Origin of the sequence: Mesorhizobium sp. M0062, from assembly GCF_040323125.1 — a bacterium.
Classification (GTDB): domain Bacteria; phylum Pseudomonadota; class Alphaproteobacteria; order Rhizobiales; family Rhizobiaceae; genus Mesorhizobium.
Genome location: NZ_JAMYUO010000009.1, coordinates 1 through 57,671, shown reverse-complemented (window position 1 = coordinate 57,671; position 57,671 = coordinate 1). Strand labels below are relative to the sequence as shown.

The window sequence follows — 57,671 nt, the reverse complement described above, 5'->3', positions numbered from 1 at the left end:
TCTGAAGATGGTCGCCCAGCAATCGGCAAACTGGAGCCAGACGGAAGCCTATTCCAAGATGGAATCGATCCTGCAGGCCAACCCGGATATCAAGGGCGTCATCTCCGGCAACGACACGATGGCGATGGGCGCGTATGCGGCGCTGGTCGCGGCAAACCGCAAGGACGTCATCGTCGTCGGCTTCGACGGATCCAACGACGTGCGCGACTCCATCACCGCGGGCGGCATCAAGGCGACCGTGCTGCAGCCGGCCTATGCGCAGGCGCAGATGGCGGTCGAGCAGGCCAACGACTTCATCAAGAACAAGAAGTCGCCGGCCAAGGAAAAGCAGCTGATGGACTGCGTCCTGGTCAATGGTGACAATGCTGCCAAGTTGGAAACGTTTGCGCTGACCAACTGAGCCGGCGTGACATGAACAGCGAGGGGCGACCCAAGGGTCGTCCCTCGTCGGCATTTTCCGTGGGTATTGATCACATGCTCAACAAGCCATCATGCTGAACAACAAGCCGACCTGGCCGATCCTTGCCGTGATACTCGGCATCAGCTTGACCGCCTGCAAGATCCTCCCGACCCCTTCGGGGGGCAGCGGCAATGCCGCCGTCTTCAATCCGGACAAGATGGTCGAGGAGATCTGGGCGGCGAAGGTCGTGCCTTACCTCCAGCAGAAGGCCGGGCCGTTTGCCGAGGTCCACGCTCTGGCGAAAACCGATCCTGCTTCCGCTGGCGCCAAATATGGCAATCCGAAGAAGCAGGCGAATTCGCCATGGACCTTCGCGGTTCGCGTCGAGGGCAAGATCATCGCCGCCAACACGCAGTCGCGGGCAGCGACCATGGATGTCGATGTCGACGGCGACGGCAAGGCCGATGCGCGGGTACAGATCGGACCGGCGATGCGCGGAACCGCGCTGCGCGACAGTCTCGATTTCATCCAGTTCAACGATTTTACCAACCAGATCGACTTCGCCCAGTTCGGCAAGGCGTTCAACGCCTATGCCGTCAAGGCCGTGCTTGCCAAACTGCCGCGTGACGCGCTGGAAGGCCGGACCGCCAAGGTCCTCGGCGCCTATACGCTCGAAAACGGCCAGGACCTGCCGCTGGTGACGCCGGCGGAGGCAGAAATCGGGCCGAAGCCATGAGCGCTGCGGTTGCTCACGATGTCGTCTTGAAGCTGGAAGACGTCTCGAAGGTCTATTCCGGCACCGTCGCGGTCAAGCGCGCGAATTTCGAGGTGCGCAAGGGCGCCGTCAATGTGCTGGTCGGCGAAAACGGCGCCGGCAAATCGACGCTGATGAAGATCATCGCCGGCGTCGAACAGCCGACGCTCGGCCGGATCCTCCTGGAAGGGGAGGAGGTCTCCTTCTCGTCATCGGGCGACGCGGTGAACCGCGGCATCGGCATGGTGTTCCAGGAGCTGAACCTGTTTGGCAATATGACCGTCGCCGAGAACATCTTCGCCACGCGCGAGATCACCAACCGGTTCCGCAAGATCGACCGCAAGGAGCAGGAGCGTCGCGCGGCGCAATTTCTCGAACGCCTGCAGGCCGGGATAAGGCCCGACATGCTGGTCGAGGATCTGCGCATCGGCCAGCAGCAGCTGGTCGAGATCGCCAAGGCGGTTTCGCTCGATGCGCGCATCCTGATCATGGACGAGCCGACCTCGGCGCTCAGTGCGGCGGAAGTCGAGATCCTGTTCAAGGTGATCGCCGACCTCAAGGCGCGCGGCGTGGCGATCGTCTACATCTCGCACCGGCTGGAAGAACTGATCCGCATCGGCGACTACATCACCGTGCTGCGCGATGGGCACATCACCGGCCAGGAGGAGATGAAGAACGTCGACACCCGGTGGATCGTGCGGCAGATGATCGGCTCCGACGCCAAGGATTTCGCCAAGGCCGACGGCCATGTTCCTGGCGAAGAGATATTCCGCGCCGAGGACATCTGCCTGCCGCGCGCGACCGGCGGGCTGGCGGTCGATCACGTCTCGCTGTCGCTGCGCGCCGGCGAGATCCTCGGCATATACGGCCTGATGGGCGCCGGGCGGAGCGAGCTGTTCGACTGCATCATGGGCCGCCATGGCCAGGCGACCGGCGCGATCTTCATCGCCGGCAAAAAGGTCAAGGAGCGCGACACGACGCGGCGTATCCGGCGCGGGCTGGCGCTGATCCCCGAAGACCGCCAACGCGAAGGGCTAGTCTCGATCCTGTCCGTCGCGAGCAATCTGACACTGGCCAGCCTGTCGCGTTTTGTCCGCCTGTTTCACATTCGCGGCGGCCACGAGAAGCAGGCGGTGACGCAGATGGTGCGGGAACTGGCGATCAAGGTCGCCGACCCGGCGCAGGAGGTCTCATCGCTGTCGGGCGGCAACCAGCAAAAGGTGGTGATCGGAAAGGCGCTGCTCACCGGGCCGAAGGTGCTGCTGATGGACGAGCCGAGCCGTGGCATCGATGTCGGCGCCAAGGCCGACGTCTTCCGCACCATGCGCAAACTGTCGCGAGACGGGCTCGGCATTCTGTTCGCCACCTCGGATCTCGATGAGGTGATGGCGCTGTCCGATCGCATCGCGGTGATGAGCAATGGAAAACTGACGGGCATGTTCGATCGCGCCGAGGCGACGGAGGCAGCCCTTGTCGCCGCCTCGGCACTTGGCCACGGACCGGCCCCGCACACGGAGAACCCATGACTGACATCCCGGCCAAGGCGGCTGTCTCCTCCGTTTCGAGCGGCTCGCTGCTGCTGACGCTGATGAAGGCGAGGACCTTCATCGCGCTGATCGCCGTCTTGATCTTCTTCTCGATCGCGGCGCCGAATTTCCTGTCGACAGCCAATCTGATCCTGATGTCGAAACATGTGGCGCTGAACGCCTTCCTCGCCATGGGCATGACCTTCGTCATCATCACCGGCGGCATCGATCTCTCAGTCGGCTCGATCGTCGGCCTGTGCGGCATGGTCGCCGGCTACCTCGTGCTCAACGGCATCGACCTGCAATTCGGCTACACCGTCTATTTCAACGTCGTCGAGATCGCGCTGATCACGCTGGCGGTCGGCATATTGATCGGCGCCGTCAACGGACTGCTGATCACCAGGCTGAACGTCGCGCCGTTCATCGCCACGCTCGGCGTGCTCTATGTCGCGCGCGGCCTGGCGTTGCTGTCGTCGGACGGCCGCACCTTCCCCAACCTCGTCGGCAAGCCGGAGCTTGGCACCACCGGGTTTGGTTTCCTCGGCGCCGGGCGGCTGCTCGGCCTGCCGGTGGCGATCTGGATACTGATCGTCGTTGCGCTGGCGGCGGCCTACCTCGCCAAATACACCCCGCTCGGCCGCCACATCTTCGCCGTCGGCGGCAATGAACGGGCGTCGCGAATTTCGGGCGTTCGTGTCAACATGGTGAAAATGTTCGTCTACATGTTCTCCGGCTTCTGCGCGGCGATCGTCGGCCTGATCATCTCGTCCGAACTGATGGCCTCGCACCCGGCAACAGGCGAAAGTTTCGAGCTCAACGCCATTGCGGCGGCGGTGCTCGGCGGCACCTCGATGTCGGGTGGGCGCGGCACGATCGGCGGCACCATTGTCGGCGCCTTCGTCATCGGCATTCTTTCGGACGGGTTGGTGATGATGGGCGTGAGTTCCTTCTGGCAGATGGTGATCAAGGGCCTTGTCATCATCGTCGCCGTCGTCGTCGACCAAGCGCAGCGCCGGCTGCAGAGCCGGGTGACGCTGATGCAGATGGCAAAGGCAGGCTGAGCATGGCGGAGTTGCGGGGAGGGCTCATCGGCTGCGGCTTCTTTGCCATCAACCAGATGCATGCCTGGCGCGACATTGAAGGCGCCGCGATGGTCGCCATTTGCGACCGCGACCCGGAGCGGCTGCGCATCATCGGCGACCAGTTCGGCATTGCGAAGCGCTACACCGACGCGGCAGAGATGTTTGCAAGCGAAAGCCTCGACTTCGTCGATATCGCCACCACCGTTCCCAGCCATCGTCCGCTGGTCGAGATGGCGGCGCTGCACCGTGTGCCGGTGATTTGCCAAAAGCCGTTCGCGCCGACGCTTGCCGACGCCAAGGCGATGGTGAGGGCCTGCGTGGAAGCCGGCGTACCGCTGATGGTGCATGAGAATTTTCGCTGGCAGTCGGCGATCCAGGCGGTGCGTGCCGTGCTCGACAGCGGCGAGATCGGCACGCCGTTCTTCGGGCGCATCTCCTTCCGCTCTGCCTATGACGTGTTTTCCGGCCAGCCCTATCTCGCCAAGGGAAAGCGCTTCATCATCGAGGACCTCGGTATCCACAGTCTCGACATCGCCCGTTTTCTACTGGGCGACGTGTCGACGATCACGACGCGAACCGCGCGCATCAACCCCGGCATCGCGGGCGAAGATGTCGCGACGATGCTGATGGACCACAAGAGCGGGGCGACGTCAGTGGTCGACTGTAGCTACGCGACGAAGCTCGCCACCGAACCGTTTCCCGAAACGCTGATCGAGATCGACGGCAGCGACGGCACGATCCGCTTGGCGCAGGGATATCGGCTCACCGTCACCGGCAGGAGCGGCACGAAGATCACCGACGTTTCGCCGCCCGTACTCGCCTGGGCATCGCGCCCATGGCACAACATCCAGGAGAGCGTCGTCGCCATCCAGCAGCACTGGGTCGACTGCCTGGCAAAGGGAACCGAGCCGGCGACCTCGGGCGCCGACAACCTCAAGACATTCGCGCTGGTCGAGGCGGCCTATCTGGGCGCCGCGAGCCACGAACCTGTCCACCTGGATGGCTTGCTGACATGACAGCCGACGCCTTCCTCCTCTACGGTACGCATGCCGTCGAGGCGGAGCCGGTCAGGCTGAATGCCGGTCTGCTCAGCGCCGACTTTGTCAACGGCAACCTGCGCACCATCCGTTACGGTGGCATCGAAGTGTTGCGCGCCATCGCCTACATCGTGCGCGACCGCGACTGGGGCACCTATGAACCGGCGCTGACGGACCTTGCCGTCGATCAGGACGCCGACAGCTTCTCCGTCAGCTACTCCGCAACTTGCTTAGCGCCGGGCGGAAGCCGGCTCGACTTTCGCGCTACGATCAAGGGCTCCGCCAACGGTCACCTAGTGTTCGACGTCAGCGCGGTCCCTGAAAGCGATTTCGAGACCAATCGCTGCGGTTTTTGCGTCCTGCATCCGATCGCCGGCCTCGCCGGCAGCCCGGTCACGGTCGAGCATACCGACGGCAGCGTGGTGGCGACGAAACTGCCACTGCTGATCGATCCCTGGCAGCCTTTCAAGGATTTGCGCGCGATCACCCATGAGGTCCGGCCGGGCATCACTGCCGAATGCCGGATGGAGGGCGACACTTTGGAGATGGAGGACCAGCGTAACTGGTCGGACGCGTCATACAAGACCTATGTGCGGCCGCTGGCGCTGCCATGGCCCTATGTGCTGCCGGCCGGCCAAACTGTAAGCCAGACGGTCAGCCTGCGCATCACCGGCGAGGGGAAGATGCCGGCTGGCGCAGCAAGCGCCGAACCGGTCCGTGTCGAGCTCGGTGAGGCCGGGCAGAGGTTGCCGGATCTCGGCGTGATCATCTACCCGGATGAGGTCGAAGCAGCGCTCGCAAACCTTTCGACATTGACTGAGCTCGGCCCGCAGCAACTTGTCTTCCACTACGATCCGACGCGCGGCCACGGTCTCGAAGCATTGCGGTCTTATGCAAGGCTCACTGCTGCCTATCCAGTCGGCACCACACTCGAATGCGTCGTTGCCTGCGCGGGCGATCTCGACGCTGAACTTTCAGCCGTCGCGAACCTGGTGCGGCAGGCCGGACTAAAACTCTCGGCCATTGCCGTCTCGCCTTCGGTCGACCGGCAGTCGACGCCGCCGGGCAGCGCGTGGCCGGACTGTCCGCCGCTGGAAGACGTCTATGCCGCTGCCCGTCGCGCCTTTCCGGGTATCAAGCTTGGCGGCGGCATGTTCAGCTATTTCACCGAGCTCAACCGCAAGCGCGTGCCGGCGGGCCTGCTCGATTTCATCACTCACTGCACGTGCCCGATCGTGCACGCCGCCGACGATCTCAGCGTCATGCAGTCGCTGGAGGCGCTGCCCTTCATCACCGCGTCGGCGCGGGCAATCTTCGGGGCAAAGCCTTACCGCATCGGTCCGTCGACGATCGCCATGCGCCAGAACCCCTACGGGGGCGCGACCAAACCCAATCCCGAGGGACAGCGCATCGCCATGGCCGATCGCGACCCTCGCCATGCCGGCCTCTTCGCAGCCGCATGGGCGATCGGCTATGCCGCGCGTGTCGCGTCGGCCGGGCTGGAACTGCTCACGCTCTCCGGCTTCGCCGGACCGTTCGGCGTGCTCGCAGCGTCCGGCGAACCCGTCGCCGAAGGCGCACCCCGGCCGATCTTCGATGCCATCAAGGGTCTTTGCGAAATGGCCGGCCTTGCGTATGTGGCGGCAAGGACGAGCGATCAGACGAAGGTGCTGGCGCTGGCCGGCCGCTCCGCTTCGGGCAAGACCGTGGCGTGGCTGGCGAACCTGACGGCGGACGACGTGACGGTCGACATCTCAGCGTTTGGCCGAGGCCAACTGGTGATGACCCCTTACGCGATCACGCGGATCGGCTGAAATCAGTTGCCGGAGTTCATCACATAAAGCGCGCGCGAGCGCTCGAGGTGCTTGATCATCGCCTTCTCGGCGCCGTCGGCATCCTTCTTCTCAATGCGGCCGATGATCTCTTCATGCTCGGTCAGCGTGAACTGTTCCTTGCCGGTCCAGATCAGCATTTCGGTGTGATATTCCTTCAGCCAACCGAGCATCGCCTCGCTGACGGCGATATAGATCGGGTTGCCTGAAATGGCCGCGATCTGGGTGTGAAACTTCATGTCGGCTGAAATGAAAGCCTCGGAATCGCCACGAAAGCCACGCTGTTCGGCAATTGTGGCCCGCAGCTGCTCAACGTCCTCGGCAGTGGCGTTTTCGGCGGCTTCCCTGACCATACCGCGCTCGAAGAAGATGCGCGCCGTTTTCAGGTGTTCCAACGTGTCCTTCGACGACGACAGGATGATCTTGGCTGCGCCATCGACCTGCTTGATGATCGACTTGGCGGTCAGCTGCAGCACCTTGGCGCGTTCCCCATGCGAGATCGCGACGAGGCCCATATTGCTCAGCGCCTGCATCGCCTCGCGGATCGCGGGACGGCCGACCTCGAAGCGCTCCATCAACTCGCGCTCCGACGGCATGTCGTCGCCCGGCGTCAATTCTCCGCTGGTGATCAGGCGCTTCAGCCGCAAAAACACTTCGTCGGAAAGTTTGCGCCGGACGATCGGCTCCGAACGGTTCATCGTCGCGAATCACTCCCTTGACCTGTGTCTATCTAGCACTGCCGCAGCTGTTCCCGGAATGGCTGTCGCCCCGATCGCCCATAGCCGCCAGACAGGATATTGCTTGCAAAGCTTATGTACTCATTATACCAGATTCCGACGATCTAGGAACTCTTTTCGAACCCCCTGCGGCCTCAGACAACGAACCATGATCACGCTCACCTACCGCATCGAGACATCAGGCAGCATCGAGACGCTGGCAGCCAAGATCGCCAGCGACCAGTCGACTGGAACCTTCGTCGCGCTGCCCGGCGAGACCGAGGAACTGAAAGCCCGGGTGGCCGCGCGTGTCCTGGCCATTCGGCACCTGCCGGACGCACTTCGCCCCTCCATTCCCGAGGCCGGCAACGGGCCGTTCAAGCGCGCGGATGTCGACATCGCCTTTCCATTCGATGCCATCGGCCACGACCTGTCGGCTCTGATGACCATTGCCATCGGCGGCGCCTATTCGATCAAGGGCCTAACCGGCATTCGCGTTGTCGACATGAAGCTGCCGGAGCAATTCCGCGGCGCGCATCCAGGTCCGCAATTCGGCGTCGCCGGCAGCCGCAGGCTGACAGGTGTCACGGATCGGCCGATCATCGGCACCATCGTCAAGCCGGCGCTGGGGCTGCGGCCCCCCGAGACCGCCGCGATGGTGGGCGAGCTGATCGCCGCCGGTGTCGATTTCATCAAGGACGATGAGAAGCTGATGAGCCCAGCCTATTCGCCGCTGGCGGAGCGGGTAAAGGCAATCATGCCGCTGATCCTCGACCACGAGCAGAGGACCGGCAAGAAGGTGATGTATGCCTTCGGCATCTCGCATGCCGACCCGGACGAGATGATGCGCAAACACGATCTGGTGGCCAAGGCCGGCGGCAATTGCGCGGTGGTCAACATCAACTCCGTCGGTTTCGGTGGCCTGGCCTTCTTGAGAAAACGCTCCAGCCTGGTGCTTCACGCTCATCGCAACGGCTGGGACATCCTCACCCGCCATCCCGGCCTCGGCATGGACTTCAAGGTCTGGCAACAGTTCTGGCGGCTGCTCGGCGTCGACCAGTTCCAGATCAACGGCATCCAATCGAAATACTGGGAGCCGGACGCGTCTTTCGTCGAGTCCTTCAAGGCGGTGACGACGCCGATTTTTGCGCCTGAGGATTGCGCCTTGCCTGTGGCGGGCTCCGGCCAATGGGGCGGGCAGGCGCCCGAGACCTATGAACGGACCGGCCGGACGGTCGATCTGCTCTATCTGTGCGGCGGCGGCATCGTCAGCCATCCGGATGGACCGGGCGCCGGGGTGCGTGCCGTGCAGCAAGCCTGGCAGGCGGCGGTCGACGGCATTCCGCTGGCGGATTTCGCCTTGAGCCATCCGGAGCTGGCGCGGTCGATCGAAAAATTCGGCGACGGCAAAGCGGCCTGAAGCAATGCAAGACCTGCTTCTCAGCTATTATGGCGACGACCTCACCGGCTCGACCGACGCCATGGAAGCGCTCGAACTCGGCGGCGTGCCGACCGTGCTGTTCATGCGCCAGCCGGACGCGGCCATGCTTGCGCAGTTCAGCCACTGCCGCGCCATTGGATTGGCCGGCACCAGCCGCAGCGAGACGCCACAATGGATGGACACGCATCTGAGCGATGCCTTCGCTTGGCTGAAGACGCTGAATGCCGCGATCTATCACTACAAGGTCTGCTCGACCTTCGATTCCAGTCCGACGATCGGCAGCATCGGTCGCGCCATCGAGATCGGCCGCTCGGTTTTCGCTCAGGACAGCGTGCCGCTGCTGGTTGGGGCGCCGCAGCTCAAGCGTTACACCGCCTTTGGACATCTGTTCGCCGCCTATCGTGACAAGTATTTCCGCATCGACCGCCATCCGGTGATGAGCCGCCACCCGACGACGCCGATGGATGAATCCGACCTGCTGATCCATCTGTCGCGGCAGACGGAGCTCACGTCGGGGCTGGTCGATCTCGCGACGTTGCAGTCGGCGTCGCGCTCGAAAGCGTTCGACCGCTTGCTCGCCGAGGGCACCGACATCGTACTTGTCGATGTCGACAGCCGCGAGACGCAGGCGCTTGCCGGCAAGGAGATATGGCGCGCCCGCAAGCCGGGCGGTTCGTTCGTCGTCGGCTCGTCCGGGATCGAATATGCGCTGCTGGCCGAATGGGTGTCGAACGGGACCGTCAGAGCTGAACCAAAATTTTCACCGCCGGGTGCTGCCGACCGGATCGCGGTCGTCTCGGGCAGTTGTTCGCCGACGACCGAACGACAGATCCGGCACGCTTTGACCGACGGCTTCGATGGCATCGAGGTCGATCCCGTCGAACTAATCTCCGAAGCTTCCGGAGATGCGATCGCACGCGCGACGGCAGCCGGTCGCGCCAGCCTGGAAGGCGGACGCAGCGTCGTTCTCTACACGGCCCTTGGACCCGCGGCCGACAGGGGGGGCGAAATCGACCGCCAGGAAGGCGCCCGCCACAAGCTCGGGCGGGGCCTCGGCGAACTGCTTCGCGCGCTGACGATCGAGCAGAAGTTGCAGCGCGTGGTCATAGCCGGAGGCGACACGTCGAGCCACGCTCTCGGCCAGATGGGCGTCGGTGCGCTGACGGTGCGGATGCCGCTGCCGGCGTCGCCGGGCTCGCCGCTTTGCGTCGCTCACTCGCGTATTGAGGCGATCGATGGGCTGGAGGTGGCGCTCAAGGGCGGGCAGGTCGGAACCGACCGCTATTTCAGCGCCATCCGCGACGGCCTTAGCAGCTGAGAACGCGTCGCTCCGGCAACCGCGAGATCCATCCGTGGCCGTGGCGCCGAAGCCTTTTTGTCCCGTATGTTGACGTTAAATTCACATGAAGATATGAGTTCTTTGTTGCGGCGAGGTGCTTTTGCCGTTTGTCCCCCTTGCTCAATCGGGGTTGTCGCCATGTGTTTCGCCCTTGCATCAGACTGCAGGATCGCCCTGTAGCAGTCGCCAGTTGCTGAAAGAGGCGGTGATCATGCCCAGCCTGCTCGGAATCGATAACGGCCTCACGGTCACCAAGGCGGTCATCTTCGATCCCGACGGCACGCAATTGTCCGTGGCGCGTCGCCGGGTGCCGCAATCGATGCCCCACGCGCGCTGGGTGGAGCGCGACATGTCAGGCCTGTGGCAAGCAACAGCCGACGCCATCAAGGAGGCGATCGCGCTCTCCGGCAGGCCGGCGGAAGACATCAAGGCGGTGGCGGCGACCGCGCATGGCGATGGTCTCTATCTGCTCGATCATGATCGTCAGCCTTTGGGACCAGGCATCCTGTCGCTCGACAGCCGCGCCGGCGACATTGTCGAAAGGTGGTCCGCCGGTACCGTTTTCACCGATGCGCTGGCGACGACAGGCCAGACGCCGCATGTTTCGGCGCCGTCGGCGCTGCTGGCGTGGCTTAAGCAGAACGATCCTGATCGCTATGGCCGCATCGGCCATGTGCTGGCCTGCAAGGACTGGCTGCGCTTTTGCCTGACCGGCACGATCGGGACCGACCGCACGGAGGCCAGCACTTCATTCACGGATTTTCGCACGCAAGCCTATGCGCCTGAAGCGCTGCGCATCTTCGGGTTGGAGGATCTGTTCAATGCGCTGCCGCCGGTGGCGCATTCCGCTGACATCGCCGGTCAAGTCACAGCCGATGCCGCCGAAAGGACCGGCCTTCGCAGGGGAACACCGGTCGCCTGCGGCCTGCACGACGTGGCCGCCTCGGCGCTTGGCATGGGCGGCCATGAAGACGGCGTGCTCGCCATCGTCGCCGGCACGTATTCCATCAACGAAGTCGTCTCTTCGCAACCGCGCGTCGACCGACGTTGGTTCTGCCGCAACGCCATCGATGCGGGGCGTTGGAACAACATGTCGATCTCGCCGGCCTCGACCGCGAACTACGACTGGTTTCTCGACACTTTCTGTCGCTTGGAGCAAGACAGGACAAACGCGGATGGCGGCTCGCTCCACGAATTGCTGGCGGGAGAGATCGACGCGGCGTTGAAGAAGCCTTCGACCATCCTGTTTCATCCCTATCTGTTCGGCTCTCCCTATGGCGATTTGGCCAGCGGCAGCTTTGTCGGCCTGCATGGCTGGCACAATCGCGGCGACATGCTGAAGGCGGTTCTGGAAGGCATCGCCTTCAATCACCGCACCCATGTCGAGGCTTTGCGCGACGGCTTTGCCGTCAGCGAGATCCGCCTGACCGGCGGCGGTTCGCGCAATCCTGCTTTCGTCCAGATGTTTGCCAACGTGCTGAACGCCCCGGTCACCGTCACCTCGACGGATGAGACCGCGGCCCTCGGTGCCGCGCTTTGCGCAGGTGCTGCGGTCGGCTTGTTCAAGACGCCGCAAGAGGGCGCCAGGCAGGTCGGCATGACGGAGCGGACGTACCAAACCGTGCCCGCCTCCAGTGCTGTGTTCAATGAGCGGTTTTCGCTCTACTGCCGCATAGCCGAGCAGCTGAAGTCGCATTGGCCTGATATCGAAAGGCTGGCGGGGGTAAACGCATGATCAAGGCCGACGAACGACGCGAAGAGATCGCCGATTATGTGATCAAGCTCGGCCAGGTGCGCATCGATGATCTGGTCGAGCATTTCGGCGTGTCGCGCATGACCATCCACCGGCATATCGACCGGCTGGCGCAGCAGGGCGTGCTGCGCAAGCTGCACGGTGCGGTGACGGTCCAGCCTTCCGGCCTCTACGAGAGCGCTTTCCGCTACCGGGTGACCGTCAATCGAGCCGAGAAGGATGCACTGGCGCGGGCGGCACTGGATTATATCGAGGCCGGCCAGGTGGTGATGCTGGACGATTCATCGACGGCAAACGCGGTCGCGACGCTGCTGCTCGACGTCAAGCCGCTGACCGTCATTTCCAACAGCGTCTCGACGGCGGGCCAATTGATCAATGTGGACGATATCGATTTCATCTGCCTCGGCGGCCAGTATCACGGCACCTACAATGCCTATATCGGCATCGTCTGCGAGAACGCCGTGGCGCAGTTGCGCGCCAATGTGCTGATCTGTTCGGCTTCGGCCGTCACCGGAACCACGGCTTTCATCCAGGATCCGAATGTCGTGCGGGTCAAGCAGGCGATGATGACCGCCTCCGTGAAGCGCATCCTTTTGGTCGACCACGCAAAATTCGACCGGATCGCGCTGCATGTCTTCGACGATCTGACCAGTTTCGACGCCGTGCTGGTGACCGAGGGCCTGGGCGATGCGCAGGCGCAGAGCCTCGAACGGGCGGGGGTGAAGTTGCGCATCGTCAAGACGAAGGCGCCATGAACCCAGCAGATGGAGCCGGGGCGGACAATCCCGCCGGGCGTCTCGCCGCGATGGCCGGGACCGGCGAAGTCGACGTCGTCATTCTTGGCGCCGGCATCAACGGGGCTGGGCTGTTTCGCGATCTGTGCGCGCAAGGTGTCAGCTGCCTGATCGTCGAAAAGGCGGATTTCGGCTCGGGCACCAGTGCCGCGCCGTCGAGGCTCATCCACGGCGGCTTGAAATATCTCGAGACCGGCGAGTTCGGGCTGGTGGCGCAGTCGACGCTCGAACGCAATCTGCTTCTTCAAAACGCGCCGCACTATGTCAGCCCGCTGCCGACCGTCATCCCGATCTTATCGTGGAGCAAGGGCATGCTCGCGGCGTTGCGAACGCTGTTCGGCTCGACCAGCGCGCCGCGCAGCCGCGGCGCCATACTGATCAAGATCGGCTTGATGATCTACGATTTCTACGGTTCACGAAACCAGGTCATGCCGCGCCACCGCATGGTCGGGCGGCGGCAGGCGCTTGTTGAGATGCCGGCGCTCAATCCGGCGATCGTCGCCACCGGCACCTACTACGACGCCAAGATAAGTCACCCGGAAAGGCTGGTGCTGGAACTGATCCTCGACGGCTTGCAGGCTCACGCGGCGTCTGCCGGTGCCAACTACACGACACTGGCGGCTTCAGCCAATGGCGTGCTCACATTCCAGCCGGAAAACGGCGCGGCCTTTTCGGTGCGGCCGAAGCTGGTGGTGAACGCCGCCGGTCCGTGGATCGACGACGTCAACGCGCTGCTTGGTGCTCCATCGAAGATGATCGGCGGCACCAAGGGCTCGCATATCCTGTTAAGGCATGACGAACTGGTCAAAAGCCTCGCCGGGCGCATGCTCTATTTCGAGGCCGATGACGGCCGCATCTGCCTGGTCTACGACTATCTCGGCCTGGCGCTGGTCGGCTCGACCGACATCAAGGCCGACAATCCGGACGCGGTCCGCTGCGAACCCGAAGAAGTCGACTATCTGCTCGACAGCGTGCGAACGCTGCTGCCGGGCATGGCGTTCGAGCGCGACCAGATCGTCTACGCCTATAGCGGCATCCGGCCGCTGCCGACGTCCGAGGCGTCGACACCAGGGCTGATCAGCCGCGATCATTCAGCGCCGGTCGCCGAGCCGGACGGCAACAGGCCCTTTGCAGTCATTTCGCTGGTCGGCGGCAAATGGACGACGTTCCGCGGCTTTGCCGAGGAAGTCGCTGACACGGTACTCAAGCGCCTGCAGCGCAGCCGCAAGGTGACGACGCGAGCCATGCCGATCGGCGGCGGGAGGAATTTTCCGGCCAATGCCGCCGCGCGCGCGGACTGGCTGGCTAAGGCACAGCAGGCAACAGGCGCCGGGGAAAGGCGCCTTGACCAATTGCTGTCGCGCTACGGGACCAGAGCCGTTGAGATCGCCAGGCACGGGTCGGATGATGAGGGTCGTCGTCTGCCGGACTCGGACGGCTACGGCAAGGCGGAAATCGACTACATCGCGCGCAACGAGTTCGTCGAACATCTGGCCGATGTCGTTATGCGCCGCAGCACGTTGGCGATAGGCGGCTCGCTGACGAGCCGCGACCTGCAGGAGATTGCCGCGATCGCGGGGCGGGCGTTGGGGTGGAGCACCGAGCGCCTCACGCGGGAGGTCGAAGCCGCTGTTGTCGAGCTCGAAGGCAGGAACCTGATGCGGCTGGACTGATCGCTTGATCGCCGACGCCTAGCTTTTCCTGAGGCAATCCGATCGATTTGCCCTTGTTGCGCCCTGTGCATCAACCTTCCCATTTTGCACCCGGATTGGGATTTGCCGGCGCCTACGGGCTCATGCCGTCACTGGATACGGTAACACAAATTGACGTTAAATTAACACTACCGTATGGTCATATTGTATGCTTACCTTCTAATAGGCTCGCGTTGGCTGCCGAACGTCGGCTGAGGCAACCATCTGCGGAGGGATTGACAGCGGTGCAAAGGTATGAAAATTTTTGCACACAAAGATAATATTATCACCCTGGGGAGGGGATGGCTTGAATTCCGGCGGAAGCGCAAACCGCGACCATGAATCCAGCCTCGCCACGCGCGCGGCCTGGCTGCACTATGCCGGTGGTCTGACCCAGGCCCAGGTGGCCAAGCGGCTTGGCCTGACCAGCCTCAAGGCGCATAGGCTGATCACCAAGGCCAACCAGGAAGGTCTGGTCAGGGTCTTCATCGACGGCGACGTCGCCGAATGCGTCGACCTGGAACAGCGCCTGATCGCCGCCTATGGGCTCCACTATTGCGAGGTGGTTCCCGATCTCGATCAGGACGAACTGCCGCTCAAGGGGCTGGGCATTGCCGGCGCCCAGTTCCTGAAGCGCGAAATCGATCGCGGCGAAGACATGCTGATCGGCGTCGGCCATGGCCGCACGCTTGCCGCCAGCGTCGAATATCTGACGCGCGCAACTGCTGCTCACATCCGTTTCGTCTCGCTGCTTGGCGGCGTGACGCGCAAATTCGCCGCCAACCCGCACGACGTCATGCATCGCCTGGCAGAGCGGACCGGCGCGCAGGCTTTCGTCATGCCGGTGCCTTTTGTCGCCAATACCGCCGAGGACCGCGAAGTGCTGCTTGGCCAGCGCGGCATCAGCGATGTGTTCGCTCTCGCCAGCCGGTCCGACCTGATGTTCGTCGGAATAGGCACGGCCGAGCGGGAGGCGTCGCTGGTCGCCACCGGCATGATCGAGCCTTCCGAAATCGACGAGGTCAAGCGTGACGGCGGCGTTGGTGAATTGCTGGCGCATTTCTTCGACGACAAGGGGCGTCCGGTCGAAACGGCGCTGTCGGAAAGAATACTGGCGCTTCCGCGCGATCAGTTGAAGGGCCGCAGGATCGTTGCCGTCGCCGGCGGCAAGGTGAAGGTGCGCGCCATCAAGGCAGTACTCGAAAGCCGTTATCTCAGCGGCCTGATCACCGACGAATGCACGGCCCGCGCGCTGGTCGAGCTCGACGATGCAGCCGGGACCGCGAAGCGCTGCGTGAACGGAGGAACTTCGAATGCGTGACAACGGACAATCCGCACCGCTGGTGGTTGCATCATGAGCGCGAAGGCCACCGCCCGGCAAGCTTCGCCCGGCCTGCGCCGGGTGCTTGCCGGCGCTGCGTTTGTGGTTCTGCTCGGCGCCATGGCGCTCGACACCAAGGTGATCAAGATCGGCTCTGCCGGCGATGTTCGCAACGCGGTGTTTTCGGCCGCCGACTACGGCAAGTCTGAATTTCCCAAGGTGCAGGCCGATGTCGAAGCGCGTGCCGCCGACGCCGCGACGGTGGCGGCGGCGATCGCCAAGGACAGGGCGACGGCCGAAAAGGAATATGGCGTGCCGGCGGGAGTCGGACCGGTCATCTCGGTCAAGTTCACCGGCGTCGTCGGCGAGGGAAAATCGGGCATCTACAAGGTCGCCGTCGACGGTTTGCCGGACACGTTGACCGTCCGCGTACAGACTGGGCCGGCGATCAACGGCACCGAGCTTCGCGACGCCACCGGCAAGATCACCTTTGGTCAGTTCACCAACCAGATCGAGTATCAGGACGCCGGCTCGGCGCTGAACAACGAGATGAAGAAGGAGGTGCTGGCGAAAGTCGATACCAGTGCCTTGACCGGCAAGACAATAGCGGTGGTCGGCGTCTTCAAGCTGGTCAATCCGAAGAGCTGGCTGGTCACACCGGTGAGGCTGGACGTCAAATGACAATGACTGCCGGCACAGAACCCGCGACTGGCGATGCCGTGCTTTCGGCGCGCAATGTCGTCATGTCGTATGGCGGCGTCCACGCGCTCAAGGGCGTCAACTTCGACATCCATCGCGGCAAGGTCACCACCCTGTTCGGAGAGAATGGCGCCGGCAAATCGACGCTGATGAAGATCCTGTCCGGCGTGGTGACGCCGACATCCGGCGACATCGTGCTCGACGGCAATCTCGTCAGCTTTGCCTCGTCTTCGGACGCGCGCGATCGCGGCATTTCGATCATCCACCAGGAGCTCAGCCTGGCGCCGAATCTGAGCGTTCGCGACAACATCTTCATGGGCCGCGAACTGCGCACCAGAACCGGCCTCGACTTCGCCGAGGAGGCGCGCCAGGCGCGGGCGCTGATGGCCGACCTCGAAGAAGACATCAATCCGATGACCCTGGTCGAGGACCTGCGCCTGGGGCAGCAACAGATCGTCGAGATCGCACGCGCGCTGTCGGTCGATTCCCGCATCCTGATCATGGACGAGCCGACCTCCGCACTCAGTGCGACCGAGGTGGAGGTGCTGTTCAAGGTGATCCGCGATCTGACCAGCCGCGGTGTCTCCATCGTCTACATCTCGCATCACCTCGAAGAGGCGCTGCAGATCACCGACTACGCCGTCGTGCTGCGTGACGGGGCGATCACGGCAACGGCCGAGGCCAAGGACATCGACCTCGAATGGATCGTCCGCAACATGGTGGGCGAGAATTTCGATCTCGGCTCGCCGCCGACCGGCCACGAGTTCGGCGCGGTGGCGCTGTCGATCGAGGATGTCAGCGTCACCGACGCTTCGGGTTCAGGCTACGTCGTCGATCATCTGTCGCTGGATGTCAAAGCGGGCGAGATCGTCTGCATCTATGGGCTGATGGGCGCGGGCCGCACGGAATTGCTGGAGGCCGTCGCCGGCCGTGTGCCCATGGCGGGCGGGCGGGCGCTGCTGGAGGGTGAGGACGTCTCGGGGCTGACCATTGCCCAGCGCATCGCCCGAGGTCTGGTTCTGGTCCCCGAGGATCGCCAGCGCGATGGCCTGGTTCAGACCATGACCGTCGGCCGCAACCTGTCGCTTGCCAGCATCGAGGCATTCGCCAAGGGGCTCTTCCTCTCCCGGCAGAGGGAGCGCGCACTGATCGACGATTCGATCCGCAAGGTGACCATCAAGACCGCGGGCGGCAACGCCATGATCGGATCGCTGTCGGGCGGCAACCAGCAGAAGGTCGTCATCGGCAAGATGCTGACGACGAATCCCAAGGTCATCCTTCTCGACGAGCCGAGCCGCGGCATCGACGTCGGCGCGAAGGCCGAAGTCTTTCGCTTGCTCAGCGAGCGTGCCGCGCAAGGCCTGGCGGTCGTCTTCTCGACCTCGGAGGTCAATGAGTGCCTCAGCATCGCCCACCGCATCGTCGTCATGCGGCGCGGCAAGATTTCAGCCGAATTCGGCGCCAACGCCACCAAAGAGCAGATCATGGCCGCCTCCGGCGAAGCCGTGGTCGCCTGACCACAGAATTTCCGGAGCCCCGACCCATGAGCGATGTCAGCCAGGCCAGCAAACAGTCCAGCCCCAATGCGGGCGGCGAGGGCTTCGACGTGGCCAAGCTGCTGCTCGAAGGCCGGGCCTTCTTTGCCCTGATCGTCATCATCGTCGTCTTCTCGATCCTGTCGCCCTACTACCTTTCGGTGGCGAATTTCCTGACCATGGCCTCGCATGTCGCCATCTTCGGGATTCTCGCCGTCGGCATGCTGCTCGTCATCCTCAACGGCGGCATCGACCTGTCGGTGGGGTCGACGCTCGGGCTTGCCGGCGTCGTCGCCGGTTTTCTGATGCAAGGCGTGACGCTGACCTGGCTCGGCGTCGTTCTCTATCCGCCGGTCTGGGTGGTCGCGGTGCTGGCCTGCATGCTGGGCGCCGCTGTCGGGCTGATCAACGGCGTGCTGATCGCGCGGTTCAAGGTTCCGGCCTTTGTCGCCACGCTCGGCGTCATGTACATGGCGCGCGGCCTGGCACTGCTGATGACCAGCGGCCTGACCTACAACAATCTCGGCGGCAAGCCGGAGTTGGGCAACACCGGTTTCGATGCTCTCGGCTTCAACCGCCTGTTCGGCGTGCCGACCGGCGTGGTGGTGCTGGCGGTCATCGCGCTGATCGGCAGCATCGTCCTGAACCGCACCGCCTTTGGACGCTGGCTCTACGCCTCGGGCGGCAATGAGCGCGCCGCCGAACTCTCCGGCGTTCCGGTCAAGACTGTGCAGATTTCGGTCTATGTGCTTTCAGGCATCTGTGCCGCCATTGCCGGCCTGATCCTGTCCTCGCAGTTGACCTCGGCCGGACCGACCGCTGGCACCACTTACGAACTGACGGCCATCGCCGCCGTCGTCATCGGCGGCGCCGCACTCACCGGCGGGCGCGGCAACATTCGCGGCACCCTGCTCGGAGCCTTCGTCATCGGCTTCCTGTCCGACGGTCTGGTGATCATCGGCATCTCATCCTACTGGCAGACAGTGTTCACCGGCGCCGTCATCGTGCTCGCCGTGCTCCTCAATGCCGTTCAGTATCGCCGCCGTAGCAAGCTTCCAGCTTCGACGGGCGGCCAACCGACTTCTCAGAAACGGGGGAAGGCCGAACCGGCCAATCCTGCCCAAGGGAAGACTGCCAGCTGACTGGCAGCAAGACCGCGTAAAATCATTGGAGGAATGTACATGAAAATCGTGCTTAGAAGTTTGCTTGCCGCCGCGATGGTGGTCGGGTTTAGCGCAGCCGCATCGGCCGCGGGCCTGATCTCGATCATCGTCAACGATCCGGCCAACCCCTACTGGCTGACCGAAGGCAACGTTGCCAAGGCCGAAGCCGAAAAGCTTGGCTATACAGCCAACGTCGCCGCCCACAAGGGCGACACCAATACCGAAAGCAATCTGATCGACACCGCCATCACCAACAAGTCGGTGGCGATCATCCTCGACCCGGCCAATGCCGATGGTTCGGTCGGCGCGGTGAAGAAGGCGATTGCCGCCAACATCCCGGTTTTCCTCGTCAATGCCGAGATCAACCAGGAAGGCCTCGCCAAGGGCCAGCTCGTCTCCAACAACGCGCAGGGTGCGGCTCTCGGTGCCCAGCAGTGGGTGCAGGCGGTCGGTGAAAAGGGCAAGTATGTCGAACTGCTCGGCGCCCCGTCGGACAACAACGCCGCCACGCGCTCGAACGGCTACGCGACCGTGCTGAGCCAGTATCCGGATCTCGAAAAGGCCGCTTCGCAGGTCGCCAATTGGGATCGCACCCAGGGACACGACAAGATGCAGAGCATGCTGCAGGCCAATCCCGACATCATCGCCGTGATCAGCGGCAACGACGAAATGGCGCTTGGCGCAGTTGCGGCGCTGAAGGAAGCCGGCAAGCTCGCCGGCATCAAGGTCGGCGGCTTTGACGGTTCCCCGGATGCGGTTGCGGCCATCAAGTCCGGCGAACTGCAGTACACCGTGCTTCAGCCGGTGGCCATCTTCTCGGCCAAGGCCGTGCAGCAGGCCGACTCGTTCATCAAGACGGGCGCTACCGGCGCCACCAGCGAGAAGCAGCTGTTCGATTGCCTGCTCATCACCAAGGACAATGTGGACAAGTACACCGCACCCTTCGTGCTGTCGGAATAAAACGTGCTCAGGGGGTGTCCTTTGCGGACACTCCCTGGCTCTTCCACGGCTCCAGACAATAAAGACTGCTCCTTGTGAATTGCCTTCATAATCATCCGGAACGTGCGGCATGAAAGACCTGCTGATCGGGATCGACGCGGGAACGTCCGTGATCAAATCGGTCGCTTTCGATCTCTCGGGGCGGCAGCTTACCATGGCGTCGGTGACCAACAGCTTCGTCACGCTGGAAGGCGGCGGCGCCGAGCAGGACCTTGATCAGACCTGGCGCGACATGGTGCTGACCGTTCTCGATCTGGCGACGAAAATTCCAGACCTCGCGCGGCGAACCGCGGCCGTCGCGGTCACCGGGCAGGGCGACGGCACCTGGCTGATCGATGGCGACGGCATGCCGGTCGGGCGCGCCTGGCTCTGGCTCGATGCGCGCGCCGGACATCTGGTGGACGAGATGCGCGGCGATCCCCGGGATCGCACGCGGTTCGCGATCACCGGCACCGGGCTCAACGCCTGCCAGCAGGGCGCTCAGCTCAGCTGGCTGAAGAAAAACAGCCCGGAAATCCTGGAGCGCGCCGCCAATGCCTTTCACTGCAAGGATTGGCTCTATTTCAAGATGACCGGCGAGCGCGCCACCGATCCTTCGGAGGGAACATTCACCTTCGGCGATTTCCGCTCGCGCAGCTATTCCGACGAGGTGCTCGACATTCTCGATCTGACGTCGCACCGCCGGCTGCTGCCGCCAATGCTCGAAGGCACGACCGACCATCATCCGCTTTCTGCGTCGGCAGCAAATGAGACCGGCCTGCTTGAGGGCACGCCGGTGGTGCTGGGCTATGTCGACATGGTCAGCACCGCGCTTGGCGCCGGCCTCTATGATCCAAGCGGCAATGTCGGCTGCACGGTCATCGGCTCGACCGGCATCCACACACGCCTGGCGCGCACTGCCGACGACGTCGTTCTCAACGACGATGCATCAGGCTACACGATCGCCATGCCGGTTCCTGGCGCGTATGCGCAACTGCAATCCAACATGGCGGCGACGCTCAACATCGACTGGCTGCTTGGCCTGGCGCGCGACGTGCTGACCGCCAGCGGCGCAAAACCTTCGCGCGACGAGCTGCTGAAAGCGCTCGATGTCTGGGTCGAGGGATCGGAGCCGGGATCGCTGGTCTATCAGCCCTATATCTCGCTTGCCGGCGAACGCGGACCGTTCGTTGACCCCGACGCACGCGCGGGCTTCATCGGCCTCTCGGTCAAGCACGGTTTTGGCGATCTGGCGCGCGCAGTTCTCGAAGGATTGGCCTTCGCGGCCCGCGATTGCTACCAGGCCATGGGCAGCGTGCCCGGCGAAATCCGCCTGTCTGGCGGCGCCGCGCGCAGCCCGTCGCTGCGCCGTATCATCGCTGCGGCGACCCGCGCGCAAGTCAGGACCAGCAGCCGCCAGGAAGCCGGCGCCGCGGGTGCGGCGATGATGGCCGCGGTCAGGCTTGGCGTCTATCGCTCGATGGATGTTTGCTGCGCCGAGTGGGTGACGCCGCTGCTGGGCGAATGCGACGCCTATGACGAGGCGCTTTCGCAAACCTACGATGCGCTGTTTCCGTCCTTTGTCGCGGCGCGTCAGGCGCTGCATCCGGTGTGGAAATCGATGGCGCACCGCACAGGAGCTAAGTCTTGAGCGATACAACGGATATTGTCGATCTCTTCGTGATCGGCGGTGGCGTCAACGGCGCCGGTATAGCGCGCGATGCCGCGGGTCGCGGGCTGTCGGTCATCCTGTGCGAGAAGGACGATCTGGCGCAAGGCACCAGCTCGCGTTCCGGCAAGCTGGTGCATGGGGGCCTGCGCTATCTCGAGTACTACGAGTTCCGGCTGGTGCGCGAGGCGCTGATCGAGCGCGAGGTGCTGCTTGAGGCGGCGCCGCACATCATCTGGCCGATGCGCTTCGTGCTGCCGCACAGCCCCGAAGACAGGCCGGCATGGCTGGTCCGGCTCGGGCTGTTTCTCTACGACCATCTTGGCGGCCGCAAGCGCCTGCCGGGAACGAGGACGCTGAATTTGAGAACCGCGCCGGAAGGAGCGCCGATCAAGGATGAATTCAAACGAGGCTTCGAATATTCGGACTGCTGGGTCGATGATGCACGGCTGGTGTTGCTCAATGCGCTCGACGCCAGTCAGCGTGGCGCAAAAGTCTTCACGCGCACGGCCTGTATTGCTGCCAGGCGCGAAGGCGGCCTGTGGTCGATCGACATGCAGGATGGCCGCACGGGTGCTGTGACGAGGGCCCGCGCACGCGGGTTGGTCAACGCGGCCGGGCCATGGGTGAATGACATCGTCAGCCGCGTCGCTGGACAGAATTCCACCCGCAACGTTCGCTTGGTGAAAGGAAGCCATATCGTCGTGCCGAAATTCTGGGAGGGACGGCAGGCCTATCTCATCCAGAACAACGACAAGCGGGTGATCTTCGTCAACCCGTATGAGAACGATCTGGCGCTGATCGGCACCACCGACATTCCTTATGAAGGTCGGCCCGAAGAAGTGGCCGCCGAGGCAAGCGAGATCAATTATCTGATCAAGGTGGTCAATCGCTACTTCAAGCGGCAGCTGACCGCGCAAGACGTGGTCTACAGTTTCTCGGGCGTGCGTCCGCTCTATGACGACAATGCCGACAACCCGAGCGCGGTGACGCGCGACTACATCTTCGAACTCGACGCCCCGAACGGTGGCGCGCCGCTGCTTTCTGTGTTCGGCGGCAAGATCACCACCTTCCGCAAACTGTCCGAACATGCGCTGGAAAAGATCCAGCCCTTCTTTCCGACCATGAAGAAGGCCTGGACAGCCAAAATTCCCCTGCCGGGAGGCGACCTGCCCAACGCGGATTTCGAGCAGTTCCTGGGCGATCTGCACGCCGAGTTTTCGTGGCTTAGCCCGTCGCTGGTGAAGCACTATGCCCGCAGCTACGGCACGCGCACGCGCGCCTTGCTGAAAGGCGTAAAAGGCGAAGCCGATCTCGGCCGTCGTTTCGGCCCGGATTTCTATGAGCTCGAAGCTGTCTTCCTGTTCGAGACCGAATGGGCGATGACCGCCGCCGACGTTCTCGAACGCCGGACCAAACACGGGCTGCATATCAATGCGGCCGAGCGGAAAACATTCGAAGACTGGTGCACAAAGACAATGGCGGCGGTGAACTGATGGCCTTCACGCTTTCGCTGAACACCAACCCGCTGGTCAATCGCTTCGCCGATCCCGACGATCTGATCGACGCCATTGCCTATGGCATCGGCATCCGCGACGTGCAACTGACGCATGAATTCGTCAATCCGGGCTGGCCGGCGGCAACGATCGCCAAGTTCGTTCGCCTGTTCAACAGCGCCCTGGCGCGGACCGGCGTGCGGATCACTTCGGGTATGACCGGTCCCTATGGCCGGCTCAATCATTTCGGCCATCCGGACGCGGATGTGCGCCGCTATTATGTCGATTGGTTCAAGACCTTCGCCGACATCTCCGCCGAACTCGGCGCGTCGGGCATGGGCACGCAGTTCGCCATATTCACCTACAAGGATTTTGACGATCCGCAGCGGCGCGCGGCGCTTCTCGGCATCGCGCTCGAATGCTGGCGCGAAGTGGCCGAGCACGCCAAAGCGGCGGGCCTGACCTACGTTTTCTGGGAACCGATGTCGGTCGGCCGCGAGTTTGGCCACACGATCGAAAGCTGCGTCGAATTGCAGGGCGCCATCGATGCGGCCAAGCTGCCGATCCCGATGCAGATGATGGTCGACATCGACCATGGCGACGTGACCTCGCCCAATCCTGACGACACTGATCCCTATGCCTGGGCGAAAGCGTTCCCGTTGCAATCGCCGATCATCCACATCAAGCAATCGTCGATGAACAAGGGCGGGCACTGGCCGTTCACCGCCGCCTACAACAAGGATGGCCGCATCATCCCGCAGAAGCTGCTCGACGCCGTGCGGGCGGGTGGCGGAACCGACAATGAAATCTGCCTTGAACTTTCCTTCCGGGAGAGGGAACCGGTCGATCATCAGGTTATTGCAATGATCCGTGAGTCGGTGGATTTCTGGGCGCCTTACATCGACAGCGGCCGCGAAAGTCTCAAGCCTCGCGCTTGAGGCAAACCGCCGGCCCGAAGGCCGGCGCAGACCCGGAAACACGCATCATTCGAATTTCGGATCGAAGGAGAGAAGAATGGCCCCATATTGGGTCGGCACGAGCTGGAAGATGAACAAGACGCTGGCGGAGGCGCTGCAGTTCGCCGAGGCATTGGCGGCGTTCGTGCCGGGCTTCGATCCGGCGATACAGCCTTTCGTCATTCCCCCCTTCACCGCGGTGCGGCAGGTCAAGGCGGCGCTCGCCAACACCCGCGTCAAGGTCGGCGCCCAGAACATGCATTGGGCCGATGCCGGCGCCTGGACGGGCGAGATTTCGCCGGTGATGCTGAGGGATTGTGGGCTCGACCTGATCGAACTCGGCCATAGCGAGCGCCGTGAGCATTTTGGCGAGACGGACAAGACTGTGGGACTGAAAACGGCGGCGGCAGTCAGGCACGGCTTCGTACCCTTGATTTGTGTCGGCGAGACGCTGGCCGAGCGCGAGGGCGGCCGCGCCGACGAAATCCTGACCGCGCAGGTTTTGGGCGCGCTGCAGGGTCTCGCAAACAATGAGTTGTCGGCAGAGATACTCTTTGCCTATGAACCGGTGTGGGCGATCGGCGAGAAAGGCATTCCGGCCAGCGCCGACTATGCCGACAAGCAGCAGGCGCTGATCAAGCAGATCGCAGCAACCCGGTTGCCGACCGCCCCGCTTGTGCTCTACGGCGGCAGCGTCAATCCCGGCAACGCGGCCGAACTGATCGGCCAGCCGCATCTCGATGGGCTGTTCATCGGCCGCTCGGCATGGCAAGCGGAAGGCTATATCGACATTCTCAAAAAGGCGTCGGCCGCCATCGCGCGCTGACCACGAAAACGAAGGAGTTCATTGCCATGAAGATCGCACTCGGAGCCGACAGCGCCGGCAAGCCGCTGCTCGATGTCATCGCCAAGCATCTCGCCACCAAGCCAGAACTGCAGGTCGTCGATCTCAGCCAGGCCGGATTCTACGCCGATATTGCCGCTGCGGTCGGCCACGAAATTGTCGACGGCAATTACGACCGCGCCATCCTGTTTTGCGGCACCGGCATCGGCGTCAGCATCTCGGCCAACAAGGTGCCCGGAATCCGTGCCGCGCTAACCCACGACACCTATTCGGCGGAACGCGCTGCGAAATCCAACAATGCCCAGATCATCACCATGGGTGCGCGCGTCATCGGCCCCGAACTGGCCAAATCGATCGCCGACGCCTGGCTGGCCTCGGAGTTCGATCCGAACGGTCCCTCTGCCGCCAATGTGCAGGCTGTCGACAAGCTCGACGCGAAGCGCTGAGGATTCGCTCCCGACCTAGCCGGTCAAGGCGATCCGCATCGCCTCGATGACGGTTACGGCGGACGCCGCGCCTGGATCCATATGGCCAAGCGAGCGTTCGCCGAGGCGGGAGGCCCGGCCCTTGGTGGCGATCATCGCCTTGGTCGCCTCCGCGCCGGCCTTTGCCGCCTCGGCTGCAGCCGCGAGGCTGCCGGCCAGCCCCTTGCCGGCGGCCAGTGCCTCGCCCGCAGCCGTCGCGGCCGGCGCCCACGCATCGATCATCGTCTTTTCGCCAGGCTCGGCCTTGCCGCGATCCTGAATGCCTCTGGCCATCGCTTGGAACATAGCGACCGCGTCGGCGTCGTCGAGCGTCGCCTTGCCCTTGACGGCGGCCGCGCCGCGCATGAATGCCGTGGCATAGAGCGGGCCCGAGGAGGCGCCGACGGCGTTGAGGAACGACTTCGCCGCCGTGTTCAGCAAGATGGTCGGATCGGTGGTGCCGGTATCCAATGCGGCCACCGCATCGCGTGCCGCGGAAAATCCAAGCTCCATCGCAATGCCGTGGTCGGCATCGCCGATCACCCCGTCAAGCGCGCACAACCGATCCCGGTCGGCTGACATAGCGTCGGCGATGGCCGCGAACATCGCGGCAAGGCGGGTGGTGTCGATTGTCGTCATCTCTTGTTCCTTGCCGTTCACCAAGTTTACCCGGCGCGAAACATGGCGCAGTCGCAAGGGTGGTCGAGCATCGTTTGCAACTCGTCGTCGAGGTGGTGCAGCGTAATCGAAGCGCCGGCCATTTCGAGCGAGGTGCAGTAATTGCCGACCCAGCTTGCGTGAATGGATACACCGATATCGTCAAGCCTCTGCTTCGCGCGCCGGTTCATGATGTAGAGTTCCATCAGCGGCGTCGAACCCAGCGAATTGACCAGAACGGCGACCTTCTCGCCGCGTGCCGGCGCCATCTCGGCGAGAATCCTGTCCAGCATTTCGTCAGTGATCTCGTCGGCCGTTTTGAGTTTTCCTCGTGCGATGCCGGGTTCGCCATGGATGCCCATGCCGATCTCCATCTCGTCGGGTCCGATCTCGAAATTCGGCCGGCGGGTTTGCGGCAACGAACAGGGCGCCAATGCCACGCCCATGGTGAATGTGTGGTCGTTGGCCTTCCCGGCAATGCGTTCGCATTCGTCGAAGGACAGCATCCGGTCGCAGGCAGCGCCTGCCGCCTTGAAGATGAAGAAGTTGCCGGCGACACCGCGCCTCTTGTGCCTGTCGCCAACGGGCGCGGAAGCGACGTCGTCGGTGCTCAGAACCGTGCGCACCTCGATGTCGTCCATTGCGGCCATCTCGGCCGCCATGTCGAAATTCATGACGTCGCCGGCATAGTTGCCGTACATGAACAGCACACCGGCGCCGCCGCTCGCCGCCTTGGCGCATTCGAGGATCGGGTCGGGCGGCGGAGAGGCGAAGACATTGCCGATCGCCGCCGCGTCGGCCAGCCCCTTGCCGACGAAGCCGAGAAAACTCGGCTCGTGGCCCGAGCCGCCACCAATGACGAGGCCTACCTTGCCTTGGCGCGGTCCATCGCGGGCGATGATAGAGCGCTGGCTTCCGTCAACGGCTTTGAGATGGCGGGGATGCGCAGCCAGGATGCCTTCCAGCATCTCGTCGACGGCGCGATTGCCGTCATTGATGATCTTCTTGGTTTGCACCAACGTCCTCCCGATTTGGTATTTTCATAGATGATACCGGGCGTTATCAGGCTGCCTTCGGGCGAGGGCAGGGGCGCGATGCCCACCAAACTGCCTCGATCGGCTTCGTAGCTGTTACCAGCCGTTCTGGCAGAAGCTAAGCGGACCGAAGTGCGCGGACAATGGCGCTGTAGTGTACAAGATCGCACCACGGCTTAGAAAAGGCGGTGGCTCCCCGGGCCGGACAAGTTAGATAAATCGAACCGGGTACAAAAATGCCAGAAAAGTCATTACTTACAATCGCTTGGCGCGACCGCTTCCACAAAGCGTCGACCGCCTTGGTGTATCTCAAGGGGTAGCAGCGGTGTATCTCTCAGTCAAGCTCGGTTTTGCCACTTCGGCAAAGCATAGCCAGAGTTTGGTCTCTTGATGGTGCCTGAACAACCCCTATGATGGCTCTCGCTGGTCCCTCCAGCGTAGGGGAGGCCACCACAGCATGACGCCACAAACCTTCATCGCCAAGTGGCAGAACTCTCAGTTGAAGGAGCGGGCAGCCGCCCAGGAGCACTTCCTCGATCTTTGCCATATGCTCGGGGAACCCACGCCCGCCGACGCGGACCCGACAGGCCAAGACTATGGCTTTGAGGTCGGCGCTTCCAAGACAACGGGCGGCAATGGGTTCGCTGACGTCTTCAAGCGCAACCACTTCGGATGGGAATACAAGGGCACCAAGGCCAACCTCGACACCGCGTTTGCACAGCTTCAACGTTACGCCGTGGCGCTGGACAACCCGCCTCTGCTCATCGTGTCGGATATTGGCACTACCATCCGCATCCACACCAACTGGACAAACTCGGTCTCAAAGACCTACGAAATCGCCATCACCGATCTTGGCGATGCCGAAAAAAGAGGTTGGCTCAAATCAGCCCTGTCTGATCCCGAAGCTCTGCGTCCAAAGAAATCCCGCCAAGAGCTTACTGAAGAGGTTGCTGCGGAGTTCGCACAACTTGCTCGTTCTCTGCGGGATCGCGGTCACGTGCCGGAACAGGTGGCCCACTTCATCAACAGGCTGGTCTTCTGCATGTTCGCGGAGGACGTAAAGCTCCTTCCCGAAACGATCTTCACCCGGATGCTGGAACAGGCGCTGGAAGACCCGAGCGAGTTCGAACGCTTTGCCCGTGAATTGTTCGTGGCGATGAGGGCCGGTGGTCGGGTCGGCTTCGAGAAGGTGGCGTGGTTCAACGGTGGCCTGTTCGACGACGACCTCGCTTTTGCTTTGACCAAGGAAGAGATCAAGCTGGTCCACCGGGCAGCCTCGCAATACTGGGGAGACATTGACCCTTCCATTCTCGGCACGCTGTTCGAACGTGGTCTCGACCCGGATAAGCGCAGTCAACTGGGAGCGCATTACACCGACCGTGACAAGATCATGATGATCATCAACCCGGTGATCGTCGAGCCGCTAACTGCCGAGTGGCAAAAGGCCAAGGCCGAAATCACGGGTCTAATGGCGAAGGCGACTTCATCCAAGGGCAGCACCTCGACCCGCGCCCAAAACCAAGCCCAAGTCGTGTTAGAGCGACACCTGAAGCGGCTTGTGGAATACCGGGTACTGGACCCCGCGTGCGGGTCAGGCAACTTCCTCTACCTCGCTCTGAGGGCTCTGAAGGACCTCGAACACAAGGTCCAAGTGGAGGCCGAGGCGATGGGGCTGCCGCGCAGGTTTCCGCAAATTGGCCCCGAGGTGGTCATGGGCATCGAGCTAAATCCCTATGCAGCGGAACTTGCCCGCGTTTCGGTGTGGATTGGCGAGATACAGTGGATGCTCAAGAATGGCTTCGCCGCCAGCCAGAACCCGGTGTTGAAGCCGCTCCACAACATCGAGTGCCGGGATGCGCTGCTCACGTGGGTTCCGGAAGGCGGTGAGGGTGCGGGACGGTGGATCGAAGCCGAGTGGCCCAAGGTTGACGCTGTCATCGGAAACCCGCCTTTCCTTGGCGGCAAGATCATGCGATCGGAATTGGGTGACATCGCCGTCGCCACCCTGTTCGCGACCTATCGTGGCCGGGTTCCGCCCGAGGCCGACCTCGTTGTGTACTGGGTGGAGAAAGCCGCGACCGCAATTCGCAAGAGAGCTTTGACCCGTGCCGGCTTGGTTACGACGAACTCAATACGCGGCGGGGCGAACCGTAGGGTGATGGACGGTATCTCGGAGAACATGAGCATCGTCGCTGCGTGGGATGATGAACCTTGGACCGTTGACGGGGCAGCAGTCAGGGTTTCCTTGGTCGTGTTTGGAACGTTGAACGATGGAGAGGTTCCGCATTTGGACGGACAGCCTGTCACAAAGATCAACCCTGACCTCACCGCGACCGAGATCGATCTGACAAAGGCAAGCCGACTTGAGGAGAACGCCGACGTGGCGTTCCAAGGCCCTGTTAAGATTGGTTCCTTCGAAGTCGATGGGAGTTTCGCGCGCCAGCTCTTGACAATGCCCAACAACCCAGACGGCTCTCGCAATACAGATGTGATACGTCCGTGGATAAATGGAATAGACGTTGTCCGTCGCAGAAGGGATATGTGGATCATTGACTTCCACGAGCGCCCCGAAGAGGTGGCCGCGATTTATGAGGGCCCATTTGAGCATGTGCGAGCCGTTGTCAAACCCACGCGCGATAGCAATCGAAGGGACCGAAGGCGGATAAACTGGTGGATGCATGGGGAAACGGTACCCGGTTTGAAGGGTAGCATGTCGGGTCTCGACAGAGTTATCGTTACTCCTCGCGTTTCGAAACACCGGATCTTTGTCTGGGTATCGTCGACCACATTGCCGGACAGCAGATTGGTGGTGATCGCACGACAAGATGACGAAATGTTCGGCATACTCCACTCACGGTTCCACGAGCTGTGGTCGCTTCGTCTTGGCGGGTGGCACGGGGTCGGCAACGACCCGCAATACACGCCCTCTCAGGGCTTCGAAACCTTCCCCTTTCCCGAGCGGCTGACGCCGGACGTGCCGGCCGATGAATATGCGGGTGACACGAGAGCGGCAGCCATCGCTAAAGCAGCCAAGCAGCTCAACGAGCTTCGAGAGAACTGGTTGAACCCTGCTGATCTTGTTAGGAGAGAGCCCGAGGTGGTTGCTGGTTACCCCGACCGCATCCTACCAGTGACCGCAGAGGCGGAAAAGCTCCTAAGCACTCGCACCCTGACGAACCTCTACAACGAACTCCCAGCATGGCTTCAGCACGCTCACAAGGCGCTGGATGACGCCGTGGCGGCGGCCTATGGGTGGCCCGCCAACTTGTCAGATGACGAGGTCCTGGCCCGCCTGTTCGCGCTCAATCAAGAGCGGGCTTCCGCTCAGGTCGACCGAGCCCTGACCAAACATTGAAGGGGGTCACGCGGGGAGGGGCCGCAACGAGGGAGCAGCTGGCAGGCTGGAGTGCTGGATAAGAAGTTCACAAGCCCGTTCAACGTCGCGACCGACGTGACGCAGTACGCGACCCCTCGACCTCGGATAGGCGTGCAACTCTGTCGCGCCGCTTCCGGTTCCCCACTGCTTGTGCGTTCCTGACGACATCTTGTGAACCAGTTTCGCAGCTTGGACGCGCTTGAACTCTGCCTTCGTTTCCGCCTGGGGATCGTCGCGGATAATCATCTCGACAGCGAGCGCGACTGCGACGACGCGAGAGGGGTCTATCTTCGCCTTGCGTAGCCTCGCCCAGGCGGCTCGCGCACGATCGTCAGGTGACAGCCCTCGAAGCCTGAACGCCTCCACATGAGGCCCAGCGGCCCTGTACAACGTCTCCACGCGCTCGATGGCGTTCGTGACCCATAAGTTGTCCGCGTTCGCCTCAAGCCAAGTGAGGGCAGCCTTGCGATAAGGTGTGATCTCCTTGGCGGTGTATGACTGTTTGTAAGCGCTGCCGTGACGGGCAAGGTGGTCCGAGTGCGAGCGACAGAACCGGGTGTCCAGACCGTCTTCTGTGGCCGCACGGGCAGGCTTACCGCAGCCCACAACGCGGCAGCGTGTGAACATATGGCTTGGCTCAGAAGCTCTGGCTTTGACCTCGTTCTTGCGCTCTCGCTTCATAGTCCAATTCGTCAATCTCGGGTCCCTCTTAGGTGTTCCGTGGGTCTCCCCTTAAGGGGACCAAGCAGTGGAGATGAATGCCCACCTGAGTAGGATAGAGGTGGCCTTAGCATGCAGATGAAGGTTGATAGGACCTGATACAGAGACAAAGTCTCCCCCTCAGTCTTCAACCGTGACAGTGCCTTCAACACGGGCATGAGCCTTGAACACAGTAAGCATGGTCTCCTTGGTCACCAACACCTTGGAGGATGGAACCATCACCGCATCATGGATCGGTAGAGCGACAATGCCCTTGGCTCGAAGATCAAGGAGAACGTCGACAAGGATGCTGCTCTCAATGAACTGAGCGTCGTGACCAAGACCCTTGTGGAAATGATCTTTGATTAGTGGGTGCTTGGCTTCGATGGCGTCGACCACCTCGCCGATCCTGTCGGCCTTGCGGAACAGGTCGCGAGTGTCCTTGGGGAACCTGTCGAGCCGTCGCTCGGCGAATATCATGGCGCTCATCACCTTCTTGATGCCATCTCGCTGCTGGTTGTATCCGGGCATCGAATAGAGGTCGCCGGTGGCTGGGAGGTGGCCTGCCATGCCGTAGAGGATGCGTGCGCCCACTTGACCGTAGTCCAGCTCCACGGCCTTCTCTCCCCCGATCTTGAGGCCCTGCCGTCGCTCGTGTTTCCGCAGTTGCTGCCAGAAGCCTCCGAACATCCTGCCGCCACTGGTGAACCGCGCTTGGGTGAATACGCGACGTAGGCGCCTGTCGTCGATGTCGAAGGACGTATGCGGCCAAGGAATGCCCAAGGCATCATATCCGAGATCGGCCGCCGCCAACCATTGGTTGATCGCAGCAAGCTCGTGGCGGTAACGCTCTGTGGTTGGGGTGTCGGCATACTGCTCAAGTCCCCCTTCATCCCAATAGTCGTCAGCATCCTTGACCCGCTTGAGAATGATGGTTTCGCCGTGAGGATGTTCGTCGAGGTCGCTAGTCTCGATGTCGCCGTCATCCATTCGCGACAGTAGTGTCGGACCCGGTCGGATAACCGTCGATTTGGAAGCGCCAGGTATCGGAGGGGCCGTGTCCTGACGCACATAACCCAGCTCGGGCTTGGCGAGGAGGTCCAAGATGCGCGGAAATACCTTGCTATAAGCACGTGGCCGATACCGGCTCTTCGTCCCTAAGTGCCTGTTGGAGCGGGTGACGTAAATTCCCCCGGGATAGTCCACGAGGTGATGATGCATGAGGTCGGAAAGGATCGCGTCTACAGTCAGGTCGAAGGTTTCTTGGTCTGCCGCCCGGCGCTTGTTCCTCGTCAGCCCTGAACGATGCTCGTAGTTCAGGAGTGACCTGATGGCTTCCGCCACGATGCCCTTAGCGTTGTCCGATGAAGCGAACCGATAGGCATTGAGAGGACGATCGCGTTCGTCATCTTCGTCATCTGATGTCGCGATAAGCGAGGCGATCTGATCCAACTGCAATCTTCCAATTCTTCAAAATGACCACCCCGCTCCCACGGCCACACCGAGGGCCACGGGCGGTCATGAGGTCGGGCAGGGGAAAGGGGGCTCGGCAGCGCCTCGCGGGTCTGAGCGCGCGCCTACGGCGGCCTGTCACCGGTTGCCGTTGGCCAGCGGGATACCGCAAGTCAGGCGGCGTGGCTATCCGTGGGACAGAGGCAAAAGCGCACGGGCTGTGCCTCACGCCGGTGTAGTGATAGGCTGGGCTTCGACCCCATTTGCCGGAGGCAACGCTGCGGGGTCTGCCTGTGAGGCCGGGGGGCATTCACAATGGAACCCGAGGACCTGAAGTCCCGTATCGAGACTGCGCTGGGTCGCGGTCACCTCAGCCATTGGCAAAGACAATTCCTCGTCGACATTCACGCCCGTCTGGTCAAGTACGGTCCCAACACGAGGCTGACCGACAAGCAGCGCGCCAAGCTTATCGAGGCAATCGGCTACTTCCCACCAAGCAGCCCTGCACCACCGCTGCCACGACCGAACAAGTCTCAGTCACCGACTTGGAGACCGCGTCGCCGACGGAGCCCGGTTGTGCGCGAAGCCCGGTATTTGGCCGGCCGGTTTGCCAGAGCCTTTGGGTTCGCCCTGGCTTTGGTTGTCGGTTCCCTCATCTACTCCTACGTCACCGACCCGCACACCGCCTTCTCAAGCGCCCCAGGCCCTGCATTGCCAGACGCTGGAAGCCTGAAGCCATTGGCGCGGAACCAGTTCACGATCACGGACGGTGACACTATCCGCCTCAACGGTGCCGCGAAGGGGACCCGGTTGGTCGGCTTCAATGCGCCCGAGAGCATCGAACCAAGGTGCGGCTCTGAGGGAGACCTTGGGCGTCGAGCGAAGGCCCGCCTCAAGGAGCTGGTCGCCACTGCGCAGTTGGAACTGAAGATGGTTCCCTGTTCTTGCCCGCCGGGCACCGAGGGCACCGGTAAGTGCAACTATGGGCGAAGCTGCGGTTCACTCTTTGCCGATGGTCGCGATGTTGGCCAGGTGTTGGTGTCAGAGGGGTTGGCTGTACCGTTCGTCTGCGGCTCCACAAGCTGTCCGCCGACGCCGCGCCCTTGGTGTGGGTAACGGTCGGGCGGGTAATCGATGAGGAGCGACTAAATCCTCGCTAACGCCTTCTCAGCGCCCGCACGGTCGTCTTCTGATCATGCGAACGGCCTATCTGGTCAATCCCGTTGCCTTAGCTATCGTCATTGCCCGGCCGCTGTGTCCAGCATCGCGTGACCTTACGGAGCGTGTCGCTGTTTCGTCACTGGGCTCCCTGCCACAGTCCGTCTTCGGGTCGGCCTTGGCCGCCTCAATGCCGGCCGTCTGGGCTTCCTTGGTAGCGGCCGCTTGGGCTTCCGCCATTGCGGCCATGAACGCCAATCAGCACCCCTACGGACGCCGGCAACAGAATGATGGCACTCGGCCTGTGCGCGGCCGGGCAGTCTGGCCAGCACCTGCATGGCAGCTACAGACGAGGCGATCGGCCTAATTGACGGCAGTCACTTGGAATAGCGTCTCAATCAGTGGGCATGCCGGCAACGTGCCATCCCCGCACTGCTTGACGACCTCCTTCAGGACCTGTTCCATGCGCTTCAGGTCGGCGATCTTTGCGCGCACGTCCTCAAGATGTGTCGCCGCAACCGCACGAGCATCTGCACAAGGCTGGTCACGCTCATCCACAAGCCGTAGCAGCGCGCGGATTTCGTCAAGGGAGAAGCCCAGCTCTCGCGCTCTCAGAACGAAGCGAAGGCGTCGCTCGTGTGTCGCGTCGTAGTTTCGGTAGCCGCTTTGCGTGCGCGGCGGCTCCGGTAGAAGGCCGACCTTCTCGTAGTACCGCACCGTCTCCAAATTGGTTCCGGTCCGCTTGGCCAGTTCAGCCCTTTGCAGACCCTTCACCAATGCGTGATCGCGCATCGCAAAATTCCTCTTGAGCCTGTAGTCACTACAGACCGCACATTACTGCGGAGACTGGATTTCGGCAATCAGCGAAGGACGAAATGGAAACTCTTGGAAACATCCGGTCGGCGTCCGCCGATGAGGTCTCAGGCCGCAGCCACGCTGGACGGCAACGCCTCGTCATAGCAGGCGGCATACTTGGCGCGCTCGCTGCATCTTCGTGCTGCATCGTGCCGCTGGTACTGTTCAGCCTCGGTGTCGGTGGCGCGTGGATCGGCAACCTTACCGCGCTCGCTCCCTACAAGCCGCTCTTCGTGACGGGGACGGTTGGCGTCCTCGGCTATGGCTTCTATCTCGTCTACTGGGCACCGACGCGAGCCTGCGCAGATGACGCCGCCTGCGCTCGCCCATTGCCTAACCGGCTCGTCAAACTCGCACTCTGGTCAGCGACGGCGCTCGTAACCGCCGCGTTTGCCTTCGACTACGTCGCGCCCGTGCTGCTTGGCGCATAAACAAGGAGAATTGTCCCATGCAGAACCTTTTGAGCGCCTTCGTCGTCGGGGGGATCACCTTGGCTGCCTCTGCCGCCTTCGCTGCCGAGCGCACCGTCACCTTTGGTGTCGACAACATGACCTGCGCCTCCTGCCCTTATATCGTGAAGACATCCATGGCCTCAGTGGCTGGCGTCGACAACGTGGCCATCTCGTTAGAGGCCATGACGGCCACCGTGACTTTCGACGACGGGAAGACGACCGCCGAGGCTATAGCTGCCGCCAGCACAAACGCGGGTTACCCGGCGCATCCCCAACAGGGAAGCTGACAGTCTTCCGAGCCCAACCCGAACCCACTGCCCTTCAATTAGGCTTGAACTCATGAGCGACTGCTGCGCACCTAAGTCCCCCTCTGATGCTGGCTCAGCCGCCGCTCTGCCCAGTTTTGCTATACGACCCGGCGTGACGTTTCCCGATTGGTCGGTCGTGGCGTCCCCGGTGGTCCAGAGCGCGCTGACTGCGATGATCGGTTCGGATCATGTCCTTGACCGCTGGAGCGGCTACTCGGCCGCCGTGGATGGGGTACGCGCTGCACTGCTCCAGTTCTATGCCGACAATGGCAGGGCACCAACACCCGTCACTCTTGCAACGGAAGTCGGGTTGACCGAAGCAGCGTTGCAACCGCTACTCAATGAACTCAGTGAACGGGACCTTGTGGTTCTTGAAGGCGACCGGATCGTTGGCACTTATCCATTCACCGACCGAGACACCGGCCACCAAATCAAGCTGGATGGCCGTACTATCAACGCGATGTGCGCAGTCGATGCGCTCGGCGTCGGCGCAATGCTCGACCGAGATATTCAGATCACTTCCCGTTGCTGGCATTGCGGCTCGCCGATCAACGTCTCCACGCGAGACCACGGCCGGGCACTCGACGAGGTCAACCCTCGGCAAGCGGTGGTCTGGCTTAGCGTGCGCTACGAGGGCGGCTGTGCCGCAAATTCACTTTGTTCGACGACAGCCTTCTTCTGTAGCGACGACCACCTTGCAGCTTGGCGGAACCAACGGCCCGCCGATGAACCGGGATTTCGGCTTTCGATTATGGAGGCACTTGAGACTGGCCGGGCGATCTTTGGGCCAAGCCTGATCGGGCTACAGAAGGATCGCACCCAAGGCGATGCTGGCTCCCACAATGCCAATGTTGCCACCTCGAAAGTCACCACTGTCGGCCGTCGAGCCCCGAGGCGCGATGTCTATGACCTTGCCGTCATTGGGGCCGGCTCGGCTGGCTTCTCGGCAGCTATCACCGCCGCCGATCAAGGAGCGCAGGTGGCGCTCATTGGCAGTGGGACCATCGGAGGTACGTGCGTCAACATCGGCTGCGTGCCCTCAAAGACCCTTATCCGGGCTGCGGAGACGCTTCACAACGCACGCGCCGCCGCACGGTTTGCTGGCGTTACGGCTGAGGCTGTGATCACGGACTGGCGGGCGACAGTTCTTCAAAAGGACGATCTGGTCGGGCACTTGCGACAGACGAAGTACATAGACCTGCTGCCGGCCTACAACGGCATCGCCTATCGCGAGGGATCGGCGCGCCTCGTCCACGGCGGAGTGGATGTTGATGGCACGAGGATCGCGGCCGACCGGATCATCATCGCGACCGGGGCGCGGCCCACCGTCCCGAGCATCCCAGGTATTGAAGCTGTACCTTATCTCACCAGCACAACAGCCTTGGAGCTTCAGGAACTGCCGAGAACGCTGCTCGTCGTCGGCGGGGGCTACATCGGTGCCGAGCTGGCTCAGTTGTTCGCGCGGGCCGGTGTCAAGGTGACGCTCGTCTTTCGCTCACGACTGTTGCCCGAGGCCGAGCCTGAGATCAGCCGGGCGCTGACGGGATACTTTGAGGACGAGGGGATCAACGTCGTCTCCGGCGTAGCCTACCATTCGATCCGCACGACCGATGCCGGTGTTGCTCTGACTGTTGAGCGCGATGGCCGGAATGTGACACTCGACGCCGAGCAAGTTCTCGTCACCATCGGGCGCACACCCAACACCGAGGCGCTCGACCTCATCGACAACGGTGTCGCTGTTGCAGCAAACGGGGGCATTGCAGTTGACGACCGCATGCGCACCACCCGCCCCGGCACTTATGCCGCTGGCGACGTGACCGGCCACGATCAGTTCGTCTACATGGCCGCCTATGGCGCCAAGCTCGCTGCCAAGAACGCCCTCAACGGCGACAGCCTGCGGTACGACAATGCAGCGATGCCGGCCGTCGTGTTCAGCGATCCACAGGTCGCGAGTGTCGGTCTCACTGAAGCTGCCGCTCGCGCAGCCGGGCATGATGTGCGCGTCTCCAAGATTGCTCTTGACCAAGTGCCACGCGCACTGGCCGCACGCGATACCAGGGGGCTCATCAAGCTTGTCGCCGAAACCCGGACGGGCAAGCTGCTCGGGGCTCACATTCTGGCCCCTGAGGGCGCTGACAGCATCCAGACTGCCGTCTTAGCCATCACCTGCGGCCTAACCGTCCGGCAACTCGCAGACACGCTCTTCCCGTACCTGACCACAGTGGAGGGCTTGAAGCTCGCGGCGCTGTCGTTCGACAAGGACGTGGCGAAGCTGTCCTGCTGCGCAGGCTAAGGCACGGCATGCGCTTCGCTTGATGGCACAAGGCGCTTCGCCAGCTTCGCGAGCGTCGAGCGCGAGCAGCCTGTCGCTGCCACGATGGTGTTCCAGCTTTGCCCGCCCCGCAGCATGTCGAGGATCGCTTCGTTCCGCTTGGCGTCCTCAGGGCGACCCTTCATCTTCCCCTCTGCTTTCGCCTTGGCGATCCCCTGAGCCTGCCTGCGGCGACGGTCGTCATAATCCTTGCGGGCGATGGCGGCGAGCATGTCGAGCAGCATGCCATTGATCGCATCGAACATCCGCCCGGTGAAGGCGTCCTCTGTCCTCAGCATCATGTGCGACGTCGGCAGATCGAGCGCCACGACCTTCACCTCTCGGTCCTTGATCTCGCGCTTGAGCTGATCCCAGTCCTTATCCGAGAGCCGGCTCAGGCGGTCGACCTGTTCGGTGAGCAGGATGTCGCCGGGCTTGCTGTCCCTGAGCAACCGGAACAGCTCTGGCCTGTGCAGCCAAGCCCCGCTCTCGTTCTCCTCGTAGGTGGCGGCGATGGTCAGCCCCCGCTCCCGGCAGAACGCTTCAAGGTCCCCCCGGGCACGCCCCGCGTCCTGTTCCTTGGTCGAGGCTCTGAGGTAGGCTCGAATGAATGTCACAGCGCGCTCCAGTTCGGTTTGACTGGTTCGCTAATAAGTGGTTCGATTTGCCCGGTCAAGAGATATTTATCGAACCAACTCCGGGCCGGTTCGTGAAGGGCACACCCAATGATACCGACACGAATGTATATGGTGCCTGTTCGTTAGATGGTTCCCCCTTTTGGACGTGGCGCGTAGCTGGACCTCAACTTAACTACAGGCTGTGCCAAGCATTCACGGTACTCGTCGTCATCGTACTCGTGTTCATGTCGACAGCTGGCGGTCCTGCTCGTCGGGCTGCTATCGTCGAGACAAGCTGTGTAGTCGTTGTAGTTGTCGTGGAGCGCAAGGCAGAGAGCCGCCGCCTTCTCCTGCACAAGTCCGACTTCCACGATGCACCGGGCGCGTAGTTCGGCCACCCTTTTGAGGTCGGGAAGCAATATCGGCTGTTCGAAGTCGACACCGACTGCCTGTGCAGCTTCAATTTGGCAGGCGTACACTTCAGCCATCGTTTGCTTCCAGTAGGATGGATCGCTCTGTCCGCACCCGCTTAGAAGCACTGTGATGAGAATAAGTGCATTTCGCATGAAGACGGGACCCCCTTTTGCCTATCATAGGCGGCGTCCCTAATGTGAGACCAGAGGGGTGGCAAGGGGGGTCGGCGCGCGTGCCACTTATCCGATCACCCGCTCGCATTTTTGTACCAAATATTCGCAACCCCTAATGATCGACCTATATGATCCCCTCATGGCAACTCTGCGGTACGACGTAAGGCGGGAACACGACGGGACGTTGACGGTGTTCGACGTCTTCACCGGGCAGCCGGCTATTGTAGCGGGCCACCCATCTGTCGACCTTCCCGACACGGAGTACGCCGAAGAGCTGGCGGACATTCTGAATGCCAACGACCTGAAGCAGAGGCTGTCCCACGGGAGGTTTCCAGGAGGGTTCGCCTGATAGCACTCAGGTGCCGCGCTGGGCCTCAAATCAACGCTGTCTCTCAGCGAAAAAAGCTCTTGACAATGCATCTAAGTGGACGTTGATAACCTATTCGTCGCCGGCCGAGGGTATAGGCGCTGGCGAGTGGGAAGGGTCTTCAACCTCCTGCCCCTCACGAGGGTTATGACGATGGGCAGCCAATCGGTGTTGTCGGTTGTCGTTTTGGAAGACGAGCCGCTAATTGCGCTCGACGTTGAAGACACATTGTGTGATGCCGGCTTCAATGTCTTGGCAGTCCTGCCATCTTGCTCTCAGGCTCTTGAGTGGCTGCAATCAAATTCCCCCGATGTAGCCGTCCTTGATATCGAGCTGAATGATGGAAGTTGCGAGGACATAGCCAGGCTCCTTTATGGGCGGGATATCCCGTTTGTTGTCCATTCGGGAAGCGCGTTCGATCCTCGCTACCACGACAGGATCTTTCAAAAGGGAACTTGGGTATCAAAGCCAGGTGCGGACGGTGATGTTACTAATGCAGTGGCCGCTTGTGTCAGAAGACGGTCCGCCGCATGACGGTTATGGCACTCAATTGGTTCAACCCTCCGGTCCCTGTAAGCGCCGAACGCGCCGGCATGACGCACAATGTCGAGGCGGCCTCCGAAGCCCTCCTTGAGTGGACCAAACGTGGCCCTAAGTGGAACCTCGCGGTGCGCGTCTGCATGGCCTGCCTGGCTGACCAAGCGACAGCTCAGGAAGCCCGCAAGGCGTTCCGAGCCGCTGCCAAGGAGGAGGGTTTGTTGCGGCTCGAAGCGTCATAGTTGGCCTTAGACGGACAACCGCCCTTAGGCAGCGATTTGCCAGACCGCTACGCCCGCGAGGAGCAGCCCAGCCAATCCCTCTACCCCGCGTGAGATCGCCTCGAATACCCGAGGGCTCCTGTCGAAGAAGTGCATCAGCCGCTGACGGAACAAAACTGATAGGATCGCGACACAGGATAGGGTTAGCGCGACCCCCAACATCATGGTGATGGCGAATAGAATGCCTGCTCCAGGAACCCCCCGGGAGATGGCGAAGGTCATGACGAATAGCGTGAGCGGGCATGGGATCAATCCTGCCATTACACCCACAACCTTGCCTTCATGATGGTGGTGATGGCCGTGGCGAACCGCACGCCATAACATCCAGATGCCGATAAGGCCGAGTAGACCACGGCTGATGTCTTCGAGAAGCGGGGCGCGGCCAACGCTGCCGAGCGCAATGGAGACAAGGGGCAAGGAGAGAACCGCGATCAAAACCGCAATAGTGATGTGCGTGAACGACAGCGTGAGCGACACCAGGAGGCCACGAGACACCGACGCATCTGACCCGGCAAGGTAGGTAGCAAGGACGGCTTTGCTGTGTCCCGGCGTCAAGGCGTGAGCTGCCCCGAACACGACGCCCATTGGGAGGAAGGCCATGAACGCCAACCAGTCGCCTCCCGTCTGGAGCAGCTTTATCTGCTCGGCCAGGGCCAGATAAATCGTTCGCTGGTATTCGACGAGCGAATGAAGCATCGGCTCAATGTACCAGAAATAGCATCGTCGAACGTGACCCTCAGTGGTCGTGCCGGTGAGGTGTCCCATCTCCGTGACTGTGGTCGTGCGGATGTGGATGGCTGAGGCCCGCCGGTTCCACTGAGAAGCGAATGTTTGCGGCAGCGAGGGCTGGCATGTGTTCCAACATCTCTTGCTCAAGGGCGCCAGCGATCCTACTCGCCGCCGAAAGCGGAAGGGACTGGTCGACGTTGATCGCCACATCTGCGTGGAGTTTGTGCCCTATCCATCTCGCCTTCGCTTCGACGATTTGGGCTCCGGGCACGTGCGCGGCTGCATGATGGATGTCATCGATTACGCCGGGCTCAATGCCGTCGAGCATACGGGTGAGAACCGAGCGGGCCGACTGCCAGACAATCCCCAAGATTGCCACGGTGATCAAAAGCCCGATGATTGGGTCGGCGAGGGGAAAGCCAAGCCACACACCAAAGGCGCCGACCACAACGGCAAGGCTTGTCAGTCCATCCGTGCGAGCATGGTAGCCGTCCGCGATCAGCGCCGCACTATTGATCTCACGGCCCACCCTGATGCGGAACACAGCCACGGCCTCGTTGCCAAGGAACCCCACGATACCGGCCGCTGCCAGCCAGCCAAGGTGCGTCACAGCTTGAGGATGGATTAGCCGGTCAATGGCTTGGTACCCGGCGACTATCGCGCTGAAGAGGATGATAAGAACAATGATGATCCCCGCGAGGTCTTCGACACGACCAAGGCCGTAGGTGAACGTCTTGGTGGGCACTCGTCGTGCCAATATGAACGCGATCCAGAGCGGTATCGCGGTCGTGGCATCACCCACGTTGTGGATTGTATCTGCGAGCAGCGCCACACTGCCTGACAGCACCACGACGCAAATCTGCAAAAGGGCGGTGACTGCAAGTATGACGAACGACCACTTGATCGCCCAAATGCCGCGATCAGTTGTGGCGATGGTCGCGTCAATGACGCCATGGGTATGGCCATGCGAGGAATGGTCGTGACCGTGCGCGCTATGGTCATGAGAGCCAAAGCCAAACCAGTCGAGAATGCGTGCGCCGATGCCGTTCATAGGTACTTGGCCAGTTGCTTGAGTTCGGCAAGGCTGTCATGGGCGCTGCCGGGTTCAGCCGTGTCGGTCAGACAATGCTCGATGTGGTCGTGGATCAGCTCACGCTTTGCGCTGCTAATCGCGCTCTCGACGGCGTGCAACTGCTGGGCAAGGTCGACACAGGGACGCTGCGCCTCGAACATGGACAGAACAGCCGAGAGGTGCCCTTGGGCGCGCTTGAGGCGTTTGACGATGGCGGGGTGCGAGGTATGTAAGCTATCGGACATGCCGCCACCCGTATCCCCCCAGGGAGGATAGGGTCAAGGGATTTCTGCTTCCCGTCGGGCACGTCGCCGCCAACGAGACCGTGGTCGCTCCATCACTAATCAGGCCTGCGGATCAAGCTGCGTAGCGTCGTCGCTCAAACCGCTCAAAACGCCGCCCGTCAAAGTCGGACGTAGCTGGAAATGGACCAGCCCGCGCCGCTCTTCGGGATCGAACCCAGCGCGGCGGATCGCGCCAAAGATGCGGGCCTCGACCCAATTCGCACCTTCCTTCAGCAGATCAAGCGAGTTTCGGCCCTCGAAGGGGCCCCCTTTCATCAACAGCACGGGCTTGGCATCATCGTCGGCCAGCGAGAGCAGCGAGAGCCGAGTAGCTCGGAAGGTGCCGTCGGGCTTTATCCATTGCTCGTAAGCGCGCCACTGGTATTCGTGGATGACGTTGTCACGTTCCTGCCGAAGGAAATCCCAAAAGATCGCGTGATCTTCCCTCTGGTCTTTGATGGCATTCCACTCGGCCGTGATCTCATTTCTGATACGCGGAGAAAGGCACGATTTAGCGTCGACCCGGAACAAATCGATCGCCGTCCTAAGGACCGCGCAGGTGCCGATCCAGATGACCTTCCACTCCGACAGCAGGAACGTCGCCTCTGCAAGCCGTTCGTCAAGGTGACGGATGCCGCTGCGGCCGTCGGACAGCGCGCGGTAAGAGGAGAGGAAATACTTCACGGGCACATAGCTGTTCGCGTACTTCGTCGGGACTGTCATCTGCCTCTTGGCCTTTTGACTTTCGTGTTCATTTGTTCTTCATTTCCACTTTGGGAGTGAGGGCACCATGCAAGTTGGAAAGGTTGATCCGATCCGGATCAAGTTCGAAGGATTGGATGCGGACAAACACATCGTTGAACTTGAACCGCTTGCTCTTTCACTTCGTGGCGCCTCAAAGCTCATAGCGTCTGGTGGCCAGGTGGCGCTCACTGGACGTTATTCAAAGCGCGAGATAGGCAATTCTGTAAAGGTCTATGCACTGCCTCCACAGCCTGGGTCATATGACATCTGGGTATTGGTTCAGGCTGGGCTTGGATTGGCAGCGGCGGTGACCGTTCCGCTACTCCCTTACATCGATGTTGCAATCAGAACAGCGGCGACCAAGGCCACTGAAGCCTTGGTAAATGCGACGATCGCCCGTTGGGCCAACAAACCCAAAGAAATGGACGCTGCTAACAAGGTTGCAGTCAGGGCTTTGGAGGAGATGGGGCACACCTCACGAGCCGCTATTCAGATGGCGGAACGGCTGGCGCTGTCAAATTATGCAGCCGTGAAGATGTTGGTCAACCCAATCGGAACATCCGCTCAAACCCTTCAAGTCGGCCACTCGGAAAGCGGTGCCTTTCTGGTGACGGAGACCGATCGCGTTGAGATAGAGAAAGTCGAGCCGATAGAGATAGGGGCTGAGCAGGTGATGACGGTGATCATCTCCGAACTCGATTTGGTCACCAAGACCTGCAAGGTCTCTGTCGTTGGCGACGATCAGCCAAACCGCCGTGTTTCTGGGCAAATCACCGACCCCGTGCTTGGGGTTCCGAACAATCCATATTCCACTGCCTTCGATGGACAAGCTCAGATAGCTGTGAGGTGCAAACCGCAGTACTCAGAGGGCGAGATTGATCGCGTCTTCATCTCCGATACGGTGCAAAAGTAGCACCGTCACGAAGTCGACTTGTTCGCAGTGGCGAGCGCCTTCTCAAGCGCCCGTCTGGCCATCTCAAGCCGCGCTTCGTCGCCCCCATAATCCTCCCCAACGCTGCCGGAGGAGTGCCCAAGGACGATGTCTTGGTCTGACTTGGTGACACCGGCCAGTCGCAGTCGGTCTTTCATCAGGTGGCGAAGGGAATGAGTGGTGGCCTTAGGGTCAGACACGCAGGCGCGGACATGCTTGCCGAGGGCAGCGGAGGCTGACGCGGGGCCACGGGGCCGGCCATAGGCAGGGAACAGCATTGTGGCTTTGCCGGCGGCTTTGACGGCTTCTTTTGCGGCCTCAAGAGCGTCGCCAATCAGAGGAACGTTGCGCCGCGACACCTTATTCTTGATACGACGGTCGTCATGCCACTCGACCGTGATGTGCGGAATGGCGTCATCGAGGTAAACGTCCGCTACACGAAGGCCCGACACCTCGGCGAGGCGGCACCCGGTTCCATTTAGAATTGTCCAAATGTGTCGAAGGTCCGTCTTGGCCTGGTAGGCAATGCGGGCGGTTATGCCTGCAACCTCGTCCAGGGTGAATGGCCGCCGCTTATCCTTATCGGGCTCTGCCCTGTCCTTCGGCGCAGCTTCCAAGTTCATAAAGGGGTTGGTGGCGCCGGCTAAGTCAAATTCCCTTATGGCATGGTTGATGACCGCGCGGACCACGTTCAGGTAGCGGTCAACGGAAGACGCTTTGCGCCCATCGAGCATGTGATCGCGAACGTCCTTGGCGTCCTCACGCTTGAGGCTTGCCAGCTTGCGGTCTTTGCCAAGTGCCTCCACGACGAGCTTGAAGACCCGCTCAAGCTCCATCTGCTTCGTCTCGTCGTCCCCAACTCGCTCCTTAAGATAGAGCCTCTTGGCGTCCTCAAGGGTCGGGGCTGGCGTACCCGATGAGTTCAGCAGCAGCGCGCGCGCCAATGCGGTGTCTGCCTCACTCGCGAGGAAATCGGGGAGGGGGCTGTCATCATCGTCGTCGTCGTCATCCTCGACGCTGTCGAAATCTGGAACGTACTTGCGGACAAGCGTCTCGACGGCCTTCATTCTGGCCTGCCAGTCCGTGTCATGTTCGATTTCGTTAAGAGACGGGAAGTCACGGTCCTGGCGGAAGCCCATCTTACAGGCAGCGGCTATACCGTCGCGAAATAGACCCCATTCCGTGGGGGCAGGCCCATTGGCGCGCTTGATCGCGTCGGCCAAGAGTTTCTCAGCCTCAGCGTGAACTCTCGGATATTTCCTGAGCGCCTCCTGCTCGGTGGCCCCAAGCGGCACGAGGTGTTCTCGCTTGCCCAAAACGGTCCGAAGCTCTTCAGGGATTTTGCGCCTGTAGCGCCATCCGGCTTTGCCGCGTTTCTGTATGTGCTTCACGTCAATCTTCATGCTCAGGGTACCCCGCAGTGTATCGCGCGGTGTATCTCTGGGGAAGCGGAAACCCTTGCAATCCTTGGGTTTCAAGACATTTCTGGTGATAGTGGCTCCCCGGGCCGGATTCGAACCAGCGACCAACCGGTTAACAGCCGGTTGCTCTACCACTGAGCTACCGGGGAATAGAGGCTCTCATGTGAGTGGCGCAGCCTATAGCAAACCCTTTTCGGCTTTGCAAAGAAGCATTTCGCATTTTTTAGCGCATTTTCACCCAATGGTTTCTGGCAATCGCCGGATGACACCACATATGAGCCGTCTTGGGCGCCGTCGGACCTTGGTCGGCGGAACCTGAAAGGCGATTGCAGCCTTTAGCGCATATGGCTTTATCGAAGGCAACCGGATCGACTTTCGACATGACTGCAGCAGACGAAAACCAGGCACCGGCGCGGAAAATCTCGGTGTTCGGGCGCGAGTTCACCATGCCGCGCTCGCGCGGGCTGAGGATCGCCATCGGTATCGTGCTGGTGTTTTTCGGCCTTCTCGGTTTCCTGCCGATTCTCGGCTTCTGGATGATTCCGCTCGGCCTTTTGGTGCTTTCCTACGAATTTGCCGCGGTGCGCCGCCTGCGGCGCCGGTTCGTCGTCTGGTGGGAACGGCGTCGCCGGCCAAATTGAAAGCGATGGCGCGCGGTCCCGGTTCAGTGGACGCTTCGCTTCCAGCCCCCCGCAGACCTTCCCCTCGAATATCTCCTTGAGAACGGCAGCCCCTGGTGTCAGCCGCGCGTTTACGGTGAAAGCCAGTTTGCACCCGCTGCGTAAAGCTGCGGGTTCGAGTTTCGCCGGTCGCGCAGCCATGCTTGAGGAGCGGCCAATATGCCGGTGCGCCAAGCGCTGAAATCGCTCGGGAACCACGTTGCGGCGGCTGATGAGGAAAGCGCGCCGGAATGCCGCGCGGACGCTTGACGACCTTTCGCTGCCACCATATTGAGTTCGCTCGCCGGGAGCGATGAGGCCTCGTGGCGGAGTGGTTACGCAGAGGACTGCAAATCCTTGCACCCCGGTTCGATTCCGGGCGAGGCCTCCAATCGCTTCAACTCCCGCATGCCGGGGGCTTGAGTTCCGGTCGAATGCGCCGCAGTGTCGGCGCGACAAGCGCATTTCAGCGCATTGGCTTTTGACGGATTGGTTGGGACATGAGCGCTGATTTCTCCGAACTTCGCGTCAAGATGGTCGACGGCCAGGTACGCACCACCGATGTGACCGACGCAGCGTTGCTCGACGCCATGCTTGCCGTGCCGCGCGAGGCCTTTGTCGGGGCCGGCCAACAGGCTCTCGCCTATATTGACGAGGATATCCGCATCTCCGACGGCGCCGATGGCAGCGGTGCGCGCTACCTCATGGAGCCGTCGCCACTGGCCAAGCTTTTGCAGTTGGCCGAGATCGACGCCGGCGATTCGGTGCTCGATGTCGGCTGCGGCACCGGTTATTCCGCGGCGCTGCTGTCCAGGCTGGCCAAATCCGTCGTGGCGCTGGAAAGCGATACCACACTGGCGGAAGCAGCCAAAGCGGCGCTTTCGGCGCAGGGCTGCGATAACGTCACCGTGGTCACCGGCCCACTGCCGCAAGGTCATGTCGCCAAGGCGCCCTACAATGTGATTCTCATCGGCGGCAGCGTCGAGAAAGTGCCTGCGGCGCTGCTTGACCAGCTTGCCGAAGGCGGCCGGCTGGTGGCTGTGGAAGGGCAGGGCAATGCGGGCGTAGCCCGGCTCTTTTTCAATGCAGGGGGGGTTGTAACCGGAAGACGGGCATTTAATGCGGCAATTAAGCCACTACCCGGATTTGAACGCATTCATGCCTTCGAGTTCTAAGTGATTTTGCCTTGCAGCAAAGACTCTGTCATGTTGGCTTGCGATTGAACAATCGTTGCTGATTGGTTAACCGGGGTTTCGGGAGGCTGTCAGCGGGGGAACGATACATCGACGCGGCGCTGGCCGATCCCTAGGGATGGGCTGGCGTGGCGTGGTTCCCGTGCAAAACGAATGAGGGATATAAAGTGCCGTCCTTAGCCAAGAGTCTGTTTGTTACTGTCCTCATTTCCGCGACAGCGCTTTCGCCGATAGCCGCCTCGGCGGAAACCATTCTCGGCGCGCTTTCCAAGGCCTACCAGAACAATTCCTCGCTGAATTCGGCCCGTGCCGGCGTGCGCGTCACCGATGAGGGCGTGGCGATCGCCAAGTCGGGCTATCGCCCGGTGATCACTGGTTCGGCTGATATCGATTACACCTCCAGGCACCTAAACGGCAGGAACGCGAGCCTGGCATTGACCACCGGCAGCTTCGGCGTTCGGATTGATCAGACGCTGTTCGACGGCTTCCAGACCAAGAACAGGGTCGCGTCGGCCGCTGCACAGGTGAGGGCCTCGGTCGAGGGCCTGCGCAACACCGAAGAGAACACGCTGTTCAACGCGGCGAGCGCCTATATGGACGTGATTCGCGACCGCCAGGTGGCGGTGCTGACCGAACAGAACCTGCAGTTTCTGACCGAGCAAGCGCGCGCGGCGCGCTCGCGCTTCGAGGTCGGCGAGGGCACGCGCACCGATGTGGCGCAGGCCGACGCGTCGCGTTCGGCCGCGGTGGCGCAGTTGAGTGCCGCCCGTGCGCAGGCTCTGGCCAGTGCGGCAACCTATCATCAGATCGTCGGCGACGAGCCGGGCAAGCTCAAGGCCGCGTCGCCGTTGGCGAAGCTGTTGCCGAGGAGTCTCGAGGCGGCGATCGGCATTGCATCGAACGAGCATCCGGCCATCCTGGCCGCCCTACATTCCGTCGATGCAGCCGGATTTGATGTAAAGACGCAGGAGGGTGCGTTGCTGCCGCAGTTGACTGCCAGTGCCGGCCTTTCCCATGCCTATCAAAATACCGTACCTAGCGCGGGGGATTCGGACGGCGATTCCAATGCCGCCACCGTCGGCGCGACGCTGACCGTTCCGATCTATTCGGGCGGCCGTACCTCCGCACTCGTTCGTCAGTCGAAGGAATCGCTCAGCCAAGCTCGCATCGAGGTGGATGTCAGCCGTGACTCGGTGCGCCAGGCCGTGACCTCGGCATGGACGCAATACATCGCAGCGCGTGAAAGCGTCGACGCTAATCGGCAGGTGATCGCGGCCGCACAGTTGGCGCTCAACGGCGTCATCGAGGAGCGCAATGTCGGACAGCGCACCACGCTCGACGTGTTGAATGCCCAGAACGCCGTCATCTCGGCAAAGATCGACCTCGCCAGCTCCGAGCGCGATGTGGTTGTAGCGAGCTACGCCATCCTGTCGGCCATGGGCCGCCTGTCGGCCGATCGCCTGGCGTTGAATGTGGTGAAGTACAAGCCTGAAGAGCACTACAGAGCCGTCAAGGACAAATGGATCGGGCTGCGTACGCCGGACGGTCGTTGATCGCGACTGAGCGGTTCAAATCCCGCCAAGATTGAAAGTATCGTAGCGCCGCGCTTCCCAAGGATGCGCGGCGTTTGTCTTTTGTAGCCTAAATTGTTGAAATCCGGCGTCTTCCGAGATTGGGGATTCTCGGATGGCGATCCGTCGGCTACGCTGTCGCCATGATTCGTATCCGGCTTTGCCGGACAGGAATCCAGGAACGGGTCACTACAGCGCCACGCGTCCGATGGATGCGCAAAGGAGGCTGTAGAACTTTGATTTTGCGCCTGATCCTCTTCGAAAATCGAAGATCGATTTTCGGGATCATGCGCGGGGGCGGCGGATGTGACGATGGCGACGGCAAGCAGCGCACAGCGCGAACCTTCCATGGAAGAAATACTGGCTTCCATCAGGAGGATCATCGAAGACAGCGACACCGGCCGCAAGGGCGACGCCGATGAGTTGCGGCAGGACCTTGTGCCGGCCGCCGGGCCTGTTTCGGATGTCGAGGCCTTCCGCAGCGAATTGCACAGCTCGACCGAAAGCAAGAAGCCGGTGACGCTGGCCGAGGTGCAGGCCCAACTAGCCGAGCCGGTGGTTGCGCGGCTGGAGCCGCGCTCCGAGCCGTCGCCAGTGAAGCCGGCCATTGCGGCAAATGCCACGACCGCCGCGCCACCCGCGCATGCTCCGATGACCCTGGCGGAAGTGAGCGCCAGGATAGCCAGTGAACCTGCCCCCGCCGTCGGGGCAGAAGCTGCAGTGCGGGCAAAGACGGAAACCACCGACTCGATCGTCACGGATTGGCGCCGCGAAATCGCGGCCGTTGGCAATCAGGCAAAACCGGCTGACACAGTACGGCGGCCCGAGATCAGGCAGCCGGAGACTGAAAATCGGCAGGCAGCAATCGCGGAGGTCGAGGCTTTCGAAGACGATCTCGCTGCCGAGCCGGCTTTCGAGCCTCGTCCTTCGCGCAGCGAGCACGCGCGCCCGGCCGATACAACCCCGGCCCGTCCGGCGATCGTTTCGGAACATACGGGACGGCAGGTCGCAGCCGCCTTCGGCGAGCTCTCCGACGCCTTCGCCAGCCGCAGCAAGAAGACCTTCGACGAGATGGCCGAGGAGATGCTGCGGCCGATGCTGCAGGATTGGCTGGACAACAACCTGCCGACGCTGGTCGAGCGCCTGGTACGCGAAGAAATCGAGCGCGTCGCGCGCGGCGCGCAATAGGCATCACCACAGCCCGTTCCGGATTAAAGCGCCGCCTTCGGGCGGCGCTTTCTCGCTGCAGGCCAGCGTCCGGCTGATGTCGCGAATGCGATCAGCTTCCCGTCGGGATCGCTGACGATGAAGGTGCGGGCATGGCCTTCCCGTTGAAATGACCAGGGCCCCGCCTATTTGCGTTGAAGGACTGAGGCAGCCCTCGCGGTTGACTTGGCCAAAACCTTCCGATTTACACCGGGTCAGCAAAACTCCCGACCGCGCGGACCACTTTCCCATGCTTGAAAAGACCTACGACGCCAAGACCGTCGAGCCCAAGATCGCCAAAATCTGGGAAGAGGCGGACGCATTTCGCGCCGGCGCCGGCGCCGAGGAGGGGGCGGAGGCCTTCACCATCGTCATCCCGCCGCCCAACGTCACCGGCTCGCTGCATATGGGCCACGCACTCAACAACACGCTACAGGACATACTCGTGCGCTTCGAGCGCATGCGCGGCAAGAACGTGCTGTGGCAGCCCGGCATGGACCATGCCGGCATCGCCACGCAGATGGTGGTCGAACGCCAGCTGATGGAAAAGCAGATACATCGCCGCGATCTCACCCGCGAACAGTTCATCGACAAGGTCTGGGAGTGGAAGGCCGAGTCCGGCGGCGCCATTTTCAACCAGCTGAAGCGGCTCGGCGCCTCGGCCGACTGGTCGCGCGAACGCTTTACCATGGATGAAGGCCTGTCCAAGGCCGTGCTCGAAGTATTCGTCAGCCTCTACAAGGAAGGGCTGATCTACAAGGACAAGCGCCTTGTGAACTGGGACCCGAAGCTGTTGACGGCGATCTCCGACCTGGAGGTCGAGCCCCAGGAGATCAACGGCAATCTCTGGCACTTCCGCTATCCGATCGAAGGCGAGACTTTCGATCCGGAAAATTCGGCGACCTTCATTACGGTGGCGACGACACGGCCCGAGACGATGCTTGGCGATTCGGCGGTCGCCGTGCACCCGGACGACGAGCGCTACCGGCATCTGGTCGGCAAGAATGTCGTGTTGCCGATCGTCGGCCGGAAAATTCCGGTTGTGGCTGACGAGTATTCCGACCCGGAAAAGGGTTCCGGCGCGGTCAAGATCACGCCGGCGCACGACTTCAACGATTTCGAGGTCGGCAAGCGCCACAAGCTGCCGGCGATCAACATCCTGACCATCGAGGCGGCAATAACGCTCAGGGATAATGAAGATTTTCTCGCCGGGCTCGACGTGACGCCGGAGCGTCAGGCCGTCTGGGACGAGCTCGACGGTCTCGACCGTTTCGTCGCGCGCAAGAAAATCGTCGAGCTGATGGAGACCGGCGGCTTCCTCGACAAGATCGAGCCGCACCGCCACGCCGTGCCGCATGGCGACCGCGGCGGCGTGCCGATCGAGCCGTTTCTGACCGAGCAGTGGTATGCAAACGCCGCCGAGCTCGCCAAGCCGGCGATCGCATCGGTGCGTGAAGGCCGTACCAACTTCGTGCCGAAGAACTGGGAAAAGACCTATTTTGACTGGATGGAGAACATTCAGCCCTGGTGTATTTCACGCCAGCTGTGGTGGGGTCACCAGATCCCGGCCTGGTACGGGCCGGACGGCCGGGTCTTCGTCGAGAAGACCGAGGAAGAGGCGCTGGGCGCCGCGATCGAATATTATCTGGCGCTGGAAGGTCCATGGAAGGCCTGGGTCGAGGACAAGCTCGAGACCTTCAAGCCGGGCGAGATCCTGACCCGCGACGAGGACGTGCTCGACACCTGGTTCTCGTCTGCACTGTGGCCGTTCTCAACGCTGGGCTGGCCGGATCACACGCCGGAGCTCAAGACCTATTACCAGACCGACGTGCTGGTGACCGGTTTCGACATCATCTTCTTCTGGGTCGCGCGAATGATGATGATGGGCCTGCATTTCATGCACGAGGAGCCGTTCCACACCGTCTATGTGCACGCGCTGGTGCGCGACAAGAACGGGCAGAAGATGTCGAAGTCGAAAGGCAACGTCATCGATCCGCTCGATCTCATCGACGAGTTTGGCGCCGACGCACTGCGCTTCACGCTGACGGTGATGGCGGCGCAGGGGCGCGACGTGAAGCTCGATCCGGCGCGCATCGCCGGCTACCGCAATTTCGGCACCAAGCTGTGGAACGCGACACGCTTTGCCGAGATGAACGAGGTCGCGCGCAATGACGATTTCTGGCTGAACGACGCCAAGCTGCCGGTCAACCGCTGGATCCTGACCGAGCTGACCAGGGCGTCGCGCGCTATCACCGAGGGCATCACCGGCTACCGCTTCAACGAGGCGGCCGGCGCCGCCTACCGCTTCGTCTGGAACCTGTTCTGCGACTGGTACCTGGAACTGCTGAAGCCGGTGTTCATGGGCGCGGACGAAGCTGCCAAGGCCGAAAGCCGGGCCTGCGTCGCCTTCGTGCTCGACGAGATCTACAAGCTGCTTCACCCGATGATGCCGTTCATGACCGAGGAGTTGTGGGCGCAGACGGCGGGCGAGGGCCGGACGCGCGCAACGCTGCTTTGCCACGCCGCCTGGCCGTCGCCCGACTTCGAGGACGCGGACGCGGCCGCCGACATCAACTGGCTGGTCGATCTGGTCTCCGGCATCCGCTCCGTGCGCTCCGAAATGAACGTGCCGCCGGCGGCGATCGCACCGTTGGTGGTGGTTGGCGCCAGCGTCGAGACCCAGCAGAGGCTCGACCGCCATGCGTCCGCCATCAAGCGGCTGGCGCGGGTCGGCGATATCTCGCTGGAGGACGCGGCACCCAAGGGCTCGGCCCAGATCGTGGTCAACGAGGCGACGATCTGCCTGCCGCTCGGCAGCCTGATCGATCTCTCCGCCGAGGCGGCGCGGCTGCAGAAAGAACTGGCCAAGGTGACCGAGGAAATCGCGCGGTTGCACAAGAAGCTGTCGAATGAACGGTTCGTCGCCAGCGCGCCGGAAGAGATCGTCGCGGCCGAGCGCGAAAAACTCGACGAATACCGCGATCAGCAGGAGAAGCTTTCGGTGGCGTTGACTAGGGTGCGCGACGCTGGTTGAGCGCTGGATTCGCAAGGCGCCGGCAAGTGCTTGGCGGCGGTTCTTTTGCTCGAACAACAGGCATTCCGTAAGGTTAATATTGACGTAAACGGAAAGTTTCAGCCCCATTGTTGCCATAATGTAACAATCGGGCCAAATAGCTCCGAAAGGGCTTGTTTTTGAGCTTTTTGTGACGGGTTTCACAGAATTCTTTCGCTGATCTGCCCCCGGAAAGCCGTTTTTCGGCCTTGCTTCGGAACCAGCCGCTGTGCCGGAAAGGCAGCCGGCTCAGGTGTACATGTACGCTATGTGAATTCATTGTTGCGCCGTTAACCCGAATTGGTTCTAGCTTGACCCACTAGTATTTCGGGGAGGATATCCATGAACAATCTGCGTTTTAAAGCACTGCTGGGGGCGGGGTGTTTTTCGCTGGGCTTGATCGGTTCCGTACATGCCGGCGGCATCGAGCGCGGTGGCTACGACATCGACCTTCTGTTCGATCCGGCGCGCTTCGCCACCGAAGCCGAGGCGACCTACGTGATGCCTGAGCGCAAGCTCAAGAATGCCGTCGACGGCAACGCGACGCTCAACTTCAAAAGCACAGCTGATGACAGCGAAGGCTACTGGGTGCCGCGCATAGGCTTCAAGGCCGAGGTGGTTAAAGACGTCGACTGCATGGCTGACTATTCGCAGCCTTGGGGCGCGCATACGAATCCTGGCATCTGGAACGGCTCTTTCTCCAACATCGAAACCGATATCAAGAGCAATAATTACGCAGCCACCTGCTCCTACAAAATGGATGCCGGCAAGGGCCAGCTACGTTTTATCGGCGGTGTCTTTTACCAAGAAGTCTATGGTTTCAAGGAAAGCTTCATCACGCCGCTGGCGCCTGGCGCCGTTGGCCGCGTTGACCTAAAGGGTACCGGCTGGGGCTGGCGCGCCGGCCTTGCTTATGAGATCCCCGAAATCGCGCTGCGTGCCAGCCTCGTTTATAACTCGCAGGTCAAGTTGGACAATCTTGAGGGTGCGCTCGACCTATCGCAAGTCGCCCAGGGTAAACCTGACATCTACGGTTCCGCGTCTATGCCGGATTCGGTGGAATTGAAGCTTCAGTCAGGCATCGCGCCTGGCTGGCTCGCTTTCGGCTCGATCAAATGGGTCAACTGGAGTGTGCTGCAGAGCATTCCGATCTGCTCGCAAGCAACCAAGGGCCTTGCACCTTGCACGACGATTTCCCCATTTCCAGTTAGGCTAACCTCGCTCGACCTGATGTACCGCGATGGCTGGACGGTGACCTCCGGCATCGGCCACAAGTTCAATGAGCAGTGGAGTGGTGCCGCCCAGCTATCTTGGGATCGCGGCACGTCGCACGGTGTTGGCTCGCAGACCGATACCTGGACGCTCGGTGGCGGCGTCGCTTACACGCCAACCGCCAACATCGAAGTGCGGTTGGCCGGCGCGGTTGGTGTACTGACCAGTGGTCACTCAGGCACGTTGACTGACGAGAATGGCTATGAGGCCGGTACCGACGTCAGCTACGACTTCGGCAACGATCTGGTCACGGCAATTTCGGGCGGCGTCAAGATCAAGTTCTAAGGCTCTGAAAATTATAACGAAAGGCCGGGTATAGCCCGGCCTTTTTGTTTTGTGGGTGGACCATCGAGCGATGACGGAAAACTTGGTGTTGCAAATCCGTCGCATCACTTTCACCTCTCGCAATTGTGACGTTTTGGCAACAGTTCCCGACCAACCCCCGCGCTACAGCCTCGCCCGAAGAAATTGCCCATTTCCCGCCATAAACCCGGCGCACCTCGAATTCGTCTCGGGACACGCGCCACAAGGCTCGGCGATGAGGCAGGCCGCACCGCCCGCGGCAAGGAAGAGAATGGACGCCAAAGTCATTTCCAAGGCTAAGCTCCCTAGCCGCCATGTGACCGTCGGTCCGGCGCGTGCGCCGCACCGTTCGTATCTCTATGCCATGGGCCTGTCTGCCGCCGAGATCGGGCAGCCGCTGGTCGGCGTTGCTTCCTGCTGGAATGAAGCGGCACCTTGCAACATCTCGCTGATGCGCCAGGCGCAAGTGGTCAAGAAAGGTGTGGCGGCCGCAAACGGCACGCCGCGCGAATTCTGCACCATCACCGTCACCGACGGCATCGCCATGGGGCACCAGGGCATGAAGTCGTCGCTGGTGTCGCGCGATGTCATTGCCGATTCGGTCGAACTCACCATGCGGGGCCATTGCTACGATGCGCTGGTCGGCCTTGCCGGCTGCGACAAGTCGCTGCCCGGCATGATGATGGCCATGGTGCGGCTCAACGTGCCGTCGATCTTCATCTATGGCGGCTCGATCCTGCCGGGCTCTTATCGCGGCCGCCAGATCACCGTGCAGGACGTGTTCGAGGCGGTCGGCCAGCATTCGGTCGGCACGGTCAGTGATGCCGAACTGCTCGAGATCGAGCAGGCGGCGTGTCCTTCCGCCGGCTCCTGCGGGGCCCAGTTCACCGCCAACACCATGGCCACCGTCGCCGAGGCCATCGGCCTGGCGCTGCCGTACTCCTGCGGCGCGCCGGCGCCTTACGAGATGCGCGACCGCTTCAATTTCGCCTCGGGCGAAAAGATCATGGATCTGATCGCCAAGAACATCCGTCCGCGCGACATCGTCACGCTGAAGGCGCTGGAGAATGCGGCAACCGTGGTCTCGGCCACCGGCGGCTCGACCAATGCGGCTTTGCACCTGCCGGCGATCGCTCATGAGGCAGGCATCAAGTTCGACCTGTTCGACGTTGCCGCGATTTTCGAGAAGACGCCCTACATCGCCGACCTCAAGCCGGGCGGCAAATATGTCGCCAAGGACATGTTCGAGGCCGGCGGCATTCCGCTGTTGATGAAGACGCTGCTCGACCACGGCTATCTCCATGGCGACTGCATGACCGTGACTGGCCGTACTTTGGCCGAAAACATGGAGCATGTTGCCTGGAATGATAGCCAGGATGTGGTCCGTCCCGCCAACCGACCAATCACCCAAACCGGCGGTGTCGTGGGCTTGAAGGGCAACCTTGCCCCCGAAGGCGCGATCGTGAAGGTCGCGGGCATGACGGAGCTGAAATTCTCAGGTCCGGCACGGTGTTTCGATTCGGAAGAGGAATGTTTCGAGGCGGTCACGCACCGCAACTACCGGGAAGGCGAGGTTCTCGTCATCCGTTACGAAGGTCCGCGCGGCGGCCCGGGCATGCGCGAGATGCTGTCGACGACGGCGGCGCTCTACGGCCAGGGCATGGGCGGCAAGGTCGCCCTCATCACCGACGGTCGTTTTTCGGGCGCGACGCGCGGTTTCTGCATCGGCCATGTCGGGCCCGAAGCTGCCGTTGGCGGCCCGATCGGGCTCTTGAAAGACGGCGATGTGATCTCGATCGATGCAACCAAAGGCACGATCGCGGTCGACCTGTCCGAGGCCGAACTGGCAACGCGGGCGAAGGCCTGGAAGGCGCGCACGACCGACTATCAGTCGGGCGCGATCTGGAAATACGCACAGACGGTAGGGCCTGCCCGCCACGGCGCGGTCACCCATCCGGGCGGTGCCAAAGAAACACATTGCTATGCGGATATCTGAGTTGTTGAGGTCGTCTGTCCTTCCGGCACTGGTCGCTGTTGCGATCTTTGGCGCCGTGGGCCAGGCCATGGCCTTCGACGACAAGGTGTTCGACGACAAGACCGGCGTGAAGCCGCAATCGAGCCCATGGGCCGTGTTCCAGTTCGGCTTCTCCGCCTACAAGAGCGGCCATAAGGAACAGGCGGTCGAGGCCTATAAATACGCCGCCGAGAACGGCCAGATCGGCGCCACCTGGAAGCTCGCGCGCATGTACGCCGAAGGCGACGGCGTGACGCGCGACGACTATGCGGCCTTCAAATTCTTCTCCGAGATCGTCGATCAGGATGTCGAGCCGGGATCGCCGGAGGAAAGCTATGTCTCCGACGCGCTGGTGGCGCTGGGCGACTATCTCCGGACAGGCATCCCCGGCAGCCCGGTCGAGGAAAACGAGGTCGCGGCGCAGGAATATTACATGCGCGCGGCCGCCAATTACCGCAACCCGAACGCCCAGTTCGAGATGGGCCAGATGTTCCTGAAGGGCGAGGGCGGCGTCAAGGCCAGCGTCAAGCAGGCCGGCCGCTGGTTCCAACTCGCCGCCGAAAAAGGCCATGCCGGCGCCCAGGCGACTCTCGGCAATCTTCTGTTCCAGAGCGGCAAGATCGTGCGCGGGCTGGCCATGATGACCGCCGCGCTCGAACGCGCCTCGCCGAGCGACCAGCCGTGGATCCGCGGCATGCAGGAAGAGGCATTTGCCGCCGCCGGCGAAGCCGACCGTCGCACTGCCATTTCGCTTGCCGACGACATCCTGACCAAGGGCGGCGGCGACCAGTGAAATTGCCAATCTCCCCCCTTGAGGGCATAGGCGCTAAGATAGGTATTGCCTTGCGGAATCGGGTGTGATTCTACACTGCGATGACACACGAATCGCTTGTTGACGACGGCTGGGCCGAGACGATTGAGCTTCTCGGCGGCGAAGATTTGCTCACGCAGAGCGCCCGCGAGACGAAGGCGTTCCTGCGCCCGCGCGGCGTCAGGTCGGCGAGCGACCTGTTGCGCCTGACACTGGCTTACTGCCTTG

The 57,671-nt window shown here is 62.0% G+C and carries 50 protein-coding genes and 2 tRNA genes (1 of these 52 running past the window's edge); 39 read left to right on the top strand and 13 right to left on the bottom strand.

What is annotated here, in order from left to right; all coding sequences use genetic code 11:
- From NKJ64_RS13300 to apnL, 6 genes are all read left to right on the top strand, one after another.
- Positions 1–400, top strand: partial view of a D-ribose ABC transporter substrate-binding protein gene (locus tag NKJ64_RS13300; RefSeq protein ID WP_023691074.1) — the final stretch only. It extends 542 nt beyond the left edge of the window; only the last 400 of its 942 coding nucleotides appear in the window; the start codon falls outside the window, past its left edge; it ends in the stop codon at positions 398–400.
- Positions 401–491: 91 nt separating this feature from the next.
- Positions 492–1,136 carry a DUF2291 family protein gene (locus NKJ64_RS13295; RefSeq protein ID WP_023823036.1) on the top strand — a complete coding sequence of 215 codons (645 nt, stop codon included), beginning with the start codon at positions 492–494 and terminating at the stop codon, positions 1,134–1,136.
- On the top strand, positions 1,133–2,680 hold the full coding sequence (locus NKJ64_RS13290) for a sugar ABC transporter ATP-binding protein (protein ID WP_023756365.1): 1,548 nt from the start codon (positions 1,133–1,135) through the stop codon (positions 2,678–2,680). Before NKJ64_RS13295 ends, NKJ64_RS13290 begins: the two co-directional genes overlap by 4 nt.
- Entirely contained in the window at positions 2,677–3,741 is a 1,065-nt protein-coding gene (locus NKJ64_RS13285) for an ABC transporter permease (protein ID WP_023688190.1), read from the top strand. Before NKJ64_RS13290 ends, NKJ64_RS13285 begins: the two co-directional genes overlap by 4 nt.
- Before the next feature lie 2 nt (positions 3,742–3,743).
- Complete coding sequence (locus NKJ64_RS13280; RefSeq protein ID WP_023681700.1) at positions 3,744–4,778, top strand: Gfo/Idh/MocA family protein; 1,035 nt, start codon at positions 3,744–3,746, stop codon at positions 4,776–4,778.
- Positions 4,775–6,613 (top strand): D-apionate lactonase, encoded by a 1,839-nt coding sequence (gene apnL / locus NKJ64_RS13275; protein ID WP_027050329.1) that lies wholly within the window; start codon positions 4,775–4,777, stop codon positions 6,611–6,613. Before NKJ64_RS13280 ends, apnL begins: the two co-directional genes overlap by 4 nt.
- 2 nt (positions 6,614–6,615) lie before the next feature.
- On the opposite strand, the gene NKJ64_RS13270 is transcribed toward apnL, so the two are convergent.
- Positions 6,616–7,329, bottom strand: coding sequence for a transcriptional regulator NanR (locus NKJ64_RS13270; protein WP_023672607.1), 714 nt, complete (start codon positions 7,327–7,329; stop codon positions 6,616–6,618).
- 187 nt (positions 7,330–7,516) lie between these two features.
- Between NKJ64_RS13270 and oiaX the strand changes: the two genes are divergently transcribed.
- The 15 genes from oiaX (at position 7,517) to derI (ending at position 25,472) form a co-directional block, all read left to right on the top strand.
- The gene (oiaX, locus tag NKJ64_RS13265; RefSeq protein WP_352462760.1) at positions 7,517–8,767 is read left to right on the top strand and encodes a 3-oxo-isoapionate-4-phosphate decarboxylase OiaX; all 1,251 of its coding nucleotides are present in this window, start codon (positions 7,517–7,519) and stop codon (positions 8,765–8,767) included.
- 4 nt (positions 8,768–8,771) lie between these two features.
- The gene (locus NKJ64_RS13260; protein WP_352462759.1) at positions 8,772–10,106 is read left to right on the top strand and encodes a four-carbon acid sugar kinase family protein; all 1,335 of its coding nucleotides are present in this window, start codon (positions 8,772–8,774) and stop codon (positions 10,104–10,106) included.
- Between the two features lie 232 nt (positions 10,107–10,338).
- Positions 10,339–11,862, top strand: a complete 1,524-nt coding sequence (locus NKJ64_RS13255) for an FGGY-family carbohydrate kinase (protein ID WP_352462758.1) — start codon at positions 10,339–10,341, stop codon at positions 11,860–11,862.
- Positions 11,859–12,635 carry a DeoR/GlpR family DNA-binding transcription regulator gene (locus NKJ64_RS13250; protein ID WP_031194761.1) on the top strand — a complete coding sequence of 259 codons (777 nt, stop codon included), beginning with the start codon at positions 11,859–11,861 and terminating at the stop codon, positions 12,633–12,635. Before NKJ64_RS13255 ends, NKJ64_RS13250 begins: the two co-directional genes overlap by 4 nt.
- Complete coding sequence (locus NKJ64_RS13245; RefSeq protein ID WP_502902866.1) at positions 12,632–14,347, top strand: glycerol-3-phosphate dehydrogenase/oxidase; 1,716 nt, start codon at positions 12,632–12,634, stop codon at positions 14,345–14,347. The genes NKJ64_RS13250 and NKJ64_RS13245 overlap by 4 nt, the downstream gene beginning before the upstream one ends.
- Positions 14,348–14,672: 325 nt before the next feature.
- Positions 14,673–15,686 (top strand): sugar-binding transcriptional regulator, encoded by a 1,014-nt coding sequence (locus NKJ64_RS13240; protein ID WP_023672601.1) that lies wholly within the window; start codon positions 14,673–14,675, stop codon positions 15,684–15,686.
- 33 nt (positions 15,687–15,719) lie between these two features.
- Positions 15,720–16,367 carry a DUF2291 family protein gene (locus NKJ64_RS13235; protein ID WP_023833799.1) on the top strand — a complete coding sequence of 216 codons (648 nt, stop codon included), beginning with the start codon at positions 15,720–15,722 and terminating at the stop codon, positions 16,365–16,367.
- A complete protein-coding gene (locus NKJ64_RS13230; protein WP_352462757.1) occupies positions 16,364–17,902 on the top strand; it encodes a sugar ABC transporter ATP-binding protein in 1,539 nt (512 codons plus the stop codon). The genes NKJ64_RS13235 and NKJ64_RS13230 overlap by 4 nt, the downstream gene beginning before the upstream one ends.
- A gap of 26 nt (positions 17,903–17,928) precedes the next feature.
- Positions 17,929–19,062 (top strand): ABC transporter permease, encoded by a 1,134-nt coding sequence (locus NKJ64_RS13225; RefSeq protein WP_023688198.1) that lies wholly within the window; start codon positions 17,929–17,931, stop codon positions 19,060–19,062.
- 39 nt (positions 19,063–19,101) lie between these two features.
- The gene (locus NKJ64_RS13220) at positions 19,102–20,043 is read left to right on the top strand and encodes a D-ribose ABC transporter substrate-binding protein (protein WP_081726801.1); all 942 of its coding nucleotides are present in this window, start codon (positions 19,102–19,104) and stop codon (positions 20,041–20,043) included.
- Positions 20,044–20,152: 109 nt separating this feature from the next.
- Positions 20,153–21,712 (top strand): FGGY-family carbohydrate kinase, encoded by a 1,560-nt coding sequence (locus tag NKJ64_RS13215; RefSeq protein WP_352462756.1) that lies wholly within the window; start codon positions 20,153–20,155, stop codon positions 21,710–21,712.
- Positions 21,709–23,226, top strand: a complete 1,518-nt coding sequence (locus tag NKJ64_RS13210; RefSeq protein ID WP_023691089.1) for a glycerol-3-phosphate dehydrogenase — start codon at positions 21,709–21,711, stop codon at positions 23,224–23,226. The genes NKJ64_RS13215 and NKJ64_RS13210 overlap by 4 nt, the downstream gene beginning before the upstream one ends.
- Positions 23,226–24,164, top strand: coding sequence for a sugar phosphate isomerase/epimerase family protein (locus tag NKJ64_RS13205; RefSeq protein WP_352462788.1), 939 nt, complete (start codon positions 23,226–23,228; stop codon positions 24,162–24,164). Before NKJ64_RS13210 ends, NKJ64_RS13205 begins: the two co-directional genes overlap by 1 nt.
- A 76-nt stretch (positions 24,165–24,240) precedes the next feature.
- A complete protein-coding gene (locus tag NKJ64_RS13200; protein WP_352462755.1) occupies positions 24,241–25,008 on the top strand; it encodes a triose-phosphate isomerase in 768 nt (255 codons plus the stop codon).
- Positions 25,009–25,034: 26 nt separating this feature from the next.
- Positions 25,035–25,472 carry a D-erythrulose-4-phosphate isomerase gene (gene derI / locus NKJ64_RS13195; RefSeq protein WP_023672592.1) on the top strand — a complete coding sequence of 146 codons (438 nt, stop codon included), beginning with the start codon at positions 25,035–25,037 and terminating at the stop codon, positions 25,470–25,472.
- 15 nt (positions 25,473–25,487) lie between these two features.
- Here derI and dhaL read toward each other — a convergent pair whose 3' ends face one another.
- Both dhaL and NKJ64_RS13185 read right to left on the bottom strand, forming a co-directional pair.
- Positions 25,488–26,129 (bottom strand): dihydroxyacetone kinase subunit DhaL, encoded by a 642-nt coding sequence (gene dhaL / locus NKJ64_RS13190; RefSeq protein WP_023706016.1) that lies wholly within the window; start codon positions 26,127–26,129, stop codon positions 25,488–25,490.
- Positions 26,130–26,155: 26 nt separating this feature from the next.
- On the bottom strand, positions 26,156–27,163 hold the full coding sequence (locus NKJ64_RS13185) for a dihydroxyacetone kinase subunit DhaK (protein ID WP_352462754.1): 1,008 nt from the start codon (positions 27,161–27,163) through the stop codon (positions 26,156–26,158).
- Positions 27,164–27,638: 475 nt separating this feature from the next.
- Between NKJ64_RS13185 and NKJ64_RS13180 the strand changes: the two genes are divergently transcribed.
- Complete coding sequence (locus tag NKJ64_RS13180) at positions 27,639–30,536, top strand: class I SAM-dependent DNA methyltransferase (RefSeq protein ID WP_352462753.1); 2,898 nt, start codon at positions 27,639–27,641, stop codon at positions 30,534–30,536.
- An 861-nt stretch (positions 30,537–31,397) separates the two neighbouring features.
- On the opposite strand, the gene NKJ64_RS13175 is transcribed toward NKJ64_RS13180, so the two are convergent.
- Entirely contained in the window at positions 31,398–32,708 is a 1,311-nt protein-coding gene (locus tag NKJ64_RS13175; protein WP_352462752.1) for a hypothetical protein, read from the bottom strand.
- Positions 32,709–33,023: 315 nt separating this feature from the next.
- Between NKJ64_RS13175 and NKJ64_RS13170 the strand changes: the two genes are divergently transcribed.
- A complete protein-coding gene (locus NKJ64_RS13170) occupies positions 33,024–33,824 on the top strand; it encodes a thermonuclease family protein (protein ID WP_352462751.1) in 801 nt (266 codons plus the stop codon).
- A gap of 405 nt (positions 33,825–34,229) precedes the next feature.
- Here NKJ64_RS13170 and NKJ64_RS13165 read toward each other — a convergent pair whose 3' ends face one another.
- Positions 34,230–34,658, bottom strand: coding sequence for a MerR family transcriptional regulator (locus NKJ64_RS13165; RefSeq protein ID WP_352462750.1), 429 nt, complete (start codon positions 34,656–34,658; stop codon positions 34,230–34,232).
- 83 nt (positions 34,659–34,741) lie between these two features.
- Here NKJ64_RS13165 and NKJ64_RS13160 point away from each other — a divergent pair, with 83 nt between their 5' ends.
- Genes NKJ64_RS13160 through merBA form a run of 3 tightly spaced genes read left to right on the top strand, consistent with a single transcriptional unit; the run spans position 34,742 to position 37,774 of the window.
- Positions 34,742–35,152: a mercuric transporter MerT family protein gene (locus NKJ64_RS13160; RefSeq protein ID WP_352462749.1), complete on the top strand. Its 411-nt coding sequence runs from the start codon at positions 34,742–34,744 to the stop codon at positions 35,150–35,152.
- A gap of 17 nt (positions 35,153–35,169) precedes the next feature.
- A complete protein-coding gene (locus NKJ64_RS13155) occupies positions 35,170–35,460 on the top strand; it encodes a heavy-metal-associated domain-containing protein (RefSeq protein WP_352462748.1) in 291 nt (96 codons plus the stop codon).
- 52 nt (positions 35,461–35,512) lie between these two features.
- Entirely contained in the window at positions 35,513–37,774 is a 2,262-nt protein-coding gene (gene merBA / locus NKJ64_RS13150) for a bifunctional organomercurial lyase/mercury(II) reductase MerBA (protein WP_352462747.1), read from the top strand.
- Here the strand turns inward: merBA and NKJ64_RS13145 are convergent.
- Together NKJ64_RS13145 and NKJ64_RS13140 are read right to left on the bottom strand one after the other, a co-directional pair.
- The gene (locus NKJ64_RS13145; protein WP_352462746.1) at positions 37,771–38,409 is read right to left on the bottom strand and encodes a recombinase family protein; all 639 of its coding nucleotides are present in this window, start codon (positions 38,407–38,409) and stop codon (positions 37,771–37,773) included. The genes merBA and NKJ64_RS13145 overlap by 4 nt on opposite strands.
- Before the next feature lie 143 nt (positions 38,410–38,552).
- A complete protein-coding gene (locus NKJ64_RS13140) occupies positions 38,553–38,897 on the bottom strand; it encodes a hypothetical protein (RefSeq protein ID WP_352462745.1) in 345 nt (114 codons plus the stop codon).
- 214 nt (positions 38,898–39,111) lie between these two features.
- On the opposite strand from NKJ64_RS13140, the gene NKJ64_RS13135 reads away from it, so the two are divergent.
- From NKJ64_RS13135 to NKJ64_RS13125, 3 genes are all read left to right on the top strand, one after another.
- Positions 39,112–39,345, top strand: coding sequence for a hypothetical protein (locus NKJ64_RS13135; protein ID WP_352462744.1), 234 nt, complete (start codon positions 39,112–39,114; stop codon positions 39,343–39,345).
- 171 nt (positions 39,346–39,516) lie between these two features.
- Complete coding sequence (locus tag NKJ64_RS13130) at positions 39,517–39,897, top strand: response regulator (protein WP_352462743.1); 381 nt, start codon at positions 39,517–39,519, stop codon at positions 39,895–39,897.
- Positions 39,894–40,142 carry a DUF982 domain-containing protein gene (locus tag NKJ64_RS13125; protein ID WP_352462742.1) on the top strand — a complete coding sequence of 83 codons (249 nt, stop codon included), beginning with the start codon at positions 39,894–39,896 and terminating at the stop codon, positions 40,140–40,142. The genes NKJ64_RS13130 and NKJ64_RS13125 overlap by 4 nt, the downstream gene beginning before the upstream one ends.
- A 24-nt stretch (positions 40,143–40,166) precedes the next feature.
- On the opposite strand, the gene NKJ64_RS13120 is transcribed toward NKJ64_RS13125, so the two are convergent.
- From NKJ64_RS13120 to NKJ64_RS13105, 4 genes are all read right to left on the bottom strand, one after another.
- Positions 40,167–40,877, bottom strand: a complete 711-nt coding sequence (locus NKJ64_RS13120; RefSeq protein WP_352462741.1) for a nickel/cobalt transporter — start codon at positions 40,875–40,877, stop codon at positions 40,167–40,169.
- Between the two features lie 40 nt (positions 40,878–40,917).
- Complete coding sequence (locus NKJ64_RS13115) at positions 40,918–41,961, bottom strand: cation diffusion facilitator family transporter (RefSeq protein WP_502902865.1); 1,044 nt, start codon at positions 41,959–41,961, stop codon at positions 40,918–40,920.
- Positions 41,958–42,227 (bottom strand): metal-sensing transcriptional repressor, encoded by a 270-nt coding sequence (locus NKJ64_RS13110; protein ID WP_352462740.1) that lies wholly within the window; start codon positions 42,225–42,227, stop codon positions 41,958–41,960. Before NKJ64_RS13110 ends, NKJ64_RS13115 begins: the two co-directional genes overlap by 4 nt.
- A gap of 99 nt (positions 42,228–42,326) precedes the next feature.
- The gene (locus NKJ64_RS13105) at positions 42,327–42,989 is read right to left on the bottom strand and encodes a hypothetical protein (RefSeq protein WP_352462739.1); all 663 of its coding nucleotides are present in this window, start codon (positions 42,987–42,989) and stop codon (positions 42,327–42,329) included.
- A gap of 67 nt (positions 42,990–43,056) precedes the next feature.
- Between NKJ64_RS13105 and NKJ64_RS13100 the strand changes: the two genes are divergently transcribed.
- Complete coding sequence (locus tag NKJ64_RS13100) at positions 43,057–43,923, top strand: DUF7946 domain-containing protein (RefSeq protein ID WP_352462738.1); 867 nt, start codon at positions 43,057–43,059, stop codon at positions 43,921–43,923.
- A gap of 5 nt (positions 43,924–43,928) precedes the next feature.
- Here NKJ64_RS13100 and NKJ64_RS13095 read toward each other — a convergent pair whose 3' ends face one another.
- Both NKJ64_RS13095 and NKJ64_RS13090 read right to left on the bottom strand, forming a co-directional pair.
- On the bottom strand, positions 43,929–45,344 hold the full coding sequence (locus NKJ64_RS13095) for a tyrosine-type recombinase/integrase (protein WP_352462737.1): 1,416 nt from the start codon (positions 45,342–45,344) through the stop codon (positions 43,929–43,931).
- Positions 45,345–45,436: 92 nt separating this feature from the next.
- Positions 45,437–45,511: transfer RNA gene (locus NKJ64_RS13090), tRNA-Asn, on the bottom strand.
- A 231-nt stretch (positions 45,512–45,742) separates the two neighbouring features.
- On the opposite strand from NKJ64_RS13090, the gene NKJ64_RS13085 reads away from it, so the two are divergent.
- The 9 genes from NKJ64_RS13085 to NKJ64_RS13045 all read left to right on the top strand — a co-directional run bounded on the left by NKJ64_RS13085 (position 45,743) and on the right by NKJ64_RS13045 (position 57,425).
- On the top strand, positions 45,743–46,003 hold the full coding sequence (locus tag NKJ64_RS13085; protein ID WP_027050334.1) for a PGPGW domain-containing protein: 261 nt from the start codon (positions 45,743–45,745) through the stop codon (positions 46,001–46,003).
- Between the two features lie 335 nt (positions 46,004–46,338).
- Positions 46,339–46,412: transfer RNA gene (locus tag NKJ64_RS13080), tRNA-Cys, on the top strand.
- Positions 46,413–46,521: 109 nt separating this feature from the next.
- Entirely contained in the window at positions 46,522–47,196 is a 675-nt protein-coding gene (locus NKJ64_RS13075) for a protein-L-isoaspartate O-methyltransferase family protein (protein WP_352462736.1), read from the top strand.
- 185 nt (positions 47,197–47,381) lie between these two features.
- Positions 47,382–48,767: a TolC family outer membrane protein gene (locus tag NKJ64_RS13070; RefSeq protein WP_023710693.1), complete on the top strand. Its 1,386-nt coding sequence runs from the start codon at positions 47,382–47,384 to the stop codon at positions 48,765–48,767.
- A gap of 330 nt (positions 48,768–49,097) precedes the next feature.
- Positions 49,098–49,973, top strand: coding sequence for a PopZ family protein (locus NKJ64_RS13065; RefSeq protein ID WP_023710692.1), 876 nt, complete (start codon positions 49,098–49,100; stop codon positions 49,971–49,973).
- A gap of 268 nt (positions 49,974–50,241) precedes the next feature.
- A complete protein-coding gene (locus tag NKJ64_RS13060) occupies positions 50,242–53,025 on the top strand; it encodes a valine--tRNA ligase (RefSeq protein WP_352462735.1) in 2,784 nt (927 codons plus the stop codon).
- Between the two features lie 360 nt (positions 53,026–53,385).
- Positions 53,386–54,600 (top strand): OmpP1/FadL family transporter, encoded by a 1,215-nt coding sequence (locus NKJ64_RS13055; protein ID WP_023829902.1) that lies wholly within the window; start codon positions 53,386–53,388, stop codon positions 54,598–54,600.
- Positions 54,601–54,889: 289 nt separating this feature from the next.
- Entirely contained in the window at positions 54,890–56,614 is a 1,725-nt protein-coding gene (gene ilvD, locus NKJ64_RS13050) for a dihydroxy-acid dehydratase (RefSeq protein WP_023829903.1), read from the top strand.
- Entirely contained in the window at positions 56,601–57,425 is an 825-nt protein-coding gene (locus NKJ64_RS13045) for a tetratricopeptide repeat protein (protein ID WP_023667701.1), read from the top strand. Before ilvD ends, NKJ64_RS13045 begins: the two co-directional genes overlap by 14 nt.
- Positions 57,426–57,671: the final 246 nt, after the last annotated feature.

Bases quoted from the DNA above. Each gene is read 5' to 3' on its own strand.
- NKJ64_RS13295 (WP_023823036.1), top strand. From the start codon at position 492: ATGCTGAACAACAAGCCGACCTGGCCGATCCTTGCCGTGATACTCGGC.
- NKJ64_RS13290 (WP_023756365.1), top strand. From the start codon at position 1,133: ATGAGCGCTGCGGTTGCTCACGATGTCGTCTTGAAGCTGGAAGACGTC.
- NKJ64_RS13285 (WP_023688190.1), top strand. From the start codon at position 2,677: ATGACTGACATCCCGGCCAAGGCGGCTGTCTCCTCCGTTTCGAGCGGC.
- NKJ64_RS13280 (WP_023681700.1), top strand. From the start codon at position 3,744: ATGGCGGAGTTGCGGGGAGGGCTCATCGGCTGCGGCTTCTTTGCCATC.
- apnL (WP_027050329.1), top strand. From the start codon at position 4,775: ATGACAGCCGACGCCTTCCTCCTCTACGGTACGCATGCCGTCGAGGCG.
- NKJ64_RS13270 (WP_023672607.1), bottom strand. From the start codon at position 7,329: ATGAACCGTTCGGAGCCGATCGTCCGGCGCAAACTTTCCGACGAAGTG.
- oiaX (WP_352462760.1), top strand. From the start codon at position 7,517: ATGATCACGCTCACCTACCGCATCGAGACATCAGGCAGCATCGAGACG.
- NKJ64_RS13260 (WP_352462759.1), top strand. From the start codon at position 8,772: ATGCAAGACCTGCTTCTCAGCTATTATGGCGACGACCTCACCGGCTCG.
- NKJ64_RS13255 (WP_352462758.1), top strand. From the start codon at position 10,339: ATGCCCAGCCTGCTCGGAATCGATAACGGCCTCACGGTCACCAAGGCG.
- NKJ64_RS13250 (WP_031194761.1), top strand. From the start codon at position 11,859: ATGATCAAGGCCGACGAACGACGCGAAGAGATCGCCGATTATGTGATC.
- NKJ64_RS13245 (WP_502902866.1), top strand. From the start codon at position 12,632: ATGAACCCAGCAGATGGAGCCGGGGCGGACAATCCCGCCGGGCGTCTC.
- NKJ64_RS13235 (WP_023833799.1), top strand. From the start codon at position 15,720: ATGAGCGCGAAGGCCACCGCCCGGCAAGCTTCGCCCGGCCTGCGCCGG.
- NKJ64_RS13230 (WP_352462757.1), top strand. From the start codon at position 16,364: ATGACAATGACTGCCGGCACAGAACCCGCGACTGGCGATGCCGTGCTT.
- NKJ64_RS13225 (WP_023688198.1), top strand. From the start codon at position 17,929: ATGAGCGATGTCAGCCAGGCCAGCAAACAGTCCAGCCCCAATGCGGGC.
- NKJ64_RS13220 (WP_081726801.1), top strand. From the start codon at position 19,102: ATGAAAATCGTGCTTAGAAGTTTGCTTGCCGCCGCGATGGTGGTCGGG.
- NKJ64_RS13215 (WP_352462756.1), top strand. From the start codon at position 20,153: ATGAAAGACCTGCTGATCGGGATCGACGCGGGAACGTCCGTGATCAAA.
- NKJ64_RS13205 (WP_352462788.1), top strand. From the start codon at position 23,226: ATGGCCTTCACGCTTTCGCTGAACACCAACCCGCTGGTCAATCGCTTC.
- NKJ64_RS13200 (WP_352462755.1), top strand. From the start codon at position 24,241: ATGGCCCCATATTGGGTCGGCACGAGCTGGAAGATGAACAAGACGCTG.
- derI (WP_023672592.1), top strand. From the start codon at position 25,035: ATGAAGATCGCACTCGGAGCCGACAGCGCCGGCAAGCCGCTGCTCGAT.
- dhaL (WP_023706016.1), bottom strand. From the start codon at position 26,129: ATGACGACAATCGACACCACCCGCCTTGCCGCGATGTTCGCGGCCATC.
- NKJ64_RS13180 (WP_352462753.1), top strand. From the start codon at position 27,639: ATGACGCCACAAACCTTCATCGCCAAGTGGCAGAACTCTCAGTTGAAG.
- NKJ64_RS13170 (WP_352462751.1), top strand. From the start codon at position 33,024: ATGGAACCCGAGGACCTGAAGTCCCGTATCGAGACTGCGCTGGGTCGC.
- NKJ64_RS13165 (WP_352462750.1), bottom strand. From the start codon at position 34,658: ATGCGCGATCACGCATTGGTGAAGGGTCTGCAAAGGGCTGAACTGGCC.
- NKJ64_RS13160 (WP_352462749.1), top strand. From the start codon at position 34,742: ATGGAAACTCTTGGAAACATCCGGTCGGCGTCCGCCGATGAGGTCTCA.
- NKJ64_RS13155 (WP_352462748.1), top strand. From the start codon at position 35,170: ATGCAGAACCTTTTGAGCGCCTTCGTCGTCGGGGGGATCACCTTGGCT.
- merBA (WP_352462747.1), top strand. From the start codon at position 35,513: ATGAGCGACTGCTGCGCACCTAAGTCCCCCTCTGATGCTGGCTCAGCC.
- NKJ64_RS13140 (WP_352462745.1), bottom strand. From the start codon at position 38,897: ATGGCTGAAGTGTACGCCTGCCAAATTGAAGCTGCACAGGCAGTCGGT.
- NKJ64_RS13135 (WP_352462744.1), top strand. From the start codon at position 39,112: ATGATCGACCTATATGATCCCCTCATGGCAACTCTGCGGTACGACGTA.
- NKJ64_RS13130 (WP_352462743.1), top strand. From the start codon at position 39,517: ATGGGCAGCCAATCGGTGTTGTCGGTTGTCGTTTTGGAAGACGAGCCG.
- NKJ64_RS13125 (WP_352462742.1), top strand. From the start codon at position 39,894: ATGACGGTTATGGCACTCAATTGGTTCAACCCTCCGGTCCCTGTAAGC.
- NKJ64_RS13120 (WP_352462741.1), bottom strand. From the start codon at position 40,877: ATGCTTCATTCGCTCGTCGAATACCAGCGAACGATTTATCTGGCCCTG.
- NKJ64_RS13115 (WP_502902865.1), bottom strand. From the start codon at position 41,961: ATGAACGGCATCGGCGCACGCATTCTCGACTGGTTTGGCTTTGGCTCT.
- NKJ64_RS13110 (WP_352462740.1), bottom strand. From the start codon at position 42,227: ATGTCCGATAGCTTACATACCTCGCACCCCGCCATCGTCAAACGCCTC.
- NKJ64_RS13105 (WP_352462739.1), bottom strand. From the start codon at position 42,989: ATGACAGTCCCGACGAAGTACGCGAACAGCTATGTGCCCGTGAAGTAT.
- NKJ64_RS13100 (WP_352462738.1), top strand. From the start codon at position 43,057: ATGCAAGTTGGAAAGGTTGATCCGATCCGGATCAAGTTCGAAGGATTG.
- NKJ64_RS13095 (WP_352462737.1), bottom strand. From the start codon at position 45,344: ATGAAGATTGACGTGAAGCACATACAGAAACGCGGCAAAGCCGGATGG.
- NKJ64_RS13085 (WP_027050334.1), top strand. From the start codon at position 45,743: ATGACTGCAGCAGACGAAAACCAGGCACCGGCGCGGAAAATCTCGGTG.
- NKJ64_RS13075 (WP_352462736.1), top strand. From the start codon at position 46,522: ATGAGCGCTGATTTCTCCGAACTTCGCGTCAAGATGGTCGACGGCCAG.
- NKJ64_RS13065 (WP_023710692.1), top strand. From the start codon at position 49,098: ATGGCGACGGCAAGCAGCGCACAGCGCGAACCTTCCATGGAAGAAATA.
- NKJ64_RS13060 (WP_352462735.1), top strand. From the start codon at position 50,242: ATGCTTGAAAAGACCTACGACGCCAAGACCGTCGAGCCCAAGATCGCC.
- NKJ64_RS13055 (WP_023829902.1), top strand. From the start codon at position 53,386: ATGAACAATCTGCGTTTTAAAGCACTGCTGGGGGCGGGGTGTTTTTCG.
- ilvD (WP_023829903.1), top strand. From the start codon at position 54,890: ATGGACGCCAAAGTCATTTCCAAGGCTAAGCTCCCTAGCCGCCATGTG.
- NKJ64_RS13045 (WP_023667701.1), top strand. From the start codon at position 56,601: ATGCGGATATCTGAGTTGTTGAGGTCGTCTGTCCTTCCGGCACTGGTC.